Origin of the sequence: Paraburkholderia sp. UCT31 (assembly GCF_014397655.1) — a bacterium.
In the GTDB taxonomy this organism is placed as follows: Bacteria; Pseudomonadota; Gammaproteobacteria; order Burkholderiales; family Burkholderiaceae; genus Paraburkholderia; species Paraburkholderia tuberum.
Map to the genome: position 1 here is coordinate 1 of NZ_VZQP01000054.1, position 55,589 is coordinate 55,589.

The 55,589-nt window shown below is 63.9% G+C and carries 50 protein-coding genes and 4 pseudogenes; 27 read left to right on the forward strand and 27 right to left on the reverse strand.

Annotated elements, in window-relative coordinates:
• Positions 1 to 1,020: pseudogene (locus F6X40_RS32735) on the forward strand (peptidase M48); the annotation flags it as partial.
• A gap of 83 nt (positions 1,021 to 1,103) precedes the next feature.
• On the opposite strand, the gene F6X40_RS32740 reads toward F6X40_RS32735, so the two are convergent.
• On the reverse strand, positions 1,104 to 2,021 hold the full coding sequence (locus F6X40_RS32740) for a mechanosensitive ion channel family protein (protein ID WP_187630677.1): 918 nt from the start codon (positions 2,019 to 2,021) through the stop codon (positions 1,104 to 1,106).
• 438 nt (positions 2,022 to 2,459) lie between these two features.
• On the opposite strand from F6X40_RS32740, the pseudogene F6X40_RS32745 reads away from it, so the two are divergent.
• The 6 genes and pseudogenes from F6X40_RS32745 to F6X40_RS32770 all read left to right on the forward strand — a co-directional run.
• Positions 2,460 to 2,783 (forward strand): annotated as a pseudogene (locus F6X40_RS32745) (hypothetical protein); the annotation flags it as partial.
• Entirely contained in the window at positions 2,776 to 3,033 is a 258-nt protein-coding gene (locus tag F6X40_RS32750) for a helix-turn-helix transcriptional regulator (protein ID WP_187630678.1), read from the forward strand. The pseudogene F6X40_RS32745 and the gene F6X40_RS32750, both read left to right, overlap by 8 nt.
• 244 nt (positions 3,034 to 3,277) lie before the next feature.
• Entirely contained in the window at positions 3,278 to 3,763 is a 486-nt protein-coding gene (locus tag F6X40_RS32755; RefSeq protein WP_187630679.1) for an Hcp family type VI secretion system effector, read from the forward strand.
• Between the two features lie 12 nt (positions 3,764 to 3,775).
• On the forward strand, positions 3,776 to 4,294 hold the full coding sequence (locus F6X40_RS32760) for a DUF2778 domain-containing protein (protein ID WP_184071890.1): 519 nt from the start codon (positions 3,776 to 3,778) through the stop codon (positions 4,292 to 4,294).
• Positions 4,275 to 4,541 carry a hypothetical protein gene (locus F6X40_RS32765; protein WP_187630680.1) on the forward strand — a complete coding sequence of 89 codons (267 nt, stop codon included), beginning with the start codon at positions 4,275 to 4,277 and terminating at the stop codon, positions 4,539 to 4,541. Before F6X40_RS32760 ends, F6X40_RS32765 begins: the two co-directional genes overlap by 20 nt.
• A 10-nt stretch (positions 4,542 to 4,551) precedes the next feature.
• The gene (locus F6X40_RS32770; RefSeq protein WP_187630681.1) at positions 4,552 to 4,812 is read left to right on the forward strand and encodes a hypothetical protein; all 261 of its coding nucleotides are present in this window, start codon (positions 4,552 to 4,554) and stop codon (positions 4,810 to 4,812) included.
• A 114-nt stretch (positions 4,813 to 4,926) separates the two neighbouring features.
• Here F6X40_RS32770 and F6X40_RS42835 read toward each other — a convergent pair whose 3' ends face one another.
• Positions 4,927 to 5,058 (reverse strand): hypothetical protein, encoded by a 132-nt coding sequence (locus F6X40_RS42835; RefSeq protein WP_262421644.1) that lies wholly within the window; start codon positions 5,056 to 5,058, stop codon positions 4,927 to 4,929.
• A gap of 25 nt (positions 5,059 to 5,083) precedes the next feature.
• Positions 5,084 to 5,617 (reverse strand): annotated as a pseudogene (locus F6X40_RS32775) (SDR family NAD(P)-dependent oxidoreductase); the annotation flags it as partial.
• Positions 5,618 to 5,732: 115 nt separating this feature from the next.
• On the opposite strand from F6X40_RS32775, the gene F6X40_RS32780 reads away from it, so the two are divergent.
• Both F6X40_RS32780 and F6X40_RS32785 read left to right on the forward strand, forming a co-directional pair.
• Positions 5,733 to 6,707, forward strand: coding sequence for a LysR family transcriptional regulator (locus tag F6X40_RS32780; protein ID WP_187630682.1), 975 nt, complete (start codon positions 5,733 to 5,735; stop codon positions 6,705 to 6,707).
• Between the two features lie 199 nt (positions 6,708 to 6,906).
• Positions 6,907 to 7,764, forward strand: coding sequence for an MBL fold metallo-hydrolase (locus F6X40_RS32785; protein WP_187630683.1), 858 nt, complete (start codon positions 6,907 to 6,909; stop codon positions 7,762 to 7,764).
• 82 nt (positions 7,765 to 7,846) lie between these two features.
• Here F6X40_RS32785 and F6X40_RS32790 read toward each other — a convergent pair whose 3' ends face one another.
• Entirely contained in the window at positions 7,847 to 8,779 is a 933-nt protein-coding gene (locus tag F6X40_RS32790; RefSeq protein WP_187630684.1) for a LysR family transcriptional regulator, read from the reverse strand.
• Between the two features lie 189 nt (positions 8,780 to 8,968).
• On the opposite strand from F6X40_RS32790, the gene F6X40_RS32795 reads away from it, so the two are divergent.
• From F6X40_RS32795 to F6X40_RS32805, 3 genes are all read left to right on the forward strand, one after another.
• Positions 8,969 to 9,769 carry a putative hydro-lyase gene (locus F6X40_RS32795; RefSeq protein WP_262421639.1) on the forward strand — a complete coding sequence of 267 codons (801 nt, stop codon included), beginning with the start codon at positions 8,969 to 8,971 and terminating at the stop codon, positions 9,767 to 9,769.
• Positions 9,770 to 9,918: 149 nt separating this feature from the next.
• Positions 9,919 to 11,226 (forward strand): MFS transporter, encoded by a 1,308-nt coding sequence (locus F6X40_RS32800; protein ID WP_187630686.1) that lies wholly within the window; start codon positions 9,919 to 9,921, stop codon positions 11,224 to 11,226.
• Positions 11,227 to 11,276: 50 nt separating this feature from the next.
• Positions 11,277 to 14,909, forward strand: a complete 3,633-nt coding sequence (locus F6X40_RS32805; RefSeq protein ID WP_187630687.1) for a hydantoinase B/oxoprolinase family protein — start codon at positions 11,277 to 11,279, stop codon at positions 14,907 to 14,909.
• Positions 14,910 to 14,992: 83 nt separating this feature from the next.
• Here the strand turns inward: F6X40_RS32805 and F6X40_RS32810 are convergent, their stop codons facing one another.
• The 6 genes from F6X40_RS32810 to F6X40_RS32835 form a co-directional block, all read right to left on the reverse strand.
• Positions 14,993 to 15,346, reverse strand: coding sequence for a DUF1428 domain-containing protein (locus tag F6X40_RS32810; RefSeq protein WP_187630688.1), 354 nt, complete (start codon positions 15,344 to 15,346; stop codon positions 14,993 to 14,995).
• 275 nt (positions 15,347 to 15,621) lie between these two features.
• Positions 15,622 to 16,002, reverse strand: a complete 381-nt coding sequence (locus F6X40_RS32815; RefSeq protein WP_184071904.1) for a helix-turn-helix domain-containing protein — start codon at positions 16,000 to 16,002, stop codon at positions 15,622 to 15,624.
• A 35-nt stretch (positions 16,003 to 16,037) separates the two neighbouring features.
• Positions 16,038 to 17,993, reverse strand: a complete 1,956-nt coding sequence (locus F6X40_RS32820; protein ID WP_187630689.1) for an ABC transporter ATP-binding protein — start codon at positions 17,991 to 17,993, stop codon at positions 16,038 to 16,040.
• On the reverse strand, positions 17,993 to 18,985 hold the full coding sequence (locus F6X40_RS32825) for an ABC transporter permease (protein WP_187630690.1): 993 nt from the start codon (positions 18,983 to 18,985) through the stop codon (positions 17,993 to 17,995). Before F6X40_RS32825 ends, F6X40_RS32820 begins: the two co-directional genes overlap by 1 nt.
• Entirely contained in the window at positions 18,982 to 19,935 is a 954-nt protein-coding gene (locus F6X40_RS32830) for an ABC transporter permease (protein ID WP_026226132.1), read from the reverse strand. Before F6X40_RS32830 ends, F6X40_RS32825 begins: the two co-directional genes overlap by 4 nt.
• Positions 19,936 to 20,067: 132 nt before the next feature.
• Positions 20,068 to 21,648 carry an ABC transporter substrate-binding protein gene (locus F6X40_RS32835; RefSeq protein WP_187630691.1) on the reverse strand — a complete coding sequence of 527 codons (1,581 nt, stop codon included), beginning with the start codon at positions 21,646 to 21,648 and terminating at the stop codon, positions 20,068 to 20,070.
• A 314-nt stretch (positions 21,649 to 21,962) separates the two neighbouring features.
• Here F6X40_RS32835 and F6X40_RS32840 point away from each other — a divergent pair, with 314 nt between their 5' ends.
• From F6X40_RS32840 to F6X40_RS32850, 3 genes are all read left to right on the forward strand, one after another.
• Positions 21,963 to 22,853, forward strand: coding sequence for a GNAT family N-acetyltransferase (locus F6X40_RS32840; protein WP_184071912.1), 891 nt, complete (start codon positions 21,963 to 21,965; stop codon positions 22,851 to 22,853).
• Between the two features lie 260 nt (positions 22,854 to 23,113).
• On the forward strand, positions 23,114 to 24,514 hold the full coding sequence (locus F6X40_RS32845) for an aspartate aminotransferase family protein (RefSeq protein WP_187630692.1): 1,401 nt from the start codon (positions 23,114 to 23,116) through the stop codon (positions 24,512 to 24,514).
• Between the two features lie 88 nt (positions 24,515 to 24,602).
• Entirely contained in the window at positions 24,603 to 25,106 is a 504-nt protein-coding gene (locus F6X40_RS32850; RefSeq protein WP_090811115.1) for an Lrp/AsnC family transcriptional regulator, read from the forward strand.
• A gap of 92 nt (positions 25,107 to 25,198) precedes the next feature.
• Here F6X40_RS32850 and F6X40_RS32855 read toward each other — a convergent pair whose 3' ends face one another.
• From F6X40_RS32855 to F6X40_RS32905, 11 genes are all read right to left on the reverse strand, one after another.
• Entirely contained in the window at positions 25,199 to 25,600 is a 402-nt protein-coding gene (locus tag F6X40_RS32855; RefSeq protein WP_187630693.1) for a helix-turn-helix domain-containing protein, read from the reverse strand.
• Between the two features lie 11 nt (positions 25,601 to 25,611).
• Entirely contained in the window at positions 25,612 to 26,784 is a 1,173-nt protein-coding gene (locus F6X40_RS32860; RefSeq protein WP_187630694.1) for an NAD(P)/FAD-dependent oxidoreductase, read from the reverse strand.
• Positions 26,781 to 28,157 (reverse strand): NAD(P)/FAD-dependent oxidoreductase, encoded by a 1,377-nt coding sequence (locus tag F6X40_RS32865; protein ID WP_187630695.1) that lies wholly within the window; start codon positions 28,155 to 28,157, stop codon positions 26,781 to 26,783. Before F6X40_RS32865 ends, F6X40_RS32860 begins: the two co-directional genes overlap by 4 nt.
• Positions 28,136 to 28,447 (reverse strand): (2Fe-2S)-binding protein, encoded by a 312-nt coding sequence (locus F6X40_RS32870; protein ID WP_187630696.1) that lies wholly within the window; start codon positions 28,445 to 28,447, stop codon positions 28,136 to 28,138. The genes F6X40_RS32865 and F6X40_RS32870 overlap by 22 nt, the downstream gene beginning before the upstream one ends.
• Positions 28,444 to 29,220, reverse strand: coding sequence for an amino acid ABC transporter ATP-binding protein (locus F6X40_RS32875; protein WP_187630697.1), 777 nt, complete (start codon positions 29,218 to 29,220; stop codon positions 28,444 to 28,446). Before F6X40_RS32875 ends, F6X40_RS32870 begins: the two co-directional genes overlap by 4 nt.
• A gap of 18 nt (positions 29,221 to 29,238) precedes the next feature.
• The gene (locus tag F6X40_RS32880) at positions 29,239 to 29,895 is read right to left on the reverse strand and encodes an amino acid ABC transporter permease (RefSeq protein WP_184071925.1); all 657 of its coding nucleotides are present in this window, start codon (positions 29,893 to 29,895) and stop codon (positions 29,239 to 29,241) included.
• Positions 29,896 to 30,009: 114 nt separating this feature from the next.
• Positions 30,010 to 30,813: an ABC transporter substrate-binding protein gene (locus F6X40_RS32885; protein ID WP_187630698.1), complete on the reverse strand. Its 804-nt coding sequence runs from the start codon at positions 30,811 to 30,813 to the stop codon at positions 30,010 to 30,012.
• A 77-nt stretch (positions 30,814 to 30,890) separates the two neighbouring features.
• Positions 30,891 to 32,168: an NAD(P)/FAD-dependent oxidoreductase gene (locus F6X40_RS32890; protein ID WP_187630699.1), complete on the reverse strand. Its 1,278-nt coding sequence runs from the start codon at positions 32,166 to 32,168 to the stop codon at positions 30,891 to 30,893.
• An 81-nt stretch (positions 32,169 to 32,249) separates the two neighbouring features.
• Positions 32,250 to 32,918 carry a haloacid dehalogenase type II gene (locus F6X40_RS32895; protein ID WP_187630700.1) on the reverse strand — a complete coding sequence of 223 codons (669 nt, stop codon included), beginning with the start codon at positions 32,916 to 32,918 and terminating at the stop codon, positions 32,250 to 32,252.
• Between the two features lie 106 nt (positions 32,919 to 33,024).
• Entirely contained in the window at positions 33,025 to 34,518 is a 1,494-nt protein-coding gene (locus F6X40_RS32900) for an aldehyde dehydrogenase family protein (protein ID WP_187630701.1), read from the reverse strand.
• 467 nt (positions 34,519 to 34,985) lie between these two features.
• Entirely contained in the window at positions 34,986 to 35,600 is a 615-nt protein-coding gene (locus F6X40_RS32905) for a cupin domain-containing protein (RefSeq protein ID WP_184068225.1), read from the reverse strand.
• A 317-nt stretch (positions 35,601 to 35,917) separates the two neighbouring features.
• On the opposite strand from F6X40_RS32905, the gene F6X40_RS32910 reads away from it, so the two are divergent.
• The 9 genes from F6X40_RS32910 (at position 35,918) to F6X40_RS32950 (ending at position 47,450) form a co-directional block, all read left to right on the forward strand.
• Positions 35,918 to 36,802: a GNAT family N-acetyltransferase gene (locus F6X40_RS32910; RefSeq protein ID WP_187630702.1), complete on the forward strand. Its 885-nt coding sequence runs from the start codon at positions 35,918 to 35,920 to the stop codon at positions 36,800 to 36,802.
• 6 nt (positions 36,803 to 36,808) lie between these two features.
• Positions 36,809 to 37,732 carry a 2-hydroxyacid dehydrogenase gene (locus F6X40_RS32915; RefSeq protein WP_187630703.1) on the forward strand — a complete coding sequence of 308 codons (924 nt, stop codon included), beginning with the start codon at positions 36,809 to 36,811 and terminating at the stop codon, positions 37,730 to 37,732.
• 94 nt (positions 37,733 to 37,826) lie between these two features.
• Positions 37,827 to 38,915, forward strand: a complete 1,089-nt coding sequence (locus F6X40_RS32920) for a tartrate dehydrogenase (protein WP_187613527.1) — start codon at positions 37,827 to 37,829, stop codon at positions 38,913 to 38,915.
• Positions 38,916 to 38,998: 83 nt separating this feature from the next.
• A complete protein-coding gene (locus F6X40_RS32925) occupies positions 38,999 to 40,477 on the forward strand; it encodes an NAD-dependent succinate-semialdehyde dehydrogenase (RefSeq protein ID WP_187630704.1) in 1,479 nt (492 codons plus the stop codon).
• Positions 40,478 to 40,479: 2 nt separating this feature from the next.
• Positions 40,480 to 41,472 (forward strand): M14 family metallopeptidase, encoded by a 993-nt coding sequence (locus tag F6X40_RS32930; RefSeq protein ID WP_187630705.1) that lies wholly within the window; start codon positions 40,480 to 40,482, stop codon positions 41,470 to 41,472.
• Positions 41,469 to 41,813, forward strand: a complete 345-nt coding sequence (locus tag F6X40_RS32935; RefSeq protein ID WP_018422376.1) for a cupin domain-containing protein — start codon at positions 41,469 to 41,471, stop codon at positions 41,811 to 41,813. The genes F6X40_RS32930 and F6X40_RS32935 overlap by 4 nt, the downstream gene beginning before the upstream one ends.
• 52 nt (positions 41,814 to 41,865) lie before the next feature.
• A complete protein-coding gene (locus tag F6X40_RS32940; RefSeq protein ID WP_187630706.1) occupies positions 41,866 to 43,194 on the forward strand; it encodes an NAD(P)/FAD-dependent oxidoreductase in 1,329 nt (442 codons plus the stop codon).
• Between the two features lie 294 nt (positions 43,195 to 43,488).
• The gene (locus F6X40_RS32945) at positions 43,489 to 44,622 is read left to right on the forward strand and encodes a substrate-binding domain-containing protein (protein WP_187630707.1); all 1,134 of its coding nucleotides are present in this window, start codon (positions 43,489 to 43,491) and stop codon (positions 44,620 to 44,622) included.
• Positions 44,619 to 47,450 carry an ATP-binding protein gene (locus F6X40_RS32950; protein WP_187630708.1) on the forward strand — a complete coding sequence of 944 codons (2,832 nt, stop codon included), beginning with the start codon at positions 44,619 to 44,621 and terminating at the stop codon, positions 47,448 to 47,450. The genes F6X40_RS32945 and F6X40_RS32950 overlap by 4 nt, the downstream gene beginning before the upstream one ends.
• A gap of 39 nt (positions 47,451 to 47,489) precedes the next feature.
• On the opposite strand, the gene F6X40_RS32955 is transcribed toward F6X40_RS32950, so the two are convergent.
• The 3 genes from F6X40_RS32955 to F6X40_RS32965 all read right to left on the reverse strand — a co-directional run bounded on the left by F6X40_RS32955 (position 47,490) and on the right by F6X40_RS32965 (position 50,317).
• A complete protein-coding gene (locus F6X40_RS32955) occupies positions 47,490 to 48,122 on the reverse strand; it encodes a response regulator transcription factor (protein WP_184071954.1) in 633 nt (210 codons plus the stop codon).
• Positions 48,119 to 49,744: a response regulator gene (locus F6X40_RS32960; RefSeq protein WP_187630709.1), complete on the reverse strand. Its 1,626-nt coding sequence runs from the start codon at positions 49,742 to 49,744 to the stop codon at positions 48,119 to 48,121. The genes F6X40_RS32955 and F6X40_RS32960 overlap by 4 nt, the downstream gene beginning before the upstream one ends.
• A gap of 255 nt (positions 49,745 to 49,999) precedes the next feature.
• The gene (locus tag F6X40_RS32965; RefSeq protein ID WP_187630710.1) at positions 50,000 to 50,317 is read right to left on the reverse strand and encodes a hypothetical protein; all 318 of its coding nucleotides are present in this window, start codon (positions 50,315 to 50,317) and stop codon (positions 50,000 to 50,002) included.
• Positions 50,318 to 50,627: 310 nt separating this feature from the next.
• On the opposite strand from F6X40_RS32965, the gene F6X40_RS32970 reads away from it, so the two are divergent.
• The 3 genes from F6X40_RS32970 to F6X40_RS32980 are packed head-to-tail and all read left to right on the forward strand — an operon-like array spanning position 50,628 to position 51,424.
• Positions 50,628 to 50,873 carry a hypothetical protein gene (locus tag F6X40_RS32970; RefSeq protein WP_184071958.1) on the forward strand — a complete coding sequence of 82 codons (246 nt, stop codon included), beginning with the start codon at positions 50,628 to 50,630 and terminating at the stop codon, positions 50,871 to 50,873.
• A gap of 26 nt (positions 50,874 to 50,899) precedes the next feature.
• Positions 50,900 to 51,109 carry a hypothetical protein gene (locus F6X40_RS32975; protein WP_090811076.1) on the forward strand — a complete coding sequence of 70 codons (210 nt, stop codon included), beginning with the start codon at positions 50,900 to 50,902 and terminating at the stop codon, positions 51,107 to 51,109.
• Positions 51,110 to 51,148: 39 nt separating this feature from the next.
• Entirely contained in the window at positions 51,149 to 51,424 is a 276-nt protein-coding gene (locus tag F6X40_RS32980; protein WP_262421640.1) for a hypothetical protein, read from the forward strand.
• Positions 51,425 to 51,499: 75 nt separating this feature from the next.
• Here F6X40_RS32980 and F6X40_RS32985 read toward each other — a convergent pair.
• The 3 genes and pseudogenes from F6X40_RS32985 to F6X40_RS32995 all read right to left on the reverse strand — a co-directional run.
• Positions 51,500 to 51,853, reverse strand: a pseudogene (locus tag F6X40_RS32985) (NUDIX domain-containing protein); the annotation flags it as partial.
• A 206-nt stretch (positions 51,854 to 52,059) separates the two neighbouring features.
• Positions 52,060 to 54,366: a WD40 repeat domain-containing protein gene (locus tag F6X40_RS32990; RefSeq protein WP_262421641.1), complete on the reverse strand. Its 2,307-nt coding sequence runs from the start codon at positions 54,364 to 54,366 to the stop codon at positions 52,060 to 52,062.
• Positions 54,367 to 54,926: 560 nt separating this feature from the next.
• Positions 54,927 to 55,286: a hypothetical protein gene (locus tag F6X40_RS32995; protein ID WP_187630711.1), complete on the reverse strand. Its 360-nt coding sequence runs from the start codon at positions 55,284 to 55,286 to the stop codon at positions 54,927 to 54,929.
• Positions 55,287 to 55,589 lie beyond the last annotated feature (303 nt).

Here is a 55,589-nt window from a genome sequence, read left to right on the forward strand (position 1 = left end):
GAGATGTCTCGTGGGCTCGGAGATGTGTATAAGCGACAGCCCCCGTTCGACGGCCAGTTCCCGGAGGTGCGACCGGTCGATGTCGATCGGGAACAACTCAAGGGCACCCGCCCCAGCCGCGTCCCGCCGTTCGCCGGGGTTCCCACGTTACCGGGGCTCCCGCAGGTACCTATGTCGGTCTTGGGCTTCGCCGCCGATGCGGCGTCCCGCGTCGGCCACATTGATCCACAAGTGATTGACTACGCCCACGAGCTGCACGACAGCATGCCCGGGGTGCTCCGGGTCGCCGCACAGGAGCCGTTCAGTGCTCGCGCCCTGGTCTATGCTCTTCTCATGGACCCGCGGGCGGACCTGCGGGAACTCCAGCTGACCCAGCTGAAGGCCGACGCTGAGCCCCAGGACTTCGCGGAAGCCTTGCGGCTGGTTGTCCCTGTCCAGGTACTGCCGGACACGCATCGGTTGCCGCTGCTGGACCTGACCTTGCCAGCCCTGCGGCAGATGTCGCCGCGCCAGCACCGGGCTTTCCGCGCCCAGGTCGAGACGCTAGTGATCGCTGACCAGCGGCTGAGCCTGTTCGAGTACACGCTCCGCTGTGTGCTGCATCGCCATCTCGACGCCCAGTTCCTGCCGCAGCGTCAGACGCGTCCAATGCACAGTTCGCCGCAAAAACTGGCGCAGCCGGTGGCGACGGTGTTAGCGCTGTTGGCCTGGGAAGGCCAGCCGGAACCCGACCAGGCCGCCCGGGCTTTCGATACCGGCATGCGCGGCTACATTGGCGGCGACCACACCCACCGCTTGCCGCCCCGCGAGAAATGCACCCTCGCCGGGTTCGACGCGGCCCTGCAAACGCTCGATCAATCCATCCCGGCCATCAAGCAGCGGATTGTCGCCGCCTGCTCGGGCTGCATCGTGGCGAACCAGCAGGTCAGCGTCCGTGAAGCGGAGCTGCTCCGCGCCATTTGCGATACGCTCGACTGCCCGCTACCGCCGCTCGTCGCGAGCGAATCGGACAGACGATGAACGACATTGCATGCAGGGTTTTGTCGCGGCAAGGAACGCAGAACAACTGCGATCGCTATGCCGCGGGATCGAAGAACCGGGGGTTACACCCCCTGCTCGGGTTTTCTGATCGCGGATGACCCTGCCTGACCGGCGGCTGCGCCGGTGACCGACGCGGCCGTCGCGCTCGGCACGATGTGCAATTCACGGGTGCGCAACGGCAGCGAACATTGCGCGTCGGTCAGTGTTTGACGCACCCGGCGCGCGAGTTCCCAGCGCATGGTCCAGAACATGTCCGTGTTCGACCAGACGCGGATATTCAGCACCGCCGTGCTGTCGTCGAAGCGGATGACCATCACCTGCGGCGCGGGATCGCGGAGCGCACGCGGGTCGGCGGCGGCGAGCGTGCGCAGCGCCTCAAGCGCGCGATCCACATCGTCACCGATCGAGATCTCCACTTCGAGATCGAGCCGGCGCATCGGATTACGGCTGAAGTTGCGGATCGAATTGCTCCACAACGCGCTGTTCGGCACGTATTCGCAGATGCCGTCAGGTTTGGTGAGACGCGTCGTGAACAGATTGACTTCGTCGACCGTGCCCGCGACACTGCCGGCTCCGCCCTCGATATAGTCGCCGACCTTGAACGGCCGCAACACTAGCAGCATGATGCCGGCCGCGATGTTCTGCATCGTGCCTTGCAGCGCGAGACCGACCGCAAGACCGGCTGCGCCAAGCACGGCAATGATGCTGGCCGTCTGGATGCCTAACTGCGACAGCGCACCGACGATCGCGACAATGCGAATGCCCCACAGGCCGATGTCGCAGAGGATCGGTCGCAGCGTGGCGTCCATGCGTGATTGACGCGCAAGGAGCCGGCTCAGCGACATCGAAGCGCGGCGCGCGACCCACCATCCGATCACCAGTATGCCCGCAGCGGCGCCCAGACGAATCGAGAACGCGGTGAGCATATCCAGCAGGAAGGCCCATCTGCCCGGACTGATTTCGACGAGAAGATTCTCCATGTGTCTTGACGATCCCTATATTGGACAGCGGATAGATTGCCGCGCGCGAGCATCGACGGTATATGTGGACGAACTCGACTGGCTTCCGGGAATTTAACCAGATAACTTCCGTTTTGGGCATTTTCAGCGGTTAAAGCTGCGTGTTTTTTCCGAGCTGTTATCCAGATCGCTTCTGTCGTAACGGCAGCCGCCCGGGCTAGCGGCTGCCCGCCCCGAGTTCCGTGAACGGCCCCGCCGGCGTGACTTCGAGGAGACGGAAACGATGTCCTCACGCCCCGTTCGACCTTCTCTGCAGGCGTTTCGATAACCACTCAAGATACCCACAGAAACTGGGCACAAGCCTGTGGACAACAGGCTCATGACTCGCTCAACTCATTGAGCGCATTGGTTTTCACTCGCATGCTTCCGATAGGTCGGCTGCGTCGCGGCCACACGCGTGTCGGACGAGCCGCCGTCGCCGCAGCGGCGCTCTCGCTCACCTTCATCGTGCGCGGCGCGCTGCACGTACCGATTGAAGGATCGGTCGCGCTCTTTCTCGCTGGCGCGGCGCTGCACCTGTTCGCCACCACTTCGATGGGCATTTTCATGGCCACGCTCGCGCGCAGCATGCCGCAGTTCGTGCAGAACGTCATGCTCGCCGCGCCCACCACGCATTTCGTCGAGCTCGGCCAGGCCATACTCTTTCGTGGCGCGGGCATCGCCGTGGTCTGGCGACCCTTCCGGTGGCTCGCGGCGATAAGAGGTCACGCAACGCATGAATGAGCGCCTGCTACGCCGCGCCGAGGTCGAGCAGCGTATTGGCCTGACCGGATCGACGATCTATCTGAAGATCGCGCAAGGCAAGTTCCCCAAACCCATCAAGGTCGGCGTGGCGGCGGCGCGCTGGCGTGAAAGCGAGGTCAATCAATGGATCGCAGATCGTGCGGCAGGCACATTGCAGCACGACCCGGACGCAGGCAAGGCGCAGACAAAGCCGCCAAGGAAGGCGAAGCGCCAGCGATCCGAGACCTGATCGCAGGACATCCACCCGACCCGCATCGCGCGGGTCTTTTTTTGCCTGCGCGCTGCGCTCGATCAGATCGCAGTCACACTTCCGATGTTTGTTAAATCACGTCAAAGTATTGATAGTGCATAGCATCCCCGTTGCAAATGCTTGCGTAGCCGGGTAAAAAATTGTCCGTTCGTAGCGCATACCTTATTAAAAATGAGGTCGTAACCATGCAGCGCTCATTTAACCATTCAAGGAAAAATTCAAGATGCCAATTCCTGCCCATATGTGGCTGAAAGATGATGGCGGCGCAGACATCAAAGGCTCGTCAACCGTTCAGGATCGCGAGGGAAGTATTGAAATTATCGGCTTCAGCCACGGCGTGAATCTGCCGGTTGATGCGGCTAACGGCAAGATCACCGGCGCGCGTGCGCACTCGCCGATTGCGTTCGAAAAGGAGTTCGATGCGGCGACGCCTTATCTTTACAAGGCCGTGGCGAAGGGGCAAACGCTGCAGTCCGCCGAGATCAAGTGGTATCGCATCAACGATGCAGGCAAAGAGGAAGTCTATTTCGTGATGACGATCGAAGGTGTGAAGGTGTGTGGCATCAACCCCGGCATGGCTAATACCAGGCTGGCGCAGGCATCCGCACTCAATCACGTTGAAGCGGTCTCCATGATGTACGACCGCATCACGTGGCATTACCTTGACGGCAATATCAAATACACCGATTCGTGGAATGAGCGCGGATAAGGGGGCGTGACAATGGCCTATCAGGGTAAGTTTTTGGTGAACAACGAGCAGTTTTCACCGCTCACAATTTTCGGTGTCGGCACGTTCGACGCGTATTCTGGAAACGATCAATACCGCAATCGCGGTGGCTGCACGGCTGTGCCAAGTAACGGTCCGATCCCTGCCGGAAAATACTGGATCGTAGACCGGCCCACTGGCGGTATCGGGTCTCAAGCTTGGGCTTCGATAAAGGACACAGTTAATTCAGCGATTGGGAGTGCGGTACATCATCGCGAATGGTTCGCACTGTATCGGGATGATGGACTCATTGACGACGTGACATGGATTAATGGTGTCAAGCGCGGACAATTCCGGTTGCATCCGGCAGGTGGCGAAGGTATTTCACTCGGCTGTATTACGCTTCCGAGCCGCACGGATTTTCTGAGAATCCGTAACGCGCTGCTGCACACCATGACCATTCCTGCCGGCAATTCGGGGCTTCGCGCCTACGGAACAATTGAGGTCATCACGTATGGCAACACTTGTCCGTAGGCTGTTCAAGGCGGCGCTATTTGTCGGCCTGTTTTGCCTTTCCGTGCCCTACGTCCACACATACCCTATACCGATGCCGGAAAGGCAGGCGCTTGCGTGGTTACACGCTGCAAATCGGCTTGGCATTCGCGACCCGGATGATTTATACATCCCGGTCATGCTGCTGGCTGATCTGCTTGTGGCGACGCTTGCCTATGTGGTGATCATGAGGCTATGGCGGCACTGTCGCGGCAAAAGGCAACGTTGAGAAATAGCGAGTGACGAGCGCACTTGTCCGCAGGCTGTTCAAGGTCGCGCTGCTTACCGGGTTGTTTCTTATTTCCGTTCGTTATATCCCGCTATCCAATAAGTGGACAGCAAGCGAAGCGCGTGCGTGGTGGCGTGCTTCGGATTGGCTCGGTATTGAAGATCCCGGCGATTTGTATTTCGTGGTGTGGCTGTCTATCGAACTGATCGTGGCAGTGCTCGCCTATGTGGTGATCATGAGGCTATGGCGGCGCTATCAACGCAAAAACTAACAGGGTCGATGAGCGGCGATCAGGCCGAATTCATTCCTGCGCGGTCCCGTCCAGTCCGGCGCGTGATGATCGCGTTGCGGGGGTTAACTGGTGGGTCAGAAAGTGCGCGTTTGCTCAGAGACTGGCGGGACAAGGCTTTGCGCGGCGCGCGCGAATTTTGGTCTGGAAGGCGATCCCTTCGATGATCCCGGTGATATCCGCGATTCTGGTGGAACTCGTCCTGATCTCGCTCATCGTATCGACCATCGGCGGTGCTCAGCGCAATTTTTCAAATGCCGAGTGGCTTCAACTCCGCGTGGAGCGCTTCCGTAATGCCTTCGTCGGCGAATTTCGTCGAGCAATGCACCCCGAATCCCGCCGCCGAGCGATAGCCGCCGATCGAGGACACGTTGTTCACATGGCCGGAGCGCTGTCCCCGCATCACTGGCAGCACCGCACGCGTGACATTGAGCAGTCCAAAAACGTTGGTGTCGTACATGCGACGTACGTCTGCGTCGGCCGATTCCTCTACGGCTGCGAGCAGTCCGAAGCCGGCGTTGTTGACCAACACGTCGATCCTGCCAAACTTTGCCAAAGCTGCCTGCGCGGCTCTTTTGGCCTGCTCCTCGTCAGTTACGTCGAGCGCGACCGGCAACAGCGCAGATGATTCGCCGAGACGCTCAATGATCGCCCGAACGTTGCGTCCCGCCGCAACCACTGCATTTCCGTCCGCCAGGGCCGCTTGTGCGATCAGTGCGCCTAACCCGCGTGAGGCACCCGTCACGAACCAGACGCGCTTGAACCGGTGCTGCGTAGCGTTGCTCATGATTTGCTCCCGTTTCGTGGTGAATGTGAAGAGAAGCATAGGGCGCGCGATTAACAGCTACCAGGCACCGAATGCTAGACTCATAATCAACCAATATTTGCGAATGGAGTCAGCCATGAACGAGGTCCGGGCGATTTCGGTGTTCGTCCGTGCAGCAACGCTCGGCAGCTTCCGTCGGGCAGCCGCAGACCTGGGCATCTCGCCGCAGGCCGCGAGCCACGCGGTCATGCAGCTCGAAAAGTCGCTTGGCGTCCGGCTGTTTCATCGGACAACGCGAAAGTTGAGCCTGACCGAAGAGGGGCAAAGACTATTGCAAGGTGTCGAGCCAGCGCTCGCTATGTTGTCGTCCGCGATTGACGATGCTCGCCGTTCAGGGGAAGAAGTTGCGGGGCCCCTACGGATAAGCGCTCCGACGGCGCTCGGGCGAACGGCGCTCTGGCCATCGATCCTTGAGTTTGCGGCGCTATACCCTGACGTGCAGATCGATATTCGCTTCGACGATCATTTCACGGACCTCGTCAGCGATCGCGCCGACGTCGGCTTGCGCGGCGGGTCCCCGCCTTCCGAGGGGGCGATTGCCAGGCGACTGCTACCGATTCAGTTGATCGTATGCGCGTCGCCAGCCTACCTCGAACGGTACGGCACGCCGAAAACCGTGGACGAGCTCGATGCGCATCGTTGTTCTGGATACCGGCGTGCGAACACCGGCAAGCAGGCGCCGTGGGAATTTATGGTGGGCGGGGAGATTGTGTCTCGGGAGATGGCTGCTTCGGTTTGTTCGAACGATATCGACGCGGAAACCGAAGCGGTACTGGCCGGCGTGGCAATTGGGCAGCTTGGAAGCTTCTCGGCCGTCTCACACATCCGGGCTGGACGGCTCGTGCCTTTGCTCACCCAGCATTTGACCCAGCGCGAGTCGATTTACGTCTACTACCGTCGCCGGACGGAACAACCGCTCCGCGTGAGAACCTTCATCGACTTCATCGTTGCGCGCCTCGCGGACAACAGTCAATTTTTCCTCACAGCAGAGGAGTTGGTTACTTCGACGAGCAGAAGCGGCCGCGCGAGGAGCAGACGAAGTGCCGCGTAGGGGTGTCTGTTGCGGCAAGCGTAGCCAGCCGTGGTAATTCATGCGCCAAACGCAGACAAGGCTTCGTCGCGGGACAAGGGCGTGGCGAACGAGCCGTTTCCGCCTGTACATCAATGATCGTGTAACAATCCCTCCAACGACCGCGAGACGCCAACGAGCGTCGAGCCGGCGGATGCGCACGTCAGCCCGGGAGCATCAGATGAAGCCCATACGTAATACCGACTCTGCTTCAGGAGAGTGGTACATCGACACTGCATGCATCAATTGCGGTGCATCTCGTCACGTCGCGCCTGGGCTGATTGTCGAGCGCAACGACAAGAGTGTCTTCGTTCGGCAGCCGGTCACACCGGAAGAGCAGCTTGATGCCTGGCGTGCGGTGCTCGTATGCCCTACGGCGTCGGTACGCAGCGAAACGAAACAGCCTCGTCCGAACGCAGCGATCTTTCCGCAGCAGATCACATCGGGCGTGTGGCGCTGTGGATTCAACGCACGGTCGTCGTTTGGCGCACATTCTTATTTTGCCGCGCGTCCGGAAGGCAATCTGCTCATCGACTCCCCGCGCTATGCGGCGGAACTCGTGAAATGGTTTGACGGCGCTGGCGGTATTGCGCACATTCTGCTGTCGCATCGTGACGACGTCGCAGACGCGGACAAATACGCGCGTCAATTCGGCGCGCGCGTCTGGATTCACCGCGAGGACGTGTCGGCCGCCCCATATGCGACGGATCTGCTCGACGACGGTTCAGCACTGAACATTGCGGCCGGCGTGCGCGCGATCCCTGTACCCGGGCACACTCGGGGTAGCGTCGTGTACCAGCTCGATGATCGCGTGCTGTTCTCGGGGGATTCGCTTGCCTGGAGCCCACGCCAGCAGGACCTCGTCGCGTTCAGGGACGCGTGCTGGTACTCGTGGACAGCGCTCACCGAATCGCTCAGCAAGTTGGCCGCGTATCGCTTCGAATGGCTGCTTCCTGGTCACGGTTGGCACGCGCATTTGCAGGCTGAGGAAATGAATGCCCGCTTGCTCGCATTGGTTGCACGCATGCGAAAGGACTGAATTCGCTGTTTTTCGCTAAAACGCGTCGTCCTTGCCCCTGTGGAAACGCCTGAACTCGAACCGCACGTGCAAGAGCCGGGCTCTATAGCCGCTCGATCAAGCGTCGGTCTCCCTGCTCGCAGTATTCATGACACGCCGCACGTGCCGCGTTCGCTGCGCCGTGCACGAAAAGCGGCGCATCCGCGCGTCGGGACATCGACACCACGATGGACGGCGGCGAGGGCTGCAGCGGCAGTTCGACCACCTCGCCTCGCGCGATCAGATCATCGACGAACAGACGCGGAATTGCCGCCACGCCGAAGCCATCGCGCACGAGTTGCACGATCACCGAAATCGATGGCGAACCCGTAATGCGCGTATCCGCGAGCGGCACGCCGTTGGCGAGTGCGAGCTTGCTGACGATGTCCTCCAGCGCGCGATGAGGCGCCGTCCCGCGCCCGAATGTGAGGATCGGATGACGCAGCACGCGTTTCGCGAGTCCGCTGCGCGAAGACGGTAGCAGCCCCGCGCGCGCGATCCAGTGCACCGGATAGTTCGCGAGCGCATCGCAGACGATCGATTCCTCGTCGCTGCCTTCCACGCGAACGATCAGATCGAGTTCGCCCGCCATCAGACGCCGCTGCAGCACCACGCTCACGTCCACCGCAAGCTCCACTTCGAGCTGCGGATAGTCCTTCGAGAGCCGCCGCAGATAGTCGGCAAGCCAGCTATGCACGACCGTCTCGATCACGCCGAGTCGTAACTTGCCGCGCATCGCGCCTTCATGTGACGCGGCGGCCTGCAACTGGCGCGTCGCCTCGACCACGGCCTTCGCGTAGCCGAGCAGATATTCGCCGTTCGGCGTGAGCCGAAATTCGCGGCTCTCGCGATCGACGAGCACGGTATGCAATTCGTCTTCCAGTGCCTTCAGGCGCTGCGAGATCGCCGCCGGCGTGGCGTGAAGCGCGGTCGCCGTAGTGCGGAAACTGCGCAGCTTGGCAAGCGTGACGAAGGTTTCGAGGAAGCGCGTATTCATCAGTCAAAGGTGGGCAATGCAACGGGAGCAAACCGCTCCAAAAATCTCAACGTGACTCGGGAAAACCCGCGATTCCGTTAAGAAATTCTATTCACCTGGCGCAAAGAAAACTAGCTGGCGTCAAATTTTCTTCTTTTCTATGCTTCGCCTGACGGTAGGCAAGACGCATCGCCCACCGCAGACAATCCGATGCAACCGCCAGAGCACGCTAACACCATGACTCCATCCGAATTCCGCCAGGCCGTCCGTCACCGCGACTTCCGTGGCCCGACGGCCGGCCATTGCGGCGACTACGCGCAAGCCAATCTCGCGATCCTGCCCGCTGCGCACGCGCACGATTTCCTGCGCTTTTGCCATGCGAATCCGAAGCCATGTCCGCTGCTCGGGGTGGGCGAGCCTGGCGAGTTCCGCGTGCCGATGCTCGGGCGCGACATCGACATCCGCACCGACGTGCCCGCGTACAACGTCTATCGCGACGGCAACCTGAGCGAGCGCGTCGAATCGATCGAAGCGCTCTGGCAGGACGATTTCGTCGTATTTGCAATTGGCTGTTCGTTCTCGTTCGAGCACATGCTCGCGAAGGAAGGCATCGGCCTGCGCCACGTCGAAGAAGGCCGCAACGTGCCGATGTACCGCACCAGCATCCCCAACCAGCGGGCGGGCGTGTTCGGCGGCGACCTCGTCGTGTCGATGCGGCCGCTGCGCGGCGCCGACGCGATCCGTGCCGTGCAGATCACGAGCCGCTTTCCGGGCGTGCATGGCGCGCCCGTGCATATTGGCGATCCAGCGGAACTCGGCATCGTCGATCTCGCGCGCCCCGAGTTCGGCGACCCGGTGACGATCCGCGCGGGCGAACTGCCTGTCTACTGGGCTTGCGGCGTGACGCCGCAAACGGCACTGATGGCCGCAAAGCTGCCGCTCGCGGTTGCGCACGCGCCGGGCCACATGCTGATGACGGATATCACTAACGCGTCGCTGGCTATTTTCTGACCGTCCCGGCGGCGCGCCGCGCCGTCGTGCAACAAGCGATTCACAGCACCTTGAAGCCATCGGGCCGCGCGGCCCGGAGGGAATGACGCATCCCTACGTTCGTGCGTGGCTTCGATCGTTTCCCATGCGTCTATCCATAGGAGCAGCAGATGGACAGCAAGACACTCACGGCGAGCGTCGACGATGCCGCCGACATGAAGTCAGGAACGGGAAGCCCGCAGCTTTCCTGGTATGCCGAAGCCGGTCCGCACGCGCGTCGCGCGTTCTGGAGTTGCAAGGTCGGCTACATGCTCGACGGCATGGACACGCAGATGCTTTCCTTCGTCATCCCGACGCTCGTCGCTACCTGGGGCATCTCGCTCGCGGACGCCGGCTTCATCGGCACGTTGACGCTGCTGTCCTCTGCGCTCGGCGGCTGGATTGCCGGCATTCTTTCCGATCGCATCGGCCGTGTGCGCACGTTGCAGCTCACCGTCTTGTGGTTCGCCGTGTTCACCGGCCTATGCGGCCTCGCGCAGAACTACGGCCAGTTGCTCGCGGCTCGCGCGTTGATGGGCTTCGGCTTCGGCGGCGAGTGGACGGCGGGCGCGGTGCTGATCGGCGAGGTGATCCGCGCGCGCGACCGCGGCAAGGCGGTCGGTCTCGTGCAGTCGGGCTGGGCGCTCGGCTGGGGCATGGCGGCCCTGCTCTACGCGGTGCTGTTCTCCGTGGTGGCGCCTGAAATCGCGTGGCGCGCATTGTTCCTGATCGGAGTCGTGCCTGCCCTGCTCGTGCTCGCGATCCGCCGCTATGTGAAGGAACCTGAAGTATTCGAACAGGCCAGGGTTCAGCAGTACGACACTCAAGACACGCCGCGCTTCACTGAGATCTTCTCTCCCAGGCTGCTTTCGACGACGCTGCGCGCCGCACTGCTTACGACGGGCGCACAGGGCGGCTACTACGCGATCACGACGTGGCTGCCGACTTTCCTCAAGACCGAACGTCATCTCACGGTGATGGGCACGGGCGGCTATCTGGCGACGATCATCGCGGGCTCGTACGCGGGCTATCTGTGCAGCGCATGGCTCACGGACCGCATCGGCCGCAAGCCGAACTTCATTTTGTTCGCGCTGGGCTCGATGGCGATTGCCTTCGCGTATACCTCGCTGCCGCTCACGAATGCATCGATGCTGTGGCTCGGCTTTCCGCTCGGCTTTTTCGCGTCGGGCATTTTTTCCGGCATGGGCGCGTTTCTCACCGAACTGTTTCCGACCCGTGTGCGCGGCTCGGGCCAGGGGTTTTGCTACAACGTCGGCCGCGCGATCGGGGCGCTGTTTCCGGTGCTGATCGGCGTGCTGTCGAGCCGCTTCGGCCTGGGCACGAGCATCGGGATTTTCGCCGTGGCCGCGTATGGCGTACTGATCATCGCCGCGCTTACGCTGCCCGAGACGCGCGGTCGCGAACTCGAATCGGCCTGATTTTCATCTTGCGCACACCACTACCACTTTCGCATCACGACCACGACACCATGAAGCACGATCACGCCTCCGATGTTTGCACGCCGTCCCGCTGGCAGTTCTGGATCGACCGCGGCGGCACGTTCACCGATATCGTCGCGCGCCGCCCGGATGGCACGCTCACCACGCACAAGCTGCTTTCCGAACACCCGGAGCAGTATCGCGATGCGGCTGTCGCCGGGATTCGCCATGTGCTTGGCCTGCGAGCCGGAGAACCCATTACGTCGCGCGACGTCGAGATGGTCAAAATGGGCACGACGGTCGCGACCAACGCGCTGCTCGAACGCAAGGGCGAGCCGGTAGCGCTCGTCACCACGCGAGGCTTGCGCGATGTGTTGCGGATCGCGTATCAGAACCGCCCGCGCCTGTTCGATCTCGATATCGTGTTGCCGGAAGCGCTCTATGAGAGCGTGGTGGAAATCGACGAACGCGTGAGCGCGCAAGGCGAAGTGGTCGCGACGCTCGATCACGCGGCAGCGGAGCGCGCACTGCGCGAGGTCTACCACAAGGGCATCCGCGCGCTCGCAATCGTTCTGATCCACGGTTATCGCCACACGTCGCATGAAAGCGAGCTTGCGGATCTGGCGCGCCGAATCGGCTTCACGCAGATCTCGGTTTCCCACGAAGTCTCGCCGCTGATGAAGATGGTCTCGCGCGGCGATACGACCGTGGTGGATGCCTATCTGTCGCCCATCCTGCGCCGATATGTGGATCAGGTCGCCAGCGAAATGCCGGGCGTGAACCTGCAGTTCATGCAAAGCAGCGGCGGACTGACACGCGCCGATGTATTTCAGGGCAAAGATGCGATTCTCTCCGGCCCGGCGGGCGGTATCGTCGGCATGGTGCGCGCGGCACAGGCAGCGGGCTTCGAGCGCGTGATCGGCTTCGACATGGGCGGCACGTCGACGGACGTCTCGCACTTCAACGGCGAGTTCGAGCGCGTATTCGAAACGCAGGTGGCAGGCGTGCGGATGCGCGCGCCGATGATGAGCATCCATACCGTGGCGGCAGGTGGCGGCTCGGTGCTCGGCTTCGACGGCGCCCGGCTGCGTGTCGGCCCCGACTCGGCGGGCGCCAATCCGGGTCCGGCGGCGTACCGGCGCGGCGGCCCGCTCGCGGTCACCGACTGCAACGTGATGCTCGGCAAGATTCAGCCCGACTATTTCCCGCGCGTCTTCGGTCCGAACGCGAACGAGTCGCTCGATCGCGAGGTCGTCGCTGAACGCTTTCGGGCACTCGCCGATGAAATCTTCGCGGCTACGGGTCAGCGTCGCACACCAGAAGAGCTCGCCGAAGGTTTCCTGGAGATCGCCATTGGCAGCATGGCTAACGCGATCAAGAAAATTTCAGTGCAACGCGGCCACGACGTCTCGCAGTATGTGCTGACGACTTTCGGCGGCGCGGGCGGCCAGCATGCGTGCGGTGTGGCCGACGCGCTCGGCATGACGCGGGTGTTCGCGCATCCGCTTGCCGGTGTGCTCTCCGCTTACGGCATGGGCCTCGCGGATCAGACGGCGATGCGCGAGCGAGCGCTCGAAATCTCGCTCGACGACTCATCGCTTGCGACGCTGGAAGCCGCGCTCGATGCGCTCGCGGCCGATGCAACCGGCGCCCTGCTCGAACAGGGCGTGGACGCCGCGCGTATCACGACTGAGCGACGTGTCCATCTGCGCTATCAGGGCACCGATTCATCGCTCGCAGTGCCCGCGGGCAGCGTCGACGCAATGCGCGCCGCTTTCGAAGCTGCGTACCGTCAACGCTATGCGTTCCTGATGGCAGATACGCCGCTCATCGCGGAACTCGCTTGCGTCGAAGCGATCGGCCGTTCCGACGCGCCAGTCGATGCCGGCAGCCTGCCGCAGCGCGCGGCAGGCGAGGCGCCCCATGCGCAGTCGGTTGTGCGCATGTATTCGAGCGGTAGCTGGCACGACGCATCGCTCTACCAGCGCGAAACGCTGTGCGCAGGCGACACGCTCGACGGCCCGGCGATCATCGCCGAAAAGAACGGCACGACCGTGGTCGAGCCGGGATGGCAGGCGGCGCTGACCGTTCAAGGCAACGTGGTGATGACCCGCGTGCAACCGCTGCCCACGCGCCGCTCGATCGGCACCGAGGCCGACCCCGTGCGCCTCGAAATATTCAACAATCTGTTCATGTCGATTGCCGAGCAGATGGGATTGCGTCTGCAAAACACGGCGTATTCGGTGAACATCAAGGAGCGCCTCGACTTCTCGTGCGCGATCTTCGATGCTGCGGGCAATCTGATTGCGAACGCGCCGCACATGCCCGTGCATCTGGGATCGATGGGCGAGAGCATCAAGACCGTCATCGAGCGAAATCGCGGCGCGATGCGCGACGGCGATGTGTTCATGCTCAACGACCCGTATCACGGCGGCACACATTTGCCCGACGTGACCGTCATCACGCCCGTGTTCGCAGACGGTTCGGCCGAGCCGCTCTTCTACGTCGGCTCGCGCGGCCACCATGCGGATATCGGCGGAATCACACCCGGTTCGATGCCAGCCGCTTCGTCGCATATCGAAGAAGAAGGCGTATTGGTCGATAACTGGCAGCTTGTTTCAGCGGGCGTGCTGCGCGACGCCGAAACACGCGCGCTGCTCGCATCGGGCCGCTATCCGGCACGCAACGTCGCACAGAACATGGCCGATCTGCGCGCGCAGATCGCAGCGAACCAGAAGGGCGTGGACGAGCTGCGCCGCATGGTCGCGCAATTCGGCCGCGACGTGGTGCTCGCCTTCATGCAGCACGTGCAGGACAATGCCGAAGAAGCGGTGCGCCGCGTGATCGGCGCCCTCAAGGACGGCGCGTACCGTTACGAACTCGATAACGGCGCGGTGATCGACGTCGCGATTCGCGTCGATGCTGCGACGCGCAGCGCGACCGTGGACTTCAGCGGAACGTCCGTGCAACTGCCGAACAACTTCAACGCGCCGAAGGCGGTCTGCATGGCAGCCGTGCTGTACGTGTTCCGCACGCTCGTCGGCGACGACATCCCGCTCAACGCGGGTTGCCTGAAGCCCCTCTCGGTGATCGTCCCGGACCGCTCGATGCTCAATCCGGTTTATCCGGCAGCGGTGGTCTCGGGCAACGTGGAGACATCGTCCGCGATTACGAATGCGCTCTATGGTGCGCTGGGCATCGTCGCGTCCAGTCAGGGCACGATGAACAACTTCACGTTCGGCGACGCGCGCTACCAGTACTACGAGACGATCGCAGGCGGCAGCGGCGCGGGCGATGGCTTCTGCGGCGTCGACGCGGTACAGACGCACATGACCAACTCGCGCCTGACCGATCCCGAAGTGCTCGAATGGCGCTATCCCGTGCGGCTCGAGTCGCACCTGATCCGCGCGGAGTCGGGCGGCGCGGGACGCTGGCGCGGCGGTAACGGCGCGATCCGGCGCATCCGCTTTCTCGCGCCGATGACCGCGTCGATTCTCTCGAACAACCGCATTCACGCGCCTTTCGGCGCAGCAGGTGGACGCGCGGGAAGGCGGGGCAGCAATCGCGTCGAGCGCGCGGACGGCGAGATCGTCGCATTGGGCCATATCGCGAGCGTCGAGATGGCCGCGGGCGACGTGTTCGTGGTGGAAACGCCGGGTGGCGGGGGTTTCGGGGAAGCGTAACGCTTCAAGGACTGCGGATGTTCAATGCCGGACAGCGGCGTCGGCTCGCGTCTCACTCGAACCGGCGCCATATTTTTACGCCATCACGCGTCGACGATCACTTCGAAACCGCCATAGATTAGCCGCTGACCGTCAAAAGGCATCGGATCTTTTTCCGGTTGCAGCCGTTGGTCGGCCATCACCGCTTTCATCCCTTCGTCTCGCGACTGCCGCGACGGCCAGACAACCCAGGAGAACACCACCGTCTCATCATCCTTGCGCTTGATCGCCATTGGGAACGACGTCACCTTGCCCTCTGGCACGTCATCTCCCCAGCACTCGACCACCTTCAACGCGCCGTACTCCTTGAAGACGGCCGCCGCTCTTTCGGCGAACTGCCTGTAAATTTCGCGGTTGGCCGTAGGTACGGGGACAACAAATCCATCGATGTAATTCATTTGCAATCTCCTTGTTTACACACGCACAGTAGGTGCCGGTAGGCAGCGCATCGCAACACGGCCGCCCACACGCACGACGAGCGGGGAGTCAAAAAATCGACAATAGTCGCGTCCCTTTGCTCTGATAGCCTGCGGCTCTTCGAGGCATGGCGTCGGCCTGCTTACTTAGGCGGTTGCCCGATGCCGAGCAGGTTGCCCACGCTATCTCTGAACCAGGCAGCTCTTTCGCCTACCCCACTGCAACGCGTCCAGCTCATCTCCATCGGCCCCTCGCTTCATCTGAATGCGCTGCCCGATTCTGGCGAAGCAACGAAATGTCCCGGCGTCACGCCGACCGCGCGCCGAAAGTGTCGGCCAAGATGACTTTGATCGAAAAATCCGACTTCGGCAGCGACCTCACAGGGCGGGACGCCGTCACGCAATAGCCGTTTAGCGTGCTGAATTCGCACCAGACACACATAGCGATGAGGCGAAATACCCACCTCTTTGCGAAACAGGGTGGCGAAGCGCGAAACACTCAACCCGGCGGTGGCGGCAAGCGTCGCGAGGCTGACGGGCTGCGCGAACGAACTCTCGATAAAAGCCACGGCCCGCCTGATCGCGCGCGACATCGCCACGGTCCTATCGCCTGCGCAGTCGTAGAAGACTCCGGTCATGTTCTATCCCCTCGCGCTACGTTTTCGTAGCGGCATCAGACCCGCACCGTGCCGGACTGCGCGAGCACGCTCGCCGCAGCAGCACCGTCGGGCGGCCCGCTCTGGTATCGCTCCAGTTCCGCTTCGCTGCGATGGCACAGCACCTGCGCGCCGCTCGCGAGCGTGCGCACGCTCGGCGACGTGCGATTGCAGACACCGTCGATGCGCATCGGGCATCGCGCGAGAAATGTGCAAAGCTCCGGCTCACGGGTCGACTCACCGATCGGCGGCAACGTCTGATGACAACGCTCGCCCGCTTCTTCGAGCCAGCCGGCGCGAAGCTCCGGCGCCGACGACACGAGCAGATGTGAATACGGGTGATACGGCGGCGCCGACAACGCGTCGCGGTTGCCCGTCTCGACGCGGTGCCCCGCGTACAGCACGACGATGTCGTCGCTGATCGCACGCACCTTGGCGATGTCGTGCGTGATGAACAGATATGACACGCCGAGCTTCTTTTGCAGATCGCGCAGCAGCTCGAGAATCGCAGCGCCGACCACCGTATCGAGCGCGGACGTGACTTCGTCGCACAGGATCAACTTGGGTTCGGCGGCCAGCGCCCGCGCGAGATTCACGCGCTGTTTCTGCCCGCCCGACAGCTCTCCGGTGCGCCGCTGCGCCAGCTCGGCAGGCAGGCGCACCAGGCCCAGCAGTTCGGCGACGCGGCGCCGCGCGGCCTCGCCCTTCATGCCGTGATAGAACTTCAGCGGACGCGCCAGCGTGCGCTCGACGGTGTGCGTCGGATTAAGCGCGGTGTCGGCGTTCTGGAACACGATCTGGATACAGCGAAACTGTTCGCGGCTGCGGCGGCTGAGGTTGGCGGCGAGCGGCTCACCGTCGAGCAGCAGATTGCCGCGCGCCATCGGCACGAGCCCGGCGATCACCTTCGCGAGCGTCGTCTTGCCCGAACCGGATTCGCCGATCACGCCTACCGTCTGACCACGATCGATCACGAGGTCCACGTCGCGCAGAATGACCTTGTGCGGCCAGCCCTTCGCGTCGGTGCGGCCGTAGCCGGCCGTCAGACCGCGCAGTTCGAGCAGCGGCGTGTTCGGCTGGGCTGCGTCGGGAGCCGCCGAGGCGCAGGCAGCCGGGGCGACGGGCGTCACGGCAGCAATCAGGCTTTGCGTGTACGGGTGCGCCGGCGCATGCAGAATCTGTTCGGTGCGGCCTGTTTCGCGGATTTCACCGTTGCTTAGCACGACGATGCGATCCGCCATCTGCGCGACCACCGCCAGATCATGCGATACGTAGACAGCCGTCATTCCGCATTGGCGGATCACGCTGCGAAACGCTTGCAGCACGTCGATCTGCGTGGTGACGTCGAGCGCCGTGGTCGGTTCATCGAGGATCACGAGTTCGGGGTCGGTGATCAGCGCCATCGCCGCCATCAGCCGCTGCAACTGGCCGCCCGACACCTGGTGCGGGTAGCGCCGGCCGATCGTCTCCGGCTCCGGCAGCGCGAGCGCGCGGAACAGTTCGACCGCTTTGGCCCGCGCGGCGCGCTTGCTGAGCGTGCCGTGAATCAGCGCGCTTTCGATCACCTGGTCCATGATCGGGCGCGCCGGGTTGAACGCAGCGGCCGCGCTTTGCGCGATGTAGGCAACCTTGCGGCCACGCAATCCCGCGAGCGCTTTCGGCGAGAGCCCGAGCACGTCGGTGTCGCCCACCCGGATCGCGCCGCCCGCGATGCGGCAGCCGCTGCGTGCATGGCCCATCAGCGACAGTGCGATCGTGGTCTTGCCCGAGCCCGACTCGCCGATCAATGCGAGCACCTCGCCGCGCGCAATCTCGAAGTCGATGTCATGCACGATCGTCGTATCCGGCTCGCCGGGCCGGCTTCCCACCACGCGCAGGCCCCGTACCTCGACCAGATTCGACGGCGGTAGCGGCGCGGTCCTCGAGATGGCCTCAAAGGCCGCGTGAGCACGTCTGAAAAAGGGTGCCTTCATCAGTGGCCTCCATCGGCATCAGGCATGCCCTTGCGGCGGCCATGATGCGGCAGTCCGTCGATCAGCAGGTTCACGCCGACCGTGAGCATCGCGATTGCGATCGCGGGCAGGATCACGACCGGCACGCCTTCACCGAGGCCGGCGATGTTCTCGCGTACCAGCGAACCGAGATCGGCATACGGCGGCTGCACGCCGAGACCGAGAAAGCTCAGGCTGCTCAATAGCAGCACGACGAAAGTGAAGCGCAGTCCGGTGTCTGCGAGTATCGGATGAATCATGTTCGGCAGCATCTCGAAGCACGCGATGTAGAGCGCGCTTTCGCCGCGCGCCCGCGCGACCTGCACGTATTCGAGCGTGCCGATATTGACCGCCAGCGAGCGGGCGATCCGGTACGAGCCCGGCATGTAGCTGATCGCCGCGGTCACGATCAGCAACGGCAGTGACGAGCCGAACGCGGCGACGATCATCAGCGCGAACATCTTCGACGGAATCGACGTCACCGCATCGAGCAGCCGGCTCATGGTTTCGTCGATCCGGCGGCCGGCCACGGCCGCCAGCAGTCCCAGCATGGTCCCCGTGAGCGCCGCGAGCAGCGCCGCCGCCAGCGCGAGCACGACCGTCAGGCGCATCCCGTAGATGATGCGGGTCAACATGTCGCGACCCAGGTAGTCGGAGCCGAACGGCAGCTTCGCGCTGAAGCCCGCGAATACGTCAGGCGTGAGGATCGCGCCGATCGAATGCGGCGCGAGCCACGGTGCGAACGCCGCGACGAACAACGCGCAACTGACCATCGCGAGGCCGATCCAGCCGCCGGTCGACAGGTTCATGCGTTGCGCGAGGCTGCGACGGCGCACCGGCCGAGGCGCCGGGCCTCCGCCGCCGCCCCAGGACCGCGCGGGATCGGCGCCCTCCGGCATCATGCTGCTGCGTTGCACCGGTTCGAGCGCACCGAGCCGGTGAGGCGCATCGGAAGAAGGTCGAAGAATCGTCATGTCCGCAGCCTCGGGTTCGAGATGATGGCGCACAGGTCGGCTAGCAGCACGAGCAGCAGATAGCCGAGGCAGAACAGCAGCGTGCAGGCCTGTACGAGCGGGAAGTCGCGGTTGCTCACCGCGTCGACCATCAGGCTGGCGAGGCCCGGGTAGTTGAAGATGGTCTCGACGACGATCACGCCGCCAAGCAGATAAGACAGGCTCAGCGCGATTGCATTGGCGATCGGGCCGATCGCATTCGGCAGTGCGTGGCGCAGTACCACGCGGGCGGGGCTCGCGCCCTTGAGCATCGCCATTTCCACATACGAAGAACTGAGTTGCTCGATCACCGCGGCGCGTGTCATGCGGGCCATCTGCGCGATCACGACCGCGCACAGCGTGACGACCGGCATCGCATACGCGCGCAGAAAGTCGTGCAGGCTCTCGATCTCACCGCTGTACGACAGCGCTGACAGCCAGTGCAGCTTGACGGCCAGCACCAGCACCGCCAGCGTCGCGATCAGGAACTCGGGCGTGGCGACCAGCGACAGCGTACCGAGGCTCACGATCCGATCGATCAGCGAGTCGCGCTTGACTGCCGCAAGAATGCCCGCCGACACCGCGATCGGCACCGACACCCCGGTGGTGATCGCCGCGAGGGTCAGCGACTTCGGCAGGCGCCCTTCGATCATCTCGGACACCGGCAGATTGCTCGACAGCGACACGCCAAAGTTCGCGTGCAGCAGACCGACGAGCCAATGGAAGTACCGCAGGTATGCCGGCTGGTCGAGGCCGAACTGCAGCCGCAGCGCCGCGACCGTATCCGCCGTCGCCGACTGGCCGAGTGCGGCCTGCGCGGCATCGCCCGGCAACAGGTTGGTGATCACGAAGATGATGATCGAGACAATCAGCAGCGTCAGCGCAGTGACGGCGACGCGCCGGCCGATCAACTGGGCGATATTCCCGTTCATGGGCATGAGCTCCTCGGTTAGGCTGCGCGACACGGCGAGTCACACATGAGCCGTGCCGCTCGGGTGCGCTGCGGCTGCCTGCCGCGAGCGGCGCGGCGGGGGCCACCCGCCGCGTCCGGGCGCTTCAGCGGGTCACGCGTTCCACCACACGTACTCGGCGAAGTTGAAGCCCATCATCGCGCCGGTAGGCACGGGTTGGAGCCCTTGCAAGTGCTTGTCGTTCGCATCGAGCAGGCTCAGGAAGGTCGGGATGCCAATGCCGCCCTGCTCCGATACCAGCACCTGCATGTCGCCGTACATCTGCTTGCGTTTCGCATCGTCGGTTTCCGAGCGGGCCGCGGCCAGCAACTGGTCGAACTTCGGGTTGTTCCAGCCCGACTCGTTCCACGGGGCGTCCGACTTGAAGAACTGCGTGAACAGCACATCGGCGCTCGAGCGCGGATTGACGTTGCCGAACCCGAGCGGATGCTTCATCCAGTGCGTCGACCAGTAACCATCCGCCGGCACGCGGTTGATGTCCAGGTTCACGCCGATCTTCGCGGCGGACTGCTGCAGCAGCACACCCATCTCGATCGAGCCGTTCGCATCGGTGGTCGCATAGATCGGCGGCAGCGTCGTACCGATTGCTCCGGCTTTCTGGAAGTGGAACTTCGCCTTGTCCGGGTCGTGGGGACGCTGCGGCAGCGACGCATTGAAGTAGCGGTGTCCGGGCGGAATCGGCTGATCGTTGCCGATCACCGCATAACCGCGAAATACCGCCGAGCGGATCTGCTCACGGTCGAACAGATACTTCATGCCCTGCACGAAATCGGGGTTGCCCGTCAGCGGGTTGTCGCGGCGCATGATCAGATCGGTATAGAGACCCGACTTGGTCTCGCGCACCTCATAGCCCGGCGTCGCGGCAATGCGCTGCGTCGCGCGCGGATCGACGGAATTGATCAGGTGAACATCGCCGGACAGCAGCGCATTCACCCGTGCCGCGTTATCGCCGATACCGATCAGCTCGATCTGGTCGAGGTAAGGGCCGCCGCCGGTCTTCCAGAAACTGTCGTTACGGATGCCGACGGTCGAAACGCCGGGCTTGAACGTCTTCAGCTTGTACGGGCCGGTGCCGACGGCCGTCGTGAAGTCCGTCGTACCGTCCTTGATGATCACGAATTGCGGCGTGGCAAGAATCACGGGCAGGTCCGCGTTGGCGGACGCGAGCGTCAGCGTGACTTCGTTGGGACCGGTCTGCTTCGCCTCCACGAACTGATCGGCCAGCGTCTTCACCTTCGACGCCATTGCCGGATTCTTGTGACGCATCAGCGAGTAGACGACATCGGCGGGCGCGAGTGGCTTGCCGTCGTGGAACGTGACGCCTTTGCGCAGTTTGATCACCCACACTTTCGCGTCGCTGGTGTCGATCGATTCGGCGAGATTCATCCTCGGCGTCAGCGACGAATCGAGCTGCGTCAGGCTGCTATAGAACATGAAGAAGCGGATGTAATCGGAGCCTGCCGAACCCTTGGCCGGGTCGAGCGTATCCGCGGTCGAGGATGCGTCGTAGGCCACCCGGATCTTGCCGCCTTTCTTCGGCGTGGGTGCCGCGAATGCCGGGCGAGCCCCCGCCAGCAGACCTCCCGCGCCGGTGGCAAGGATGCCGCCGGCGGCCAGCAAACGCATCATGTCACGGCGGCTGAAGCCGCCCGTTTTGATTGGGTCGTCGTACATGCAACTGCTCCTCACTCGGGATTGAACGCGGGGTATCCAGCATTGGTGTTCGACGGCGCTCCGCGTGCTGGTCGCGGCGCGGTGGCATTGCATGAATCGATTTAAGCACTGCAAAAAATGGCGTTGATCGCGTATCGGTGGATTCGACCATTCGAAAACATGGTTTTGAGTGGTCAAAACAGCATGATTTGCCGCTCCTGGCGTTGACCCTGATGTTCTGGACAGGACGCCCCCCACGATGAGAAGTTCGTACTAGTCAATCAGCGGGCAACGTGCAACAGTCGCGGCACGGCCGACTATTCACGGAGCGCCCCGTGTCCGATCCAACGCCTCACGCACGTTTCACCTACAGACGCCTGACAGCCGACGACATCCCTGCCGCTCAACGCCTGTCCGCCGCGATCGGCTGGCCGCATCGCCGTGAAGACTGGCGGTTCTCGGCGCGCACCGGGATCGGCTTCGTCGCCGAGACGGCGGGCGCGCTGGTCGGCACCGTGGTCTGCTGGAAGTTCGGCGCGGATCAGGCGACGCTGGGCATGCTGATCGTCGCGCCGGAGCATCGCGGCGTGGGTATCGGCCGCACGTTGCTCGCGCACGCGCTCGACGAGCTTGGCAAGCGTGACATCACGCTCTATGCGACCGAGGCTGGCCAGCCGTTGTGCGACGCGCTCGGCTTCGAGCGCTGCGGCGCCCTCGACCAGATGCAGGGTGCGGCGTTCCGGCCGCCGCTCGTTGCGCTGCCCGCCAACGAGCGGCTGCGCCCGCTCGGGGCGAGCGACGCGCAGCAACTCGTCGCGCTCGAATCACGCGCTAGCGGCCTCGATCGCAGCCACGTACTGCCGCCGCTGCTCGATCTGGCCGACGGTATCGCGCTCGATCGCGACGGCGAACTACTCGGCTTCTCGCTGTTCCGCCGCTTCGGACGCGGCTTCGTGATCGGCCCCGTCGTCGCCAGCGCGTTTCCCGACGCCGTGCGGGCCAAGGCGCTGATCAGCCATTGGCTCGCGCTGAACGAAGGCGCGCTGGTGCGCATCGACGTGCCGCACGGACACGGCCTGCGCGAGTGGCTAACCGGCCTCGGTCTCGCACGCTCGGAGACGGTCGTGAAGATGCGCCGGCTTGCATCCGCGCCAGCCGATGGCGAGTCGAGCCGCGCCGACCCGGGGCTGCATCAGTATGCGGTGATCGCGCAGTCGCTCACCTGAGCCAGGTGAAGCCACGCTGAACCTGAACCCGCTGCATCGCGGCGCATCTCTCTTCCACACGCAAACACGGCCGCTCATGCACGGCAGCGTTGGGGTTCGCCCTGCTATTAAGCATGCCCAGCAGAAAATGCTGTCTGCGGGGTGAAAAACGCTGCGTCGACGCTCTTTAGGCTTTTTTTTGGCTGAACGGCACGCATACGGCTGTCGCTACTATCGAGGGGTGACTCTTACCTGATCGCCACGTGCGGGGAACCACCATCATGTCAAACTCATCGCTGATCGACGCCGACCGCAAGCACCTGATTCACCCGGTCATCAACTATCGCGCGCACGAAGCGCGCGGCACCACCGTACTCGAATCCGGCCAGGGCGCGTATCTGCGCGATATCGACGGCAACGAGCTGCTCGACGCATTTGCGGGCCTGTGGTGCGTGAACGTGGGTTACGGCCAGCAGAGCATCGTCGAAGCGGCGACGCGCCAGATGACGAAGCTGCCCTACGCGACCACCTACTTCCACTTCTCGTCGGAACCCGCGATCGAACTGGCCGAAAAACTGGTGTCGCTTGCGCCCGCTTCGCTGCAGCACGTCTATTTCACGCTCGGCGGCTCCGATGCGATCGACTCCGCGATACGCTTCATCACGCATTACTTCAATGCAACGGGGCGCCCGGCGAAAAAGCAGATGATCGCGCTCGAACGCGGCTATCACGGATCGTCGTCGGTCGGCGCGGGGCTCACTGCGCTGCCCGCGTTCCACCGCAACTTCGACCTGCCGCTGCCGCACCAGCACCATCTGCCGTCGCCGTATGCGTACCGTCAGCCGCAAGGCAGTGACGCGCAAGCGCTGATCGCCGCATCCGTCGCCGCGCTCGAAGCGAAAGTCGCGTCACTCGGGGCGGAGAACGTCGCCGCGTTCTTCTGCGAGCCGATCCAGGGTTCGGGCGGCGTGATCGTGCCGCCGGTCGGCTGGTTAAAGGCGATGCGCGACGCGTGCCGCCGCCTCGACATCCTGTTCGTCGCCGACGAGGTCATCACGGGCTTCGGTCGTACCGGCCCGCTCTTCGCGTGCGAGGCCGAACAGGTCGAGCCGGATCTGATGACGGTGGCGAAGGGGCTGACCTCCGGTTATGCGCCGATGGGCGCGGTGCTGATGTCCGACGAAATCTACCAGGGTATTGCAGGCGATGCGCGCGATACCGCGGTCGTCGGTCATGGTCAGACCTACTCCGCGCATCCGGTAAGCGCCGCCATCGGGCTCGAAGTACTGCGTCTCTATCAGGAGGGCGGTCTGCTCGCGAACGGCATCGCGCAGGCACCGCGCTTTGCCGCCGGGCTCGACGCGCTGCTCGCTCATCCGCTGGTGGGCGACTCGCGTCATCGCGGGCTGCTCGGCGCGCTGGAACTGGTCGCGGACAAGAACTCGCGGGCACGCTTCGATCCGTCGCTGAAGCTGCCGGACCGGATCACGGCCGCAGCCTACCGCAACCGCCTGGTGTTCCGCGCATTCGGCGACAGCATTCTCGGTTTCGCGCCCGCGCTGTGCTTCGGCGAGGCCGAGTTCGAACAACTGTTCGGCCGTCTGCGGCGCACGCTCGACGACGTGCTCGAGCAGGCGGAGGTGCGTGCCGCATTGCGCGGCGCGAGCCGCGCGGCCGCCTGAGCGCGTGATAACATCGGCCTGCGCGTTGCTTGACCAAAGCGAAGCGCAACGAAGCGAAAAGCAGAACCTTCGACGGGCAGACCGATACATGACGACAAGCGGCGACACGAAGCTGGACCGGATCGACCTGCGTATTCTTTCGCAACTCCAGAAGAAAGGCCGTATCACGAACGTCGAGCTTGCGGACGCCGTGGGGCTCTCGCCGAGCCCCTGTCTGATTCGCGTGAAAAGGCTTGAAAAAGCCGGCTATATCGTCGGCTACGGCGCACATATCCAACTGCAGAAACTCGGTGACGTGCAGATCGTGTTCACCGAGGTCACGCTCGCCGACCATCGTCGCGAAGACTTCGCCAAGTTCGAGGCGGCGATCCGTCCTGTGGACGAGATCATTGAATGCCATCTGGCGAGCGGCGGCTACGATTACCTGCTGAAGTTCGTCACGCGCAGCGTCAATCATTATCAGAGCGTGATCGAAGGGCTGCTGGAGCGCGACATCGGCATCGAGAAGTATTTCAGCTACGTCATCATCAAGACGCCATTCGTGAAATCCGAATACCCGCTGGAAACGCTCTTCTCGCAGCAGCATCAATGAAGCGGTGACGGTTTCGGCTGCGCGTGCCGGCCCGATCGGGTCGAATGCGTTCGAGGCCACCGGCGCGACGCCGGTGGCCTGTCGACTTGCAGTCAACCATTCGCGCTCAGCCATTCCCCCGGCGTTCTGCCAAGCACACGTTTGAAGTGCCGGCATAGATGGCTTTGATCGAAGAAGCCCACCTCGGTCGCGACGATCGACGGCGGCAAGCCTCGTCGCAACAGGCACTGCGCCTGCCGGACGCGCACCAGCCGCACATATTGCTGCGGCGACACGCCAATCTCCGCGCTGAAGCGCACCGCAAACCTCGAAATACTCAACTGCGCGACGGCAGCCAGTTCGGACAGGCTGATTGGCTCGGCGAAACAGGCATCGATGAAGTCGAGCGCACGCTGCACGGCGCGGCTCACGCGATTCGGCGCGCGCGTCGGATGACGGCTCGCGCCCGCAAGCTCAGGCGCGGATGATGATGAGGTTGGGCTCAGGCTCAGCATCGACGCTCCGCTCACGCAACGCGCGACGTGGGCGGCACTGTCGGTGCCGTCTCCCGACCGGTCGCGAAGCGGCGGATGTCGAACGGCTCGAGCGGCGTGCTGGTGGCGCCGGTGTCGATCAGTTCGGCCATCGTGTCGCCTACGCCCGGACCAAGCTGAAAACCGTGGCCGCAAAAACCGAACGCATAGAACAGGCCGCTGGTCGTCCCGCTTGCACCCATGATCGGTTTGTCATCGGGCATATAGCCCTCCACGCCGCTCCACACCCGGATGATGTTCAGCTTGCGCAGCATCGGCGCGACCCGCTGCAGCTGTCTGAACTGCAGCAACGTGCTTGACGGGAGAACCTTCGCGCGACGCTCGTCGAGATACGCAGGCGCACGCGCGCAGCCGCCGATCACGATATTGCCGCGCGCGACCTGGCGGAAATACACCACCTCTTCGATCTGCGGCGACGACACGCCGACCACGGGCTGGATCGCATACGGCACGGGTTCGGTAACGGCCATCTGTGGACCGTTGACGGCGATCGGCACCGCTTCGCCGAACTGCTCCGACAGCAGGTTGCCCCACGCACCCGCCGTGATCAGCAGCACGGGCGCATGAAACGTGCGGCCGTCGGCGCTCGTGGCGCGAAACTCGGCGCCCTCTTTTTCCACCGTCACGACATCGCAGTTTTCGACGATCCGCGCACCGAGCCGAGCCGCGGCGCGGGCGAACGCGGGCGCCGCGAGGCGCGGATTCGCGTGCCCGTCCATCTGCGAATAGGAGCCCGCCAGCACCTCCGCACCGAGAAACGGAAACCGCGCGCGCAGCGCGTCGCCGCGCAACAGGTCGAGCTTGAGACCGTAGTGCGCGGCCTCCTTCGCATAGGTTTCGAACTGGTCGGCCTGCTCTTCGCGATAACAGACGCGGACATGGCCCGACATCAGAAACTCGGCGTCGTGCTGGATCAATTCCGGCAGACGCCCCCAGATTTCGCGCGAACGGTTCGCCAGCGGCAACTGCGGCAGAAAGCGCCCTTGACGGCGCACGTTACCGAAGTTGGTGCCGCTCGCCTGCTGCCCGACGAGCTGGCGCTCGAGCAGGATCACCGAGCGGCCCCGCTGCCTCAGAAAAAATGCGGCGGACGCACCCATGAACCCGCCGCCCACGATCAGAACATCGGCTTGTGCACGGTTCACTCGGTATCCTCCACGGTTGCAATGGCCAGCGGCTTGACCGGCGCCTGTCCACGAAGTCTGCCAACCTGCTCGAGCGGCACGTTCGCCGCCGCCGCGATCACCTCCGCACCCGCATGGCCGCAGTAACGTCCCTGACAGCGCCCCATACCGACACGGCTAAAAGCCTTGGCACGGTTCGCTTCCTGCGCGCCTTCATCGCGCACCACGCGGCGCAGTTCGCCCGCGGTGATGCCTTCGCACCGGCAAACGATCGTATCGTCGGACAGACGCGCCGCCTGCGCGGCAGGCCACGCAAACGCCTCCGCCAGACCCAGCCGGAAGCGATCCATTTTGCGCTGTTCGCGCGTCAACGCGTCGAGCGTGGTCGCCGCAACGGGCCGCCCGAGATCGCTCAGCGCAGCGTGGGCCGCGAGCCGTCCGGCGACCTCGGCGCCGTCCGCGCCGAGCACGCGCGCGCCATCGCCCGCGATATAGACGCCCTTTTCGCTACTGCGACCGAGTTCGTCGATTTGCGGCACCCATTGCCGCGTGATCGCGTCGAAACGGAACGCACAGCGCGCGAGATCGGCAAGCTGGGTTTCCGGCCGCAGGTGATAGCCGAGACCGACCGCGTCGCAATCGACCTGCGCGACGTTGCCGCGCGCATCGCGAAAGCGTACGCCAAGCACGCCGTCGTCCGGAGTGCCGAGAATTTCGAGCGGCTCGATGCCGTTTTCCACCCGCACGCCTGAGCGCTTCAATGCGGTCACGAGCGCGCGGCCCTTGCGCAATACGTCGACGCGCGCCAGCAATTTGGGCAGCGCGCGCAAGCGCGCACCGGTCTTCGACGTGTCGAGTACCGCCGCTACCCTGGCGCCCGCCTGCACATACTGGTTCGCGACCAGATACAGCAATGGGCCGGTACCCATGAAAACGACCTGACGGCCAATCGCGCAGGCCTGCGACTTCAGCGCGATCTGCGCGGCACCGAGGCTGTAGGTACCGGCGAACTGCCAGCCTTTGACCGGCATCAACCGGTCGGTCGCGCCGGGGCACAGGATCAGCGCGTCGTAGCGCAACACGCTCGCGTGTCCTTCATGCACGATATGCAGCTTGCCTTGCGCGACGTTCCACGCCAGCGTCTGCGGACGGTAATCGATCTGCGGGCGCAGTCGCTCGAAAGTTCGATGGAGGTTCTCCGCGCGCGCGGCTTCCGTGCCGTACAGCTTCGAATACGGCCGCGTGAAGCCATCGGGCTGACGCCGGTAGATCTGGCCGCCATCGCGCCTGCCTTCGTCGACGACGATCGGGCGGATGCCGGCCGCCAGCAGCGTTTGCGCGCAGCGCACCCCTGCAGGCCCGGCGCCGACGATTACGATGCGAGGTTCGGCCATTGCGCCTCCGGTTGCGTCGTGACGACGCGCATGCCTGCTTCGACCACCGTGGTGCAGGCGCGCAGCCGCTCGCCGTCCGCGGTCCATACCCAGCAGTCCTGACACGCGCCCATCAGGCAAAAGCCCGCGCGTCGTTCCGCGCCGAACTCGGACTGCCGCACATGCCGCACCGAGCACAGCATCGCAGTGAGCAGCGTGTCGCCGGCCAGCGCTTCGACCGGCGCGCCGTTGATCGTCAGTTCGACTTTGGCGCGAACCGTCTCGCCTACGCGTACGAATCTGCCGTTCATGCCGCGGCTCCTGCCATACCGTCGGGCGCGACGTGAGCGTCGCTGCGATTGGTCAGCACGTGGCGCAGGAACTCGCGGGTGCGCGCCTCGCGCGGCGAGCCCAGCACCTGCTGCGCCGTGCCCTCCTCGATGATGAGCCCCGCGTGCAGAAAACACACCCGGTCTGCCACCTCACGCGCAAAGCCCATTTCGTGGGTGACCACCAGCATCGTCATGCCTTCCCGTGCAAGGGTGCGCATCACGCCGAGCACTTCGCCGACCAGTTCTGGATCGAGCGCCGAGGTCGGCTCGTCGAACAGGATCGCCTTCGGCTTCATCGCGAGCGAGCGCGCGATCGCCACCCGTTGCTGCTGCCCGCCCGACAGCTGATGAGGATAGGCGTGCAGCTTGTGGCCGAGCCCCACCTTGTCGAGCAGTTCAGACGCTTCGCGTCGCGCGTCCGCGCGCGCGAGGCGCTTGACATGCACCGGCCCTTCCATCACGTTCTCGAGCGCCGTACGGTGCGGGAACAGATTGAAGCGCTGAAACACCATGCCGACCTGGGTGCGCAACTGGTTGATGTTACGCGCGCGCTGTTCGACGCGCTCGCCGAGCAGACGAATTTGGCCTTCGTCGTATGACTCCAGCGCGTTAATGCAGCGCAGCAGGGTTGACTTTCCCGAGCCCGACGCACCGATCAGGCAGACCACTTCGCCCTGGCGGACGTTGAGCGAAATGCCCTTGAGAACGGGTACGGTGCCAAAACTCTTGTGCACATTCGTGATTTCGATCATCGCATCCTCACTTCGCACTTATCTCGCCCTGTGCCGACCGAAACGTCGTTCAAGCGTGCGGGTCATGCTCATCAGCGGCAAGCTCATCGCGAGATAGCCGAGCGCGACGAGCGTATATACCGTCAGATTCTGAAACGTCGACGACGCGATCAGTTGGCCTTCGCGCGTCATTTCGGCGACCGTGATGGTCGACGCAAGCGATGAATCCTTCAGCATCATCACGAGCGTGTTGCTGTACGGCGGCAGCGCGACCTTGATCGCCTGCGGCAGGATCACCCGTATCATCGTCTTCACGCGGCCCATGCCGATCGACTGCGCGGCTTCGTACTGGCCCGGATCGACTGCCTCGATACCCGCCCGGAAAATTTCCGCGACGTAAGTCGAGTAACCGAAACCAAGCCCAATGATGCTGGCCTGCAGTGCCGACACCTGGATGTGGATTTCCGGCAGCACGAAGTAGATGTAGAACAGCAGCACGATCATCGGCAGGCCGCGCACGACGTTGATCATCGTGCTCACACCGCGTACGACGAGGGGATAGCGCGACATCTTCAGCAATGCCCAGGTCAGGCCGAGCACGGTGCTCAACACCAGACACCCCAGCGTGATGACGATGCTCATCACCGCGCCTTCCAGCAAAATCGGTACAAAGTCGGCTATATCTTGCCAGTGCATGTCGTGCCTTCCATTGCTCTTCGTATTCGTTCAGTCCGCCGCGCCGCTGCGCGACGGACCTGGCAGGACGAGTCCCGCGTCGCCGCGGGCACGGCTCTTTTCACGCGAAGCCAATCAGCTCACCAGGTGCCACTTTTTGAGGATCGCGTCGAGCGTGCCATCGGCCTTCATCTTCGTCAGCGCGTCGTTGATCTTCGCCATCAGCGCGCTATTGCCCTTCTTCACCGCGATCGCGATGTCGAACTTTTCCATCGGCACATACGCGTCGTCGACCCGCGTCCCCGCCATCGCGCCCGCTGCTTCCTGGGCCTTCAGGATCGGATAGTCGTTGAAGCCCGCGACGATGCGGCCAAGCGCGACATCGCGCGTCATGTCGGCGGGGCTGTCGTACATCTTCACTTCGGTGAAGATGCCGAGTTTCTTCAACTGATCGCCGTAGTCGGTACCGGTCGGCGCCCCGACCGTCATGCCCTTCAGGTCCTGCACCGAGTGATAGACCGCCTTGTTCGTGTCCTTCACGATGATGCCTTCGCCAAACGCCGTCACCGGCTGCGAGAAATCGACCACTTCGGCGCGCTTCGGCGTCGGCGTCATGCCGGCAACGATGATGTCGATCTTGCCCGCTACCACCGACTGGATCAGCGCCGAGAACGGCACCGCGTCGTACGACACGTTAAAGTTTTCGCGCCTGCCGATCTCCTTGACGACATCCGGCATCAGGCCTTCGATCTGCTGCGTCTTCACGTTCATGAACGTGGTCGGCGCGCTCGACGGCGGCGAGCCCGCGGTGAGCGTCGCCGTTTCGGCAGCGTGGGCGGCGCCGAACATCATCGTCATCGCGAGACCCGCGCCGGCGGCAAAGCGCTGCACAGAGTTGAAGCGGACGGCGGCTGCAGGCTGGAACATGAAACGCAACATGGGGATTTCCTCTGGGAATAGTGATTTTCAATCTACGCGCTGCCCGACCATCTAACGGTAGCGATCAGTCGATCCATTCAATGCAGTACATCCTGCAACCTGTAATACGCGCCGACGAGCGGCAGAAACCACGCGCGTCCAAAATGTCCTGGAATCGCGGGCCATTCCAGCGTTCGCCACGGATTGCGCGAGGCGGCGCCGAACATCACGTCGGCCATCAGACGGCCCATGTGCACGGACATCTGCACACCGTGGCCGCTGTAGCCCATTGAATAGAACAGTCCTTCGTGCTGGCCTGCGCGCGGCAGCCGGTCGGCCGTCATGTCGACGAGGCCGCCCCAGCAATAATCGATGCGCACGTCGGCCAGTTGCGGGAAATAGCGCGCGAGCCCATCACGCAGAATCCGCCCGCTTTTCTCGTCCGAACGCGGATTCGACATCGCGAAGCGCGCGCGGCCGCCGAACAGCAGACGCTCGTCCGGCGTCGCACGAAAATAGTTGCCGATGTTCAGCGTCGTCACATACGAGCGGCGCGTCGGCAACACCGCATCGAGGCGCGCCTTGCCCAACGGCTCGGTCGCGACGATGAAGCTGCCGACGGGCGCGATGCGGCGCCGGAACCATTGCAGCGGACCGACCTGCGACGCGCCGGTGGCAATCAGCACGCGCTCGGCGCGTACCGTCCCGAGCGGACACTGCACGTCGAACGCGTTGCCGCCGAGCGGCTTGAGGTTCGTCACCGGCGTGTTCTCGTAGATCTGCGCCCCACGCCGTGCCGCTGCCGTGCCGAGACCCACGCCGAATTTGCCCATGTGCATCTGCATGCCGTTGCGTTGCACGAGGCCGCCGAAAAAGCTGTCCGACCCGATCTCGTTGCGAATCTGCTCGGGCGGCACGAGTTCGACATCGGAATCGACTTCGCGCCGCAACACCTCGTACGACTTCGCGAGCGACGCGAAATGCTGCGGTTTCGCGGCGAGTTTGATCTTCCCGGAGTGGCGCAGATCGCAATCGATCTGCTCCTCTGCGATGATCGTTTTCACCGTTTCGACGGCGCCGGCATACGCACGGTAGAACTCGGACGCGCGTTCGCTGCCGATGCGCGCGGACAACGCGGCGTAGTCCTGCGCGACGCCCGTATTGCAATGGCCGCCGTTACGGCCCGATGCCTGCGCCGCGAGTCGGCCCGCCTCGAACACGATCACCGACATGCCACGTTTGGCCAGCTCCAACGCAGCCGACAGCCCGGTGAAGCCGCCGCCGACCACCGCAACGTCCACCCGCGGCGGTAGCGGACCCTGGACGCCGCTGGTAAAGCGTGGCGCAGTGTCGAGCCAGTAGGAGTCGAGCTTCATCGTGATGCGTTCCTGTCGGTTGGTTGCGCCGCTTTCAGCGGCGCGCGGGAAGCGATGTCGTGAGAAGGCCGGACGTGCGAATCAGAGGCCGAGCAGCGATGCCAGTTGCGGGATGCCCGACACTTCGTTGACGCCGTAATACGGGTTCAGCGGCTCGTGACTGCGGTTGACGAACGCCTTGTGTTTGATGCCCATGTCATACGCGGTCATCAGGTCATAGCGGAAGCTCGACGACACATGCAGCACGTCTTCCGGATTGCAGTCCAGTTGCGAGAACATGTACTCGAAGGCTTTCTGCAGCGGCTTGTACGCCTGTGCCTGCTGGGCGGTGTAGACCTTGTGGAACGGCGCGCCGAGCTTGTCGACGTTGCTGTGGATCTGGTCGTCCGATGCATTCGACAGGATCACGAGCTTGTACTTCGAGGCCAGCCGCGACAGCCCTTCCGGCACGTCCGCGTGCGGGCCCCAGCTCGGCACGGCCTCGTAGATCTTCAGTGCGGTCGCTTCGTCGAACGGCACGCCGGTGCGTTCGCAGGTGCGGCGCACCGAGTTCACGACCACGTCGCGATAGGGCTTCCATGCGCCCAGCACTTCGTCGAGGCGGTAGCCACGGAAGAACTCGACAAACTCATCCATCTTCGCCTTGTCCAGCTTGTCGCCGTAAAGCTCGCGCGCGCTCTGGCCCATCTGGAAGTTGGTCAGCGTGCCATAGCAGTCGAAAGTGATGTACTTCGGCTCGAAATCGATCATGGTCAACATCCTGTCGTCGTGGCGAACCTGGTTGCAGGCTCGGGGTTCAGTTTCGGGTTGAATCGGTGCGGTTGATGCTTGCGTCTATCAGGTGTAAAGCCGGGCTTCACAGCGTTTCGAAATCGATCAGCACACTCTTGTGCCGCATGCTCGCCACCATCGCTTCGCGGCCGAGATCCTTGCCGATACCGGACTGGCCGAAGCCGCCCGTCGGAATGATCATGTCGCCGCTGCGGCCGTAACGGTTGATCCAGATGGTGCCCGCGGCGATGCGGCGCATCGCCCGCAGCGCCTGACCGATGTCGCTGCTATGGACCCCCGCCGCAAGACCGTAGATCGGATGCGCGGCGAGCACGATGCCCTCTTCCTCGTCGGCGAATGTCTGTACCGTCAGCACCGGGCCGAATAGTTCCTCGCGCACGGCGGGCGTCTCTGAAGTCACATTGGCGAGCAGCGTCGGGCGGTGGAAATAGCCTTCGTCGGTGCCTTCGAAAAAGCCGCCGCCGAAGATGACTTCCGCGCCGCTCCCGCAGCTCTGCCCGATCAGCGTTTCGATGCGTCGCGCCTGGGCGGCATTGATGATCGGCGAATAAGCGGTGCGGCTGTCCCACAGCGGGCCGGGCTCGATCGGCTGCAGTTGCCGTTGAATGGCGGCGATCAGTGGCTCGGCAATGCGCTCGTGCACGATCAGCCGCGTGCCGGCCACGCAGGCCTGGCCGCCATTGGCCGTAAAGCCGCGGGCGACACAGCGCGCCGCATGCTCGAGGTCCCGCACATGCTCGAACACCAGTTGCGGGCTCTTGCCGCCGAGTTCCAGCGTGACGGGCTTGGTGCCGTGCATCGCGGCGTCGCTCATGATCGCGGCGCCCGTGCGGGTCGAACCGGTGAAGCTCATCTTCGAGATGCCTGGGTGACGCGTCAGCGCGGCGCCCGCCGTCGCTCCACGGCCATTCACCACGTTGAAGATGCCCGGAGGAATGCCGGCTTCGATGGCGAGTTCCGCGAGACGCAGCGTCGAGAACGGCGTCATTTCCGACGGTTTCATCACGACCGCGTTGCCCGCCGCGAGCGCGGGACCGCACTTCCATGAACACATCGACAGCGGAAAATTCCACGGTGTAATCGCACCGATCACACCGTACGGCTCCGATGCAACAAAACCGAGACTGTCGCGGCGCGTGGCCGCGATATCGCCACCGAGCTTGTCGGCCAGCTCCGCGAAGAAGCGGATCGCCTCCGCGGTGAACGGCACATCTGATGTATAGCTTTCCGTCACCGGACGCGTCGAGCTGACCGTTTCGAGTTGGGCGAGGCTCACCGCATCGCGATCGATCAGATCGGCCCAGCGGCTCAGCACCTTCGCGCGCTCGCGCGGAGAGCGGGTGCCCCAGCCGCTCGTCTTCCATGCCGCTAGCGCATTGCTGACTGCGTGATCGACGGTGGCGTCCGACGCGTCCGGCACATGGCCAAGCAGCGCGCCGTCCGACGGCCGGTGAACGGCGATCTGCGCTTCGCCCGCCGAATAGTACGCACCGCCAATGAAATGCCCCTGCGGCAACGGCACGGCTGAAGGATCGAAATCGAGTGACGGAGTGGACATGTCCGGCCTGATCAGTAGGTTCAAGTGTGTGGTGCCGCGTGCGCTCACGCACTGATGACTGCTGGCACCACTCGGCACTGCTGTTCGCCATCGCGACCGCCGAATGAACGAACATCGGATGAAGTTCATTTTAATGAACACCAAATGAAATACTAGTGGTCAAAAATAAACTGTGTGAAAAGTTCGTTGTGCGCTGCAATACATTGCCTGCCTCGGAGAGCACACCGCCGCACTGGTGGGCACGGGCCGCAAGCCCACACGGCTGGGGCGCGCACGAGCGAGGCGACGCGACACGCCCGTTCCGTCGTGCAACGCAAAACCGAAATGTGAATGAGAGAAAGGCGTTGACGTCAGCCGCCGTCCGTGCGAACCGGACGCGACGCGTCAGAGCGAGCGAGGAAAAGAGAGGGAAGACGGTGCCGCTTGCCACACGACATGCGGCTTGCGGCTCCGGTACAACAAACAGATCAAAGATGAATGACGGGCGGCTGCGTGTTCATGATCCACAGCAAACGAGCAGTCTTCCTGCTTTCGTTACGCACGCTATGCGGCACCGTGCTCTTGAACTGGAAGCTGTCCCCCGCGCGCAGTTCGGAGCGCCGGTCGCCGACATTCAGCACGACCGTGCCTTCCAGCACCAGGCCCGCCTTCTCGCCGATGCCCACCAGCACCTCTTCGGAACCGGAGCCGGCCGGCAACATGATGATCATCATCTGCAAATCGTGATCGCCATGCGGCGACAGCAATTCTTTCTGCATGCCGTTCTTGCCGACTTCGAACAGCGGCCGCTCGGCCGCCTTGCGCACGAAATCGCCGGTGATCGGGTCCGAGACCGCGTCGTCTTCTTCGAGCAGCGCGGTCAGCGGAACCTCCAACGCCAGGCGCAGGCGCTCGAGAATACGCACCGACGGATTGGCCTTGTTGCGCTCGACCTGACTGACGGTGCCGACCGACACGCCCGCGCGCATCGCCAGTTCGTTGATCGACAGACCCTGCGCGACGCGCAGCGCGCGCAGACGAGCGCCGACGTCGCCGTGACCCGGGTCGGCCGTGCGCTTCTTGCTGAGCTCGGTTCGCTGCATGTGATTCCCGTTGATGACGCTGCGGCCGGCTGCCCATGTGCCGCCGGTGCGGTTGTTGTGCTGGGCGCGCACGCTCGCATCCCATGAGGCGCCAGCCGCTTCGTTACAATGAACGCCCGTTCAATTTTCAGCATTATATTGAATATAGCACCCGCGCGGTGAACGCCAAAAATACCTGTGCAATTGCGTTGCGCGTCGCTGCCGCCGTGAAGCAGACCCGACCACGCACCGGCCCGAATAACAAAAAGATCGTCCTATGAAGCAGGCACCGGGAATGCCACAGTCTAGGCTGATCATGCCGCCAGCAGGAGTTTGCAGTGTCCGAATCAACCGTGAAGAAATCACTGACCTATCGCCGCTTCACTGCCGATGACATCGCCGCCGCGCACGGCCTCTCGGTTGCGGTGCGCTGGCCGCACCGCGCCGATGACTGGCGCTTCATGTACGACGCCGGCACCGGCTTCGTCGCCGAAGACAATGGCGCCGTGATCGGCACCGCGCTCTGCTGGAAATTCGGCGCGGACCGCGGCACGCTCGGCCTCGTGATCGTCTCGCCGGACGAACAGGGCCGGGGCATCGGCCGCAGGCTGATGGAACTGGTGCTCGAAGAACTGGGCAACCGCGTGACCTTCCTGCACGCAACGGTCGCGGGCAAGCCGCTTTACGAAAAGCTCGGCTTCGTCAGCTGCGGCGGACTCACCCAGCATCAGGGCACGCTCGGCAGCGTGGCCGCTGTCGCGCCGCCGCCCGGCGAACAGTTGCGTGCCGCGAGGCCGGACGACACGCCGAAGCTGATCGAACTCGCGTCGCGCGCGAGCGGCTTCGACCGCAGCGCGACGATACCGGCGCTGCTCGGGTTCGCGCAAGCCGTGGTTCTCGAACGTGACGGCGAAGTGGTCGGTTTCTCGCTGTTCCGTCCGTTCGGACGCGGCTACTCGGTTGGACCGGTGGTCGCGCAGCATGGGTCCGACGATCTGCGTGCCCGCGCACTGATTTCGTACTGGCTCGCGCAGCACGCCGGCGACTTCGTGCGGATCGACGTGCCGGACGACGCCGGCATCAACGACTGGTTGACCCATGTCGGCATGCCGCGCGTCGACTCGGTCGAAAAAATGGTGCGCAACGCGCCCGCCGACTTGCGCGAGGTGGCCCCGGACCCGGGCTGGCGCGCGTTCGGCATCATCAATCAGGCGATGGCGTAACCGCCAATGACCGTCCTCTACAAAGCCGATCCGGTGCGTGGAGCGCTATGGGCCGAGCGCTTCGCGCAGCTGGCGCCCGACGTGCCGTTCCGGGTGTGGCCGGACATCGGCGATCCCACGGCCGTGCGCTATCTGGTCGCGTGGCAACCGGGAGACCTCGCGCTCACGCTGCCGAATCTCGAAGTGGTGTTTTCGGTCGGCGCGGGAGTCGATCAACTGGATTTGTCGCAGATTCCGGCGCATCTGCCGGTGGTGCGGATGCTCGAGCCGGGCATCGTCGAAGGCATGGTCGAATATGTCACCGAGGCGGTGCTGGCGATTCACCGCGATCTGTTCGATTACGGGTTGCAGCAGCGGGCGCGCGTCTGGCAGCCGATGCCGTTGCGCGCCGCCGCGTCCCGTCGGATCGGCGTGCTCGGCCTCGGCATGCTTGGCCGTGCGGTACTGGAGCGTTTGCGGCTGTTCGGCTTCGCCTGCGCGGGCTGGAGCCGCTCGAAGCATGCGCTCGAAGGGATCGACTGCTATGCGGGCGAGGCCGGGCTCGATGAGTTGCTTGCCCGTGCCGACATCCTGATCTGTTTGCTGCCGCTCACGGACGCGACGCGCGGCCTGCTCTGCCGGCGGGTATTCGACATGCTGCCGCGAGGCGCGTCGCTGGTTCACGTCGGCCGCGGACCGCAACTCGTCAGCGCCGATCTGCTCGACGCGCTGCAACGCGGGCAGATTCACAGCGCGGTGCTCGATGTCATCGACCCCGAGCCGTTGCCCGCCGACCATCCGCTGTGGGCGCAACCGCGCGTGCGCATCACGCCGCATATCGCGAGCGCGACGCGGCCCGAATCGGCCGTCGATGCGGTACTGGAAAACCTGCGCCGCTATCGCAGCGGCGAGCGGATGAACGGCTTGATCGACCGGACGCGCGGCTACTGATACCCATGCGCGGCCCGACCCCCGAACGCAACCCCATTTCGCCATCCGCCCGGCGTCAGCAGACGGCGCGCGATCACGGCAAGGAGAGAGACGTATGACCCGCAAATACCGCATTGCCGTGATTCCCGGCGACGGCATCGGCACCGAAGTGATGCCCGAAGGCCTGCGCGTGCTGGACGCCGCATGCAAACGCTTCGACATCGGCATCGACTACCGCCATATCGAATGGGCGTCGTGCGACTACTACGCGCAACACGGCCAGATGATGCCCGACAACTGGAAGGCGCAACTGCAGGACTGCGATGCGATTCTGTTCGGCGCGGTCGGCTGGCCCGACAAGGTGCCCGACCATATTTCGCTGTGGGGCTCGCTCCTGAAGTTTCGCCGCGAATTCGACCAGTACGTGAACCTGCGCCCCGCGCGGCTGTTCGAAGGCGTGCCCTGCCCGCTCGCTAACCGCAAGCCGGGCGATATCGACTTCATGATCGTGCGCGAAAACACCGAAGGCGAGTATTCGTCGGTGGGCGGCACGATGTTCGAGGGCACCGAGCGCGAAGTCGTGATGCAGCAGTCGATCTTCACGCGCCACGGCACCGAGCGCGTGATGAAGTTCGCGTTCGACCTTGCACAGCGTCGAGCGAAAAAACTCACGGTTGCAACGAAGAGCAACGGTATCGCGATCAGCATGCCGTGGTGGGACGCCCGCGCCGATGAAATGGCCGCCCGCTACCCGGATGTGAAGATGGACCGTCAGCACATCGACATCCTGTGCGCGCGCTTCGTACTGAACCCGGATCGCTTCGACGTGGTGGTCGCATCGAACCTGTTCGGCGACATCCTTTCCGATCTCGGGCCGGCGTGCACGGGGACGATCGGCATCGCGCCGTCGGGCAACCTGAATCCCGATCGGCGTTTTCCGTCGCTGTTCGAGCCGGTGCATGGCTCGGCGCCCGACATCGCCGGCAAGGGCATTGCCAATCCGGTCGCGATGATCTGGTCGGCCGCGATGATGCTCGACTTTCTCGGCCACGGCGCGGGTGTCGAGCGCGATGCGCACGACACCATCGTCGCCGCGATCACGCGGGTGCTGAAGGAAGGCCCGCGCACGGGCGACCTGGGCGGCAGCGCATCGACCACGGAGGTCGGCGCGGCGATCGCGGCTCGGGTCGCCAATCCGTCCTGATCACTCACAGAGCAGGCAGCACTGACTGCCCGGCGCGCGTCGGGCGCTCTGCCATCGCATGCCAACCGGCACAGAGACCTCATATGAGCACGAATCTCGAACAACAGGCCCGCGCGCTGATCCGCACGGAGAACTTCATCAACGGCGAGTGGGTCGCCGCCGCGAGCGGTCGTCGTTTCGCGGTCACCGATCCGGCGACCGGCAAGCCGATCGCGGAAGTTGCCGACAGCGGCCCCAGCGACGCGCGAGCGGCCACGGACGCCGCCGCCAAAGCGCTGCCCGCGTGGCGCGCGAGGCTGGCCAGCGAACGCGCGGCGGTACTGCACCGCTGGCACGCGTTGATCGTCGCGAATCGCGACGCACTCGGTGCGTTGATCTCACTCGAACAAGGCAAGCCGCTCGCCGAAGGACGCGCCGAGGTGAACTATGGCGCGTCGTACGTCGCGTGGTTCGCCGACGAAGCCACCCGCATCTACGGCGACCTGATTCCGCAGCAGCAGCGCGGCAAACGGATGAGCGCGGTCAAGGAACCGATCGGGGTCGTCGCGGCCATCACGCCCTGGAATTTTCCGCTTGCGATGATCGCGCGCAAGATCGCACCCGCGCTCGCGGCGGGCTGCACGGTGGTCGCGAAACCCGCGGAAGACACGCCGCTCACCGCGATCGCACTGGTGATGCTGGCGCACGAGGCGGGCGTGCCGAACGGCGTGCTCAACCTGATCTCGGCTTCGCGTGCGGCGGCGGCCGAGACGGTCGGCGACTGGCTCGCCGACAGCCGTGTCCGCAAGATCACGTTCACCGGATCGACGCCCGTCGGCAAGCATCTCGCGCGCGAATCGGCGGGCACGCTGAAGAAGCTCTCGCTGGAACTCGGCGGCAATGCGCCGTTCATCGTATTCGACGACGCCGACCTCGATGCCGCGGTCAATGGCCTGCTGGCCGCGAAATTCCGCAATGGCGGGCAGACTTGCGTGTGTCCGAACCGCGTCTTCGTGCAGCGCGGCGTATACGAACGTTTCTCCGCGCTGCTGTGCGCGAAAGTGGCCGAACTGCGGGTCGGACCCGCTAGCGACCCCGCCACGCAGATCGGGCCCATGATCAATGAGCGCGCTGTGGACAAGATCGCTCGTCATGTCGAGGACGCGCTCGAGAACGGCGCGCTCGTGCTGACGGGCGGACGACGGCTCACCGAGCTGGGACCGCACTACTACGCGCCCACGGTGCTGGGTAACGCCACGTCGTCGATGGTGTTGTGCGGCGAGGAAACCTTCGGCCCGGTCGTGCCGCTGTTCCCATTCGACAGCGAGCAGGAAGCGGTGCAGGCCGCCAACGACACGCCGTTCGGGCTCGCCTCGTACTTCTACAGCGAGAACATGCGCCGTATCGAGCGTGTCTCGCGCGCCCTGGAAGCTGGCATCGTCGGTATCAACGAAGGCGCGCTCGCTTCAGAAGCGGCGCCGTTCGGCGGTGTGAAGGAATCCGGCTACGGTCGCGAAGGATCGAAGTATGGTCTCGATGACTATCTGTCGATCAAGTATCTGTGTCAGGGAGGTCTGGAGTAAACATGGAAGCCTATCCGATCGAAGTCGCATTTCCGGACCTCTCGGCGCACGCCGACGGCAATACCGGCATCGCATACGTGCACTCGTTCGACTCCGGCCAAGCCGGGCCGCACGTGATGATCAATGCGCTCACGCATGGCAACGAAGTGTGCGGCGCGATCACCGTCGACGCGTTGTTGCGCAGTGGCCTGCGCCCGCGCCGCGGCAAGCTCACGCTATCGTTCGCGAACGTCGCCGCGTATGCGCGGTTCGATCCCGCGACACCAGACAAAGCGCGTTTCGTCGATCAGGACTTCAACCGCGTCTGGACCGCCGCGAAGCTCGACGATCTGGCGACCCGCTCGTCGGAACTCGATCGTGCGCGCGCGATGCGGCCGGTGATCGACACAGTGGATCTGCTGCTCGACCTGCATTCGATGCATGAAAAAAGCGCGCCGCTGATCGTCGCGGGGCCGCTGCGCAAGGGAGCCGAACTGGCCGAGCGGCTCGGCACGCCCGCCACCGTGATTCAGGACGAAGGCCATCCCGAAGGCCGCCGGATGCGCGACTACGAGGGCTTCGGCGACGACGCGAGTCCGAAGAATGCCCTGTTGATCGAATGCGGCCAGCACTGGCAAGCCAGCGCGGTGACGGTTGCGCGCGACTGCACCGCACGCTTTCTGTTGCTGTCGGGCATCGTCGACGCAGCCGACCTGCCGCCCGGCTGGATCGCGCCATTGCCCGACGAAATGCGCATCGTGCGCGTGACCGAACCGGTCGTCGCCAGGAGCATGGATTTCCGTTTCGCGGGTCCTTATACAGGCCTCGAGACGTTCGACAAGGCCGGCACCGTGATCGCATGGTCCGACGGTCAGCCAGTCTCGACTCCGTACGATGACTGCATGCTGGTGATGCCCTCGCTGCGCCAGTTGCGCGCCGGCGTCACCGTGGTCCGGCTAGGCCGGATCGACCGACGTATCGACCTCCGCTCACGACAACAGGAAACAGCGCAATGAAAGTTCAGCAGATCAGGCAAGCCGCGGAAGTCTCCGCACTGGAGGATTGGGGAACCGCGGGCCTGCCCGGTACCGAACCGTCGCGCGTATCGGGACGCCAGTACGTCATTCCCGGTCACGAAGCAATCGATACCGGCGTGTTCGAGTGCTCGCCCGGCACCTATCGGCGCTCCGTCAAGCAGGCGGAGGTGATGCATTTCATCAAGGGCAGCGGCACCTTCACGCCCGACGGAGAAGACACGGTCCGCTTCGCCGCCGGCGACACGCTATTTTTCCAGGCCAACACGGAAGGACTCTGGAACATCGATGAAACGCTGCGGAAGATCTACGTGATCTTCTGACAGCGTACGCACCCGGTATCCGGCTGCTCATGTCAATCATGGTTGCTCAAACATGCTAAGAATCGACGAAGTCCCGAATAGCGAGGGGTTCCCCGATCGCTGCGACGTAGCCGTGATCGGCGGCGGCATTATCGGCGTCAGCACCGCTTACGAGCTGGCACGGCGCGGCGTATCGGTCGTGCTGCTCGAAAAAGGCATCATTGGCGCGGAGCAGTCGGGGCGCAACTGGGGTTGGGTGCGTCAGCAGAACCGCGACCTTTACGAGTTGCCGCTCGCGATGCAGAGCCTGAAGCGTTGGGGCGAGTTGAGCGACGAACTCGGCGAGGACATCGGTTTTCGGCGCAGCGGCATTCTGTACGGAAGCGAGCAGTCTGCCGATGTCGCCCAGTGGGAAGCATGGCTCGGCAAGGCGCGCGCGCTCGGCTTCGACAGTCAGCTGCTGTCGGCTCGAGAACTGGCCGCGCGCGTTCCGCATAGTCGGGCGAAGTGGGCGGGCGGCGTGTGGTCGCATTCCGATGGACGCGCGGAGCCGTCGCGAGCAGCGCCTGCCATCGCAAGAGGCGCGCAACGACTCGGCGCGCGCGTGCATCAGACCTGTGCGGTTCGCGGACTCGACAGCAGCGCGGGTCGAATCTCCGGCGTATGGACCGAGCGCGGCCGGATTGGCGCGAGCAGCGTCGTGCTGGCCGGCGGCGCGTGGAGCGCCCTGTTCTGCCGGCACCATGGGATCGATCTGCCGGCGGTCAATGTGATCGGCACCGCGCTGCGCACGGCGGAAGCGCCGGCCGTGATAGACGGGTGCTTCTCCGGCCCGAACTTCGCGTTGCGGCGGCGGCTGGACGGCGGCTACACGATCGCGGTGCCAGGCTATGGACGCATGGAGATCGCGCCACAGAACCTGCGGCACGCGGTCAAGTTTCGTCAGATGTTCCGCAGCAAACTCAACAAGAAGCTCAAATTCCGGATCGCGCAACCTTTCTTCGGCGGCCCCGAAGGAAGTGCGGACTGGCGCCACGACGACATCTCTCCGTTCGAGGTGACGCGGGTTCTCAATCCTGCGCCCGATGCCGAGTGGCCGACCCGTGCACTCCAAAACGTTGCGACGGTCTTTCCCGAACTGTCGGGATTGCGTATCGCTCATGCGTGGGCAGGCGCGATCGACACGATGCCCGATCTGGTGCCGGTGATGTCACGCGTGGAGAGCAGGCCGGGCCTTGTGATCGCTTCGGGGTTCAGCGGTCATGGATTCGGGCTGGGACCGGGAGCCGGCATGCTGGTTAGCCGCATCGTGACGGACGACGCGACTGGGATCGAGACACAGCCATATCGATTGACGCGCTTTAGCGATGGCACCCGGCTGGCGAAACCCGAGATGATGTAACGCCTGACGTCGCCCCGCGAAAGCGGGCCTGCAGTGCTGTACAGCCGCGCTCAGCGTACCCCGCGAAATCTCATGTTTATGGCTTGCGATCGATGAACGATTGATCGCGCAATCGTGGCAAACACTGACCATCAGACCATTGCAGTTGAGTGCCGACCACGCTTGACCCAATCTGCGCCAGCGCATGACCGATGACACGCGGGAATCGGCTTGTAATATCCTGCTAAAAAGGTCATCCGCGAGCGGCTTTGGGCAACCCCAATCGACCTCGACGGAGCCCATGGGGGGAACAGCATGAAGGGCTTCCTTCTGGCATTGGCTTGCGCGTGTGTGCTGCCGGCCGCCGCCGCGCAGGATTTATTGCCTCGCCCTGCGCCCGGAGCCCCGGTCGCCGCGACGGACTTCCTGGCCTTGGCCAGGCGAGTGGTCGACGCCGCTTCGCGACCCGCTGCACCCTGGAACGGGCCACGCAACGGGCCACCTGCGCAATCTGGAAAACACATCGCGGTCGTCGCCGAGGATTTGCGCAACGGCGGCATCCTCGGTGTGGTCGATGGTGTGCTGGAGGCGGCCAAGGTGATCGGCTGGCGCGTGAGGATCTTCGATTCCGCGGGTGCGGCCGACCTGCGGCTGAAGATGCTCGCGAATGCGCTGGCAAGCCACCCCGACGGTCTGATCCTCGCCGGCGGCGATGCACGCGCGCTGCTCCCCGCACTGCGGCCGTTTGCCGAGAACAACATCCCAATCGTCGGCTGGCATGTCGCGGCCCGGGCCGGACCGGTGCCCGGCACGCCCGTGGCGATGAACGTGTCGACGGATCCGCTCGAGGTCGCGCGCGTGACCGCGCTGGCGGCCATCGTGCAGTCCGGCGGGCATGCGGGAGTCGTCATCTTCACCGATTCCAATTTCCGAATTGCGCAAGGCAAGGCGGATGAAATGGCTGCCGTCGTTCGCGCGTGCAGTGGCTGTACCCTGCTTGAAGTGCGCGACGTGGCGATTTCGCGCAGCCGGGAACTGGTGCCGGGGACGACACGCGCCCTGCTCGCGCGTTACGGCCCGCGCTGGACCTGTGCGCTGGCGATCAACGACATCTACTTTGACTACGCCGCCCCGGTGTTGACCCAGGTGGGAATGCCGAACGCTGCAATGATCATGCTGTCGGCTGGCGACGGCAGCGAGTCCGCCTTCCTGCGCATCCGCACCGGCACCTTCCAGACCGGCACCGTGGCCGAACCCCTGAATCTGCACGGCTGGCAACTGGTCGACGAAATGAACCGACTTTTCGCGGGCGTTGGCGTCACGGGTTACGTGACGCCGGTGCATCTCGTGACGGCGGACAACGTCGCCGCGGACGGCGGCGATCGTCTACTCTACGACCCTGACAACGGCTATCGCGACATTTATCGTCAGATCTGGCAACGACCGTGAAACTGCCTTTCCCACAATCGCTCACCGCTCAATTTGCGCTCGTTGTTTCGTGCCTGGCCGCGCTGGTGGTCGTCGTCGGAGCCACGACGATTTACTCGTTGACCGGTTCGGCCCACTCGATCCGTCAGTTGGCCGAAGAGCGGCTCACGCGCCTCGCGGATGCGCAGGATCTGGTACAGCACACGCTGACCATTGAACGCCTCGCATTGCAGTTGTCTCGCGACGATACGATCGATGCGGTGCGCGAGACCCATCGGCATGTGCTCGAACAGCTGGCATCCTTCGACCGCCTGGTTGACCGCCTGGCCTCCGCGGCCGCAAGCGACGACCCAGGGGTCGACGCGCTGACGCTTTATCGGTCGAGCCAACGCTTTCGCAACATCGTCAACATCGAGGCGCAGGTGCGCGAGACCGCACTCGGCACCCGGGGTGCGCCGGCAGATGGGCAGCGGCCGGGCGTGTCGCTGACCAGCCTCGACAGGGACCTGCGCGGCGCGGCCGAGGCTCTGGCCGTCGCGGCGCAACGGCAGTCCGATTATTTGACGCGCGACTACCGCGAAGCAGTCCAGGATCTGGCCGTTAGCGCAGATCGCACACGCAAATGGGTGGCGGGTGGAGTCGCGGTGAGCCTGCTGCTCACCTGGCTAATCGCCCGCGAATTCCTCGGGCGCCATGTCGTGGCGCGCCTGCGCCGCGTCAGTCACTTTCTGCGGCACGGCGATGCCGGGAGCACGCAAGCCGGAGTCCCCGTGCACGGCGGCGACGAGATTGCCGATATGGCGCGCGCAGTCGAGCAGTTCCTTGAAGACCGGCGCCAGCGCCGCCAGGCCGAGGATGCGTTGAAGGAGCTCAACGCCGGACTCGAGGCGCGGGTCGCACAGCGCACGGCCGAACTCAGTACGGCGCTTGCGGGTCAGGCGGCCGAGATCGCCGAACGTCAGCACGCCGAAGATGCCGTCCGGGAAAGCGAGAACTTTCTTAACAGCATCGTCGAAAATATCCCGGACATGATCTTCGTCAGGGAGGCCGCGACCTTGCGCTTCGTGCGCTGCAACAAGGCGACAGAGCAACTTCTCGGTTACCGGCGCGAGGAGATCCTCGGCCGGTCCGTCCACGACCTGTTTCCCACCGAGGAGGCTGAATTCTTCGCGCTGAAGGACCGGGCCGTGCTGGAGTCGCGACACATGATCGACATACCGGAAGAGCCGGTTCATACGCGACATGGCGTGCGCCTGCTGCACACGATGAAGATCCCGATCGCCGATGTGCGCGGCGTGCCGCAGTTCCTGCTCGGCATCTCACGCGACATCACGGAGCACAAGCATGCCGAAGCGGAATTGCGGCGCTATCGCGAGCACCTCGAAGACATGATCCGCGAACGGACAGCGGAACTCGCCGTGGCCAAGGAACATGCAGATACGGCCAACCAGGCAAAAAGTGACTTTCTCGCGCACATGAGCCACGAACTGCGTACGCCGCTGAACGCGATTCTTGGTTACGCGCAGATCCTCACACGCGACACGACTCTCGATCAACGCCAGATCGACGGACTCGCAGTCATCCAGCGCAGCGGCGAACACCTGCTGATGCTCATCGACGACATCCTGGATATAGCCAAGATCGAAGCTGGACGAATGGAACTCAATCTTTCCGACGTTCCGCTCGAACAGTTCGTCTACTTTGTCGCCGAGACGATGCGGGTCAAGGCAACCGAAAAGGGACTCGCCTTCGCTTGCGAGATGCAGCCCGATCTGCCCGCGGCTGTCCGGGCGGACGAAATACGGCTGCGTCAGGCGCTGCTCAACCTGCTTTCCAACGCGATCAGATTTACCGAGCAGGGGAGCGTGCATCTGAGCGTCGCTTTTATGCCGCCCGCGCGACTATGTTTCAAAGTGCAGGACACCGGCATTGGGATAGATAAAGGGCGCCTGGAGGAAATCTTCAGGCCTTTCGAGCAAGTGAGCGACGACCGGCACCGCTTCGGCGGCACGGGGCTCGGGCTCGCCATCAGCCGGCAACTCGTACGCCTGATGGGCGGCGAGATCCATATCGAGAGTCGCCGCGATATCGGCAGCGTCTTCTCGATCGAACTGGATGTCCAGGTGGTGGCGCCCCCGGCGGCCGTCGCCGCGTCCGGACGGATCGTGAGCGGCTACAAGGGGCCGCGCAAGGCTATCCTGGTCGCGGATGACGTGGCGGAGAACCGTGCCGTGATGGTCGATATGCTGGGTCCGCTCGGATTCGACATGGCGGAGGCTGGCAACGGATCCGAAGCTCTGGAGAAAACCCGCTCCCTGCATCCTGCGCTTGTCCTGATGGATGTGGTCATGCCCGGGATGGACGGGCTCGAAGCCACGCGTCGCCTGCGCCAGATGCCCGAGTTCCGGGATCTGCCCATCGTCGCAGTCTCCGCAAGTGCCTCGGGGACCGATGCGGCGCAAAGTCTCGCGGCCGGCGCAAACGCTTTTCTTGCCAAACCGATCGATTTCGGCCGGCTATTGTCCCATGTCGCATCGCTCATGAATGTCGAGTGGATCGACGAAGCGACCAAGGGGCAAGTCACTGGCGCGGACCACACGGCTGTACCCGCTGCCGCTCCTTTTACCGTGCCCTTGATGGCACCGCCGCAGGGCGAGATCGAAGCGCTGCACTACCTGGCGCGACTCGGCGACATGCGTGCCATCGTGCAACACGCCCGACACTTGAGCGAGCTCGACGAGCGCTATCGACCCTTCGCAGACCACCTTTGCCGATTGGCGAAGGCTTACCGGTCCAAGGCGATCCTCAGCTTCGTCGAGCAATATCTGGAAAGGAGGCTACTGCGGTGATTCGCGCCTCAGAACGCGAACCGCATCATCCTTCGTTTTCTACTCGACGATCATGCCGTGCCGGATCGCGTACCGGATCACCTCAGCGTTGTTGGAAAGCCCGAGTTTCTGCATCAACCGCATCTTGTGTGTGCTGATCGTTTTCGCGCTGAGGGCACATGCCTGGGCAATTTCATTGATGCTCCTGCCTGCAGCGAGCATCTGCAGGACCTCGAATTCGCGGTCCGACAGTACTTCATGCGGCGGCACGTCGCCGCGCTGTGTATCGAACACCATCGCATCGACGAGCTTCGGATCGATGAAACGGCCGCCGTCCGCGAGCTTGCGGATTGCCGCGAGCAGCACCTCCGGGTCACTGTCCTTGGTCAGATATCCCGTTGCTCCCGCGCGCAGCGCGCGAGACGCGACCTGGGCCTCGTCGTGAATGCTCAGCACCAGCACCGGCAACGAAGGATGTTCCGCCCGTACCCTGCGGATCAGAGCGACGCCGCTGATGCCGGGCATCGTCATGTCGAGCAATAGAAGATCGAGCGCGCACGAGCGCAGCTTGTCGATCACTTCCGCTCCTTGCGCCGCTTCCGCCGCAACGACGATATCGCTCGTGGTCGCGATGATCTGTCTGAGTCCGCCACGGACTATCGCATGATCGTCCGCAATGAGTATCCTGATCATGTTCGAGCTCCGCCATCGAGCGGAATATGAATCGAAACCATGGTGCCCGCGCCCGGCGAGCTGTCGATCGAAAGCGATCCGCCGATCAGCCGCGCGCGCTCGTTCATGCCGAGCAGGCCATATGAATAGTCGCGACTCACCACTTGCCGGTCGAAGCCGCATCCGTCGTCACGCACATGCAGCAAGAGCTGTGCAGCCGTCGAAACAAGCGTCACCTCGACACGTGTGGCGGCGGCATGACGCGCGACGTTCGTCAGCGAAGCCTGTGCAATGCGGAACAGGGCCGTCGCATGGGCGTCGGACAGCGCGGGTTCGCCGCCTTCGATGCGCAATTCACACGCAATCGCATTGCGGCGGTTGAACTCGTCGACAAGCCATTCGAGCGCAGACACGATGCCGAAGTTAAGCGCCGCGGGCCGCAGGTGGCTCGCGACATTGCGCACCATCGAGATCGTGCCTTCGACCAGTTGGCGCATATCGTCGGCTTTTTTTGTCGCTTCCGCGTCGTGCGCGATGCGCATTTTGAGCAGAGACACGTCCATCTTGAGCGCGGTCAGCAATTGCCCCAGCTCGTCGTGAATTTCCATCGCAATGCGCTTTCTCTCCTCCTCGCGAATCGCCTCCATGTACGCGGACAGTTCGCGCTGCTGCTCGCGCGATTCGACGAGTTCCTGTTCCATCTGCTTGCGCCCCGTAATGTCATTGAGGCCCACATAGATCGCGGGAGAATCGTCGTAAGTCGCGGCGCGCGCCGTCGCCATCGCCCAGAACCGGGTACCGTCCTGGCGCCGGAACTGTATCTCCGTGTTGCGCAAGCCACCCGTGGTCCGCAGATGTTCGATCAGACGCTCGCGCTCGCCCCGCTCGGCGTAGAAATCCGCGATATTGGCGGACGAGCCTTCGTCCATGCCGAAGAGTTCGCGCAGCGGCAGGTTCGTGTACAGGATGTGTCCATCCGGCATCGAGGTGATGCACAGCGGCACCGGACTCGTTTCGACAATCGCGCGAAAGCGAGCCTCGCTTGCCTGCAGGCGCGCGTCCGCGCGCCGCCGCTCGTCGATCTGCGCCCGCAAGTTGGCGTTGGCGCGCGCCAGCTCTTCGGTGCGCAATGCGACACGTCGCTCCAGATCGTCGCGCGCTTGCGATAGCGCGGCCTCCGTTTCCTTGCGCACGGCGACTTCCGCCAGCAGTTGCCGGTTCTGCGCGAGAACCTGCTTGTGCATCACCCGCAGTTCGAGGTGCACGCCAACGCGCGCGACCATCTCATCGACGCGCAATGGCTTGGTCACATAATCGACACCGCCCACCAGAAAGCCTTCGACGCGGTCCTCGTTGTCCATCAGCGAGGTCATGAATATGACGGCGATATCGCGCGTGCGCTCATCGCGCTTGAGGCGCCGACAGGTCTCGAAGCCGTCGATGCCCGGCATCTTCACGTCGAGCAGGATCACATCGGGCTGCGAGAAGGCTGCGCGCTCCAACGCTTCGATACCGTCGAGCGCCACCAGCACGCGAATGCCGCGCGCCTCGAGACTGTCGACAACCACGCCAAGATTCCCCGGCGTATCGTCGACGATCAGAATCGTGCCCGTATACGCGACCGGAGCGGCGAGATGGCTCATGATGCGGTGTTCCCTTCGAGATACCGCTCAGCGGGTTGCAGGAGCCCGCTCCACCATGCGTCGAAAATGTCGAGCGCCATATATCCCCGCGAGTGCCGCCGTTGTGGTCGTCCTATTCTGCACTCGATGCCGGCGCCTGGTCCATCACGCCCGCTCCGGGTTTCAAACGTCCGATGAAACGGCGCGCCCCGTGGCCTCACAGCCGCCGCATGCGTGCCTGTAAGCAGTTGCGCGCCTAGCCGGCGTTGCCGTTCGCTAGTGCGACACCTCGCCCGCCACCGCGATCAGTCGGACCGTGCGCGGCAAGGTCAGTTCGTCGATGAGGTCGGCCACCTCGCACAGCGCGCGAAAGTCATACTCGTCGATCTGGTCCGCGTGATTGCGCCGCAACTCGCGCATGGTTTGGCCCAGGCGCCTGAGCGCGTTGGTCGTGCTGTCTATCAACGGCCAGCAGTGCATCAAATACGCAAGCGATGTCACGCTGCGCGTCTCGCACCAGGTGTCGAACAGTCGCAGACATATCACGTCGATTTGCTCGATGACGTTTTCCCGCTCCGATAGATAGCCGATCATGTTGCATCAATTCGACATTGCATTTCGATGGCCCATCATCTACGAGCAAAACGTGTGTCGCATTCAGCGCACGCTGGAAAATCAGGGTGTGACTTCCTGATTCGCGTGTCAGGAAATCCTTAGTGTCATTCATGGCGAAAGCCCCCGCAGATGGGCAAGGACCCTTAAATGCCGTTCTATATGCTGCTCCGGTTCAGGAAGTCCTGACGGCTGAAACCAGCGATTCCTGAAACGACATTCCGGCCGGCGCCGATTGGACGCACGCACCGATCGCCATAGCATCGAATCATCGTGCATCGCGGGGAAAATCATGGCGGGGAACACATCGCTGCGTTCTCAGGTCGAAAAACTCGTTGGACCGACGGGGGGCCGAGGGGCGCGCGTGCGTCTGCTGAACCGCTCGCGCTCGGGTGGAACATGCCGGGTGCGCATTCAAATCGATCTGCCGACCGGGGCGTTTTCACTCTTCTTCTTTCGCCATGCCGACGGCACATGGCACGTGTTTCCGCCGGGCCAGCGCCGTCCGGAAATGGGGATAGGCCGCATGGCGGCCTGATCGTTCAGCCAGCCGGGGAAATGCACATGCACGACGATGCTTCGAACACACTGCCGCAGGACGTGATAGAACTGCGCGCGTGGCTCAACGACTGGTACGACCATGCATTCGCCGTAGGCTACGTCCATCCGCCCTTCACGCTCGATGAAGCGACAGCCGACCGGCTCGAAGGCTACTTCAAGGCGGGCCTGACGCCGGCCGAAGGCGCAATTTTGTTCTTTGGCGTCGTGCATTGAGAGGCGAGCGATGAAGGCAAAAGACGGTGAAGTCAATCAATGAAACATCACATTGTCGGGCGTTATCGCGGATTCGTCATCGAAGCGCACATGGAGCCGCGGACGGCCCGTTTGTCCGATGGAATCGCGCTGACATATCGCGTCACATGGTCGTTGCGTAGAAGGACACGAAAACAGCACGTCACCGGTGACTTAGCCGATGCCGTTACCTACGGGTCGGAAAGTGTTGCTCTCACGTGCGTCGACCGCAAGGCTCGCGCTCTTATCGATGCCATGCTAGCGAATCAGGAAGCGTTGAAAACCGTGGGGCTGTAACCCCGATGCCTGGAAGTCCCGCGCCTCGCGCAGCGTCACGCGGACTCGAACGGTCATGAAAGAAAAACGGCTCGACTAGCCGCAGACATCCCTGCCGAGATACGCAGCGACCGCGCCTGTCACGGCGAAGCCAGGCAATTGCTCCGGCGACGCCAGATGCGCGGCGACGATCTCGCGATTATCGAGCCGCAGTTCGGGTAGGCAATCGAGGCGCAGTTCGAAGAAATGTACCCGGTCTCTTCGCCCGTCCCACATGCCGGCGGCGCTGCCTGCCGGCAGTAAGGGGTGAGACGCAAGTCCGATCTCCTCTTCCATCTCGCGCAGCGCCGCAGCAGCAGGTGTCTCACCGGCCCGGATACTGCCGCCCGGAAACCCCCATTCGGCGCGGTACGACGACTTCAGCAGCAGCAGCGACTGACCGACGTAGATTGGGCGGATTCAACCGGTCGATGCAACGCAATGAACGCCGGATGAGCGGCTCACGGTGCAGAGGAAAACATGAGCGGACCTACGAGTAGGCGATGGACCTTCTCATGGCCGCGGACTTCGATGTGAGAGCTAGTCAGAAAGATTGGAAAGCAATTGGTCGCGCTGGCCAAACGTATCGTTGCGGCTCGCTCCGACCGGTCGGCGAGTTACGATCCACATACGTTTTCGCCCCGGCGCCCGCGTACGAGAGAAAGAGCGGCTTCATCATCGGTTGTGAGCAGGTTTGCTCCCACGAGCCTTTCCCTACACACGGCTTTAGCCAGGCTCTGACCTCGCTTCTGCATGAGCCATCGGATAGGCCACACCCGCGCGGTCTGATCCGCGGACGCGGTTACCACGCGCTGGCCGTCCGGGCTGAAGGCGGCGGAGAAAACCGGCCCCTGATGTCCGGTGAGCTTCGCGATCACCTCGCCGGTCGCCGCGTCCCACACCCGCGCGGTCCCGTCCGCGAACGCGGTCACCACCCGCTGGCCGTCCGGGCTGAAGGCGGCGGAGAAAACCGCTCCCTGATGCCCACCGAACTGGGCGATCTGTGTGCCGGTGGCCGCGTCCCACACCCGCGCGGTCCTGTCCGCGGACGCGGTCACCACGCGCTGGCCGTCCGGGCTGAAGGCGGCGGAATAAACCAGATCCTGGTGCCCGCTGAGGAGCAAGATCTGTTTGCCGGTGGCCGCGTCCCACACCCGCGCGGTCCTGTCCCTGGACGCGGTCACCACGCGCTGGCCGTCCGGGCTGTAGGCGACGGAATCAACCGGACCCTGATGCCCGCTGAGGAGCAAGATCTGTTTGCCGGTGGCCGCGTCCCACACCCGCGCGGTCCCATCCCAGGACACGGTCACCACCCGCAGGCTGTCCGGGCTGAAGGCGGCGAAGCAAACCCACCCCTGATGCCCGCCGAGCTGAGCGACCTGTTTGCCCGTGGTCGCGTCCCACACTCGCGCGGTCCCGTCCCGGGACGCGGTCACCACCCGTTGGCCGTCCGGGTCGTAGGCGACGGAATCAACCGGGCCCTGATGCCCGCTGAGGAGCAAGACCTGTTTGCCGGTGGCCGCGTCCCACACCCGCGCGGTCCTATCACGGGACGCGGTCACCACCCGCTGGCCGTCCGGGCTAAAGGCGGCGGAAATAACTGACCCTTGATGCCCTCTGAGCAGCAAGATGCCCATCGCCGCGTCCCATGCGCGCGCGGTCCTATCACGGGACGCAGTCACCACCCGCTGACCGTCCGGGCTGAAGGCGGCGGAATTCACCGGCCCCTCGTGTCCGGTGAGCTGCACGATCACCTGGCCGGTCGCCGCATCCCACACCCGCGCGGTCTTGTCATCGGACACGGTCACCACGCGCTGGCCGTCCGGGCTGAAGGCGGCGGCGCTCACCGGTCCGCGATGTCCAGTGAGCTGCACGATCGCCTGGCCGGTCGCCGCGTTCCACACCCGCGCGGTGTTGTCATCGGACGCGGTCGCCACGCGCTGGCCGTCCGGGCTGAAGGCGACGGAGAAAACCGCTCCCCGATGCCCTATGAGCTGCGCGATCACCTGGCCGGTCGCCGCATCCCACACCCGCGCGGTCTTGTCATCGGACGCGGTCACCACGCGCCGGCCGTCCGGGCTGAAGACCGCGGAGCTTACCGGTTCCCGATGCCCGGTGAGCTGTGCGATCACGTGGCCGGTCGCCGCATTCCACACCCGCGCGGTCCTGTCCGCGGACGCGGTCACCACGCGCCGGCCGTCCGGGCTGAAGGTGGCGGAGAAAACCGGTTTCTGATGCCCGCTGAGCTGCGCAATCTGTTTGCCCGTAGCCGCGTCCCATACCCGCGCGGTCCTGTCCGCGGACGCAGTCACCACGCGCCGGCCGTGCGGGCTGAAGGCGGCGGAATAAACCAGATCCTGATGCCCGCTGAGTTGCGCAATCTGGTTGCCCGTAGCCGCGTCCCATACCCGCGCGGTCCTGTCCGCGGACGCAGTCACCACCCGCTGGCCGTCCGGGCTGAAGGCGGCAGAATAGACCAGATTCTGATGGCCACTGAGCTGCACAATCTGTTTACCTGTGGCCAGGTCCCACACCCGCGCTGTCCCATCCCAGGACGCGGTCACCACCCGCTTACCGTCCGGGCTGAAGACGGCGGAGTCAACCGCATTCTGATGGCCGCCGAGCAACGCAATCTGCACTGATGCTTGCGCGCCACGCATAAGCTCAAGCTCTGCTTCTGCCGATCCCGGCGAGAGCCAACCGTTGCCCATCGCCAGCATCGCGAAGCGCATTGCGCGGTCATAATTTCCCGCGTCGTTCGCCGTTGTCGCGGCCGACGCCAACGCCAGGGAAGTCTGGCGTGCGACCGTCCGAGTCTGGTGAATGATCCACCCGGCAGTCACAATTAGAACGAATACGATTGTGCCAATCAGTACCTGGATGCGTCGCTGCGCGCCCTGTCCGTGCCCGCTCTTCGTTGACATGGGCTTGATCCTCAACGATTTGTTGCAACTGCGACTCGCGCTCCGCGCGTGCCGCCTCGTTGCGCCCGCAGCAAGTCCATCGATAGGAAAGGTCGTCCGCGCCCAGCCGAAAGCAATTTGCACATGTCCAATTCGCAAAGAAATCGCTCGCCCCACGCCGTCGCCCAGACGTCTGGGGGCTTCCGGTCGCATCGTCTCACGCCACGCCACGCACTCGATTCCAGGAAACAGCACGTCAGTGCGCACCAGTGTCCGCTGCGGGCCGGCAAGCGGTTCTCAATTCAGCTATCGGTCCGGGTTCGGCCAACTCCCGCCATTCGACCTTAGGTGCAGGAAGACATTCGAATGTCGGTACCACCCAAAAAAACAGCCTCTCAGTCTGGGGAAGATCGGCGCCGCTTTCTCGGCCTTATGCGAAAGGGTGAGCCGACCAGGATGAGACGGAGGGCTGCCCGCACAAGAAAAGCCCGCAAGGGATCGCAGGCTGTGGGACAGTCATTCGCGGTTGCGGGCCGTACGAATGGCGCTGGTAACTATAGGTCTCGTGGCGTGCACGCCCTTCATTTGGGGCTGACCGAGTCGCACGCACTCTGCACGACGGCGTCATACGCACTGCTCGAATGATCAGCGACGCGGTAACTCACCACCTTTTCATTGCGGATGAAAACTTCGGTAAGCAGGTTGCCAACATAGCCGTTGTAACTGTTTTTCGCATTGACTATCAGATACACGCGATAACCGAACACAGCAGGCGCTCCAAGTGCGGCTCGCGTCCATCCCGACGATGGTTCATTCAGATATTGCACCACGGCGCTCGAAGGTTCATTTAGCATTGTCTGCCGATACGCATCGATCAGGGCTTCGTAGTCGTCAGGGTACGTGCCGTAGGTCGCTGCCTCCGGCGTGTTCTTGTCGCACATCGGCGCAACCCGTGAGCACGCCTGCGATCAATACCGCTGCGCTCGCGGCCCTCAGCTTCGTTTTCATCACTTCACCTACGCGGACAGGTTTTTCATACGGCTTCTTATCTCTTGTCTGTACTTTTTGTGGCGCAGTATAGCCAGAGCAAAGGGGCGAGTGCCACTGATCGAGGAGCTAGACCTTCGTTGTTAGAGACTTCCACTCTTTACTCCTTGCCGGTCTCCCGGCGCACTGACAAGTTTATTACGCTCTACGGTTCTGATCGGGACTGGATCGCAGTGGCCAGGTCAGGCCCTAAAAGC

What these genes read in the sequence shown, in the direction of transcription:
- F6X40_RS32740 (WP_187630677.1), bottom strand. Translation starts at nt 2,021, where the DNA reads ATGGAGAATCTTCTCGTCGAAATCAGTCCGGGCAGATGGGCCTTCCTG.
- F6X40_RS32750 (WP_187630678.1), top strand. Translation starts at nt 2,776, where the DNA reads ATGAATGAGCGCCTGCTACGCCGCGCCGAGGTCGAGCAGCGTATTGGC.
- F6X40_RS32755 (WP_187630679.1), top strand. Translation starts at nt 3,278, where the DNA reads ATGCCAATTCCTGCCCATATGTGGCTGAAAGATGATGGCGGCGCAGAC.
- F6X40_RS32760 (WP_184071890.1), top strand. Translation starts at nt 3,776, where the DNA reads ATGGCCTATCAGGGTAAGTTTTTGGTGAACAACGAGCAGTTTTCACCG.
- F6X40_RS32765 (WP_187630680.1), top strand. Translation starts at nt 4,275, where the DNA reads ATGGCAACACTTGTCCGTAGGCTGTTCAAGGCGGCGCTATTTGTCGGC.
- F6X40_RS42835 (WP_262421644.1), bottom strand. Translation starts at nt 5,058, where the DNA reads ATGGTCGATACGATGAGCGAGATCAGGACGAGTTCCACCAGAATCGCG.
- F6X40_RS32780 (WP_187630682.1), top strand. Translation starts at nt 5,733, where the DNA reads ATGAACGAGGTCCGGGCGATTTCGGTGTTCGTCCGTGCAGCAACGCTC.
- F6X40_RS32785 (WP_187630683.1), top strand. Translation starts at nt 6,907, where the DNA reads ATGAAGCCCATACGTAATACCGACTCTGCTTCAGGAGAGTGGTACATC.
- F6X40_RS32790 (WP_187630684.1), bottom strand. Translation starts at nt 8,779, where the DNA reads ATGAATACGCGCTTCCTCGAAACCTTCGTCACGCTTGCCAAGCTGCGC.
- F6X40_RS32795 (WP_262421639.1), top strand. Translation starts at nt 8,969, where the DNA reads ATGCAACCGCCAGAGCACGCTAACACCATGACTCCATCCGAATTCCGC.
- F6X40_RS32800 (WP_187630686.1), top strand. Translation starts at nt 9,919, where the DNA reads ATGGACAGCAAGACACTCACGGCGAGCGTCGACGATGCCGCCGACATG.
- F6X40_RS32805 (WP_187630687.1), top strand. Translation starts at nt 11,277, where the DNA reads ATGAAGCACGATCACGCCTCCGATGTTTGCACGCCGTCCCGCTGGCAG.
- F6X40_RS32810 (WP_187630688.1), bottom strand. Translation starts at nt 15,346, where the DNA reads ATGAATTACATCGATGGATTTGTTGTCCCCGTACCTACGGCCAACCGC.
- F6X40_RS32815 (WP_184071904.1), bottom strand. Translation starts at nt 16,002, where the DNA reads ATGACCGGAGTCTTCTACGACTGCGCAGGCGATAGGACCGTGGCGATG.
- F6X40_RS32820 (WP_187630689.1), bottom strand. Translation starts at nt 17,993, where the DNA reads ATGAAGGCACCCTTTTTCAGACGTGCTCACGCGGCCTTTGAGGCCATC.
- F6X40_RS32825 (WP_187630690.1), bottom strand. Translation starts at nt 18,985, where the DNA reads ATGACGATTCTTCGACCTTCTTCCGATGCGCCTCACCGGCTCGGTGCG.
- F6X40_RS32830 (WP_026226132.1), bottom strand. Translation starts at nt 19,935, where the DNA reads ATGAACGGGAATATCGCCCAGTTGATCGGCCGGCGCGTCGCCGTCACT.
- F6X40_RS32835 (WP_187630691.1), bottom strand. Translation starts at nt 21,648, where the DNA reads ATGTACGACGACCCAATCAAAACGGGCGGCTTCAGCCGCCGTGACATG.
- F6X40_RS32845 (WP_187630692.1), top strand. Translation starts at nt 23,114, where the DNA reads ATGTCAAACTCATCGCTGATCGACGCCGACCGCAAGCACCTGATTCAC.
- F6X40_RS32850 (WP_090811115.1), top strand. Translation starts at nt 24,603, where the DNA reads ATGACGACAAGCGGCGACACGAAGCTGGACCGGATCGACCTGCGTATT.
- F6X40_RS32855 (WP_187630693.1), bottom strand. Translation starts at nt 25,600, where the DNA reads ATGCTGAGCCTGAGCCCAACCTCATCATCATCCGCGCCTGAGCTTGCG.
- F6X40_RS32865 (WP_187630695.1), bottom strand. Translation starts at nt 28,157, where the DNA reads ATGGCCGAACCTCGCATCGTAATCGTCGGCGCCGGGCCTGCAGGGGTG.
- F6X40_RS32870 (WP_187630696.1), bottom strand. Translation starts at nt 28,447, where the DNA reads ATGAACGGCAGATTCGTACGCGTAGGCGAGACGGTTCGCGCCAAAGTC.
- F6X40_RS32875 (WP_187630697.1), bottom strand. Translation starts at nt 29,220, where the DNA reads ATGATCGAAATCACGAATGTGCACAAGAGTTTTGGCACCGTACCCGTT.
- F6X40_RS32880 (WP_184071925.1), bottom strand. Translation starts at nt 29,895, where the DNA reads ATGCACTGGCAAGATATAGCCGACTTTGTACCGATTTTGCTGGAAGGC.
- F6X40_RS32885 (WP_187630698.1), bottom strand. Translation starts at nt 30,813, where the DNA reads ATGTTGCGTTTCATGTTCCAGCCTGCAGCCGCCGTCCGCTTCAACTCT.
- F6X40_RS32890 (WP_187630699.1), bottom strand. Translation starts at nt 32,168, where the DNA reads ATGAAGCTCGACTCCTACTGGCTCGACACTGCGCCACGCTTTACCAGC.
- F6X40_RS32895 (WP_187630700.1), bottom strand. Translation starts at nt 32,918, where the DNA reads ATGATCGATTTCGAGCCGAAGTACATCACTTTCGACTGCTATGGCACG.
- F6X40_RS32900 (WP_187630701.1), bottom strand. Translation starts at nt 34,518, where the DNA reads ATGTCCACTCCGTCACTCGATTTCGATCCTTCAGCCGTGCCGTTGCCG.
- F6X40_RS32905 (WP_184068225.1), bottom strand. Translation starts at nt 35,600, where the DNA reads ATGCAGCGAACCGAGCTCAGCAAGAAGCGCACGGCCGACCCGGGTCAC.
- F6X40_RS32915 (WP_187630703.1), top strand. Translation starts at nt 36,809, where the DNA reads ATGACCGTCCTCTACAAAGCCGATCCGGTGCGTGGAGCGCTATGGGCC.
- F6X40_RS32920 (WP_187613527.1), top strand. Translation starts at nt 37,827, where the DNA reads ATGACCCGCAAATACCGCATTGCCGTGATTCCCGGCGACGGCATCGGC.
- F6X40_RS32925 (WP_187630704.1), top strand. Translation starts at nt 38,999, where the DNA reads ATGAGCACGAATCTCGAACAACAGGCCCGCGCGCTGATCCGCACGGAG.
- F6X40_RS32930 (WP_187630705.1), top strand. Translation starts at nt 40,480, where the DNA reads ATGGAAGCCTATCCGATCGAAGTCGCATTTCCGGACCTCTCGGCGCAC.
- F6X40_RS32935 (WP_018422376.1), top strand. Translation starts at nt 41,469, where the DNA reads ATGAAAGTTCAGCAGATCAGGCAAGCCGCGGAAGTCTCCGCACTGGAG.
- F6X40_RS32940 (WP_187630706.1), top strand. Translation starts at nt 41,866, where the DNA reads ATGCTAAGAATCGACGAAGTCCCGAATAGCGAGGGGTTCCCCGATCGC.
- F6X40_RS32945 (WP_187630707.1), top strand. Translation starts at nt 43,489, where the DNA reads ATGAAGGGCTTCCTTCTGGCATTGGCTTGCGCGTGTGTGCTGCCGGCC.
- F6X40_RS32955 (WP_184071954.1), bottom strand. Translation starts at nt 48,122, where the DNA reads ATGATCAGGATACTCATTGCGGACGATCATGCGATAGTCCGTGGCGGA.
- F6X40_RS32960 (WP_187630709.1), bottom strand. Translation starts at nt 49,744, where the DNA reads ATGAGCCATCTCGCCGCTCCGGTCGCGTATACGGGCACGATTCTGATC.
- F6X40_RS32965 (WP_187630710.1), bottom strand. Translation starts at nt 50,317, where the DNA reads ATGATCGGCTATCTATCGGAGCGGGAAAACGTCATCGAGCAAATCGAC.
- F6X40_RS32970 (WP_184071958.1), top strand. Translation starts at nt 50,628, where the DNA reads ATGGCGGGGAACACATCGCTGCGTTCTCAGGTCGAAAAACTCGTTGGA.
- F6X40_RS32975 (WP_090811076.1), top strand. Translation starts at nt 50,900, where the DNA reads ATGCACGACGATGCTTCGAACACACTGCCGCAGGACGTGATAGAACTG.
- F6X40_RS32980 (WP_262421640.1), top strand. Translation starts at nt 51,149, where the DNA reads ATGAAACATCACATTGTCGGGCGTTATCGCGGATTCGTCATCGAAGCG.
- F6X40_RS32990 (WP_262421641.1), bottom strand. Translation starts at nt 54,366, where the DNA reads ATGTCAACGAAGAGCGGGCACGGACAGGGCGCGCAGCGACGCATCCAG.
- F6X40_RS32995 (WP_187630711.1), bottom strand. Translation starts at nt 55,286, where the DNA reads ATGTGCGACAAGAACACGCCGGAGGCAGCGACCTACGGCACGTACCCT.